This window comes from Hymenobacter sp. GOD-10R (assembly GCF_035609205.1).
GTDB lineage: Bacteria > Bacteroidota > Bacteroidia > Cytophagales > Hymenobacteraceae > Hymenobacter.
The window spans coordinates 6461545-6502500 of the sequence record NZ_CP141184.1; the positions used below are offsets into that span (position 1 = coordinate 6461545).

Sequence of the window (40956 nt, forward strand, 5' to 3'; positions counted from 1 at the left end):
TGGTTGAATAATGGCCGCGCTGTTTTTAGCAGTCCGCGTAGCACCACCACCGTCTATGGCAACCAGGAAGTAACACTGGGCGATGTAGACAAGGATGGCGACCTCGACTTGCTCGTGGCTACGTCTACCAACGGCAGCCGCACGGTGAGCGTGCGCCTGAACACGAACGGAACGTTCGGCGGCGGCCAGAACGTAGGGGTGGGGCGTGATCCGCGCAGTGTAGCCCTGGGTGACCTAGATGGTGATGGTGCCCTGGATTTTGTCGCCGCCAATGGCGATGATAATTCGGTGAGCGTGCGCCTGAATAACGGCAGCGCGACCTTCAGCGCCAGCCAGGAAGTAGGCGTCGGTAGCGTGCCGAATAGCGTAGCGGTAGGCGACGTAGATGGCGATGGGGACCTAGATTTTGTCGCCGCCAACTCCGGCGGCACTACCGTGAGCGTGTGCCTCAATAATGGCAGTGGCCGCTTTATCTACGCCAACAATCAACTGGTGGCAACCGGCACGCGGCCCTACAGCGTCGCCCTCGGTGACGTCGATGGCGACGGTGACTTAGATTTGGCAACCGCTAACATTGGTAGCGCAACAGCTAGCATACGTCTGAATCAGAACCAAGCCCTGCTTTTGCCTACCATCACCAGCCTGTCGCCGACCAGCAGCGCGGTGGGAAGTAGCGTGGTAATTACGGGTGCCAACTTTTTGAATGTCAAAGAAGTGACCTTCAATGGCGTTTCGGTGCCGGCGGCTAACCTAGTGCCCAATTCGCTGACGCAGTTAACGGTTATCGTGCCCCCAGGGGCTAGCACGGGGCCGGTTGTCGTCGTGACCACGGCGGGGGCTAGCAACGGGACTTTGTTAACGATTGGCGCCTCCGCACAGGTAATTGCCGTAATGCCAACTCGCAATGCGTCGGCGGCGCCCCGCACTACGTCCGTCGCTGCGACCTTCGACCAGCCCTTGAGCACGGCGGCGGCTACGCTCGGAGCCATTCGGGTGTTCGGCTCGCAGGCCGGCGGCAAGAAGGCCGGTAACGCTACTGTAAGCGGCAACACCTTGACGTTTGATCCGAGCGCGGACTTCAAACCGGGCGAGAAGGTGCAAGCGACCATCACGCCTCAAGCCCAAAGTACGACCGGAGCCGCGGCCAAACCCCATGTGTTCCAATTCACGGCCGCTACTAGCCCGTCTTCCGGGGTGTTCAGTGGCGGCTCAGAGGTCAGTACGGCCGCTGGCGCTGTAACCACAGCGGTCGGCGATATAGACGGTGACGGCGACCTAGATCTAGTGGCAACTATTAGTTCTATTCCAGATAGGGTGAATGTGCGCCTAAATGATGGTAGCGGCAGCTTCAGCGGCAGTCAAGAAGTTGCCGTTGGTAGCGCTACTTCCAGTATAGTCTTGGGCGATGTAGACGGTGACGGCGACCTCGACTTTGTAACAGGCAACGCCAGCACGGCTAGTGTTCGACTCAACAACGGGAGCGGCGTATTCGCTGGCGGGCAAGAAGTTGCTATCAATGGTACAGGCAACAAGGCGAGCCTAGGCGACATGGACGGCGACGGCGACTTAGACCTGGTGGCCAGCGACGGCGTGCACTTTAACAATGGGAGCGGCACGTTCAGCGGCCAAAATATTGCGGCTAGCAATGCCACTTCCTTGGTACTCGGGGATGTGGACAGTGACGGCGACCTAGATGTGGTGAGCGTGCTGTACGGGACCACTGGTCTAGCCAGCGTAGCGGTGAGTGTGCAGCTAAACAATGGTGCCGGCGGCTTAAGCGCCGGGCAGGTACTACCCGAAGGAACAGGTACGTACAGCGACGTTGCCCTAGGTGACTTGGATGGCGACGGCGACTTGGACGTACTGACCATTGTGAGCTTCAACAACGCGGTGAGCGTGCGTTTGAACAACGGCAACGGCACCTTCGGTGATAGCCGGCAAGTGCTATTAACCGCGCAGCCCCAAGATCTAGAAGTTAGTGACGTGGATGGCGACGGCGACCTGGACTTACTCACGTCCCCGTTCAACGGCACCACCGTGAGCGTACGCCTTAATAATGGCGCGGGCCTCTTCGGCAATGGACAGGATCTGTCTTTTGCCTCTGCACTCCAGAGTTTAACAACAGGTGACATCAACGGTGATGGAGCTCCGGACTTGCTCGTTGCCAACTTAACTGCATTTCGTACGCCAGGCCGCATAAGCGTGCGGCTGAATCAACCCACCACTAGTCCGCTCACGGTCACGGCGCTAGCGCCCAGGCGCAACAGGCTAGGTGCGCCGCGTACCGGCCCCATCACCGCTACTTTCAGCCAGTCGCTCAGCAATACGGCCGCGACCCTAGGTGCACTAAAGATATTTAGTGCGCAGGCTGGCGGACAGAAAGCGGGCGCAGCAACAGTGAATGGTAACACGCTCAGCGTGAATCCTACTGCTGCGTTCAAGCCCGGCGAAACGGTCTTTGCCACGGTAACCACTGCCGTGCAAGGTAGCGGCGGCCAGACCCTAGGTGCCGGACAGGTTTACCAGTTTACCGCGGCCACAAGCCGAAGCCGGGAAACAAGCTATTTCTCTGGCTTTTATGACGGCTCCGACCTAGCGGCTGGAGTCACGGAAGCAGGAGTTGTTGTGGCCGGCGTCGTTACTGGCGATGTAGATGGCGACGGTGACCTCGACCTGGTATCAGCAAAGGGCGTGCAGCTCAACAATGGCACCGCTGGCTTTGCACCCGGAGCGCCTATCATCATCAGCGGCACTCCGCGCGGCCTCGTACTAGGCGACCTAGATGGCGATGGGGACCTCGATGTCGTGGTAGTATCCAACACGGGTACCGGCGTTGTGCAACTGCGTGTGAACAATGGGCAGGGCAGCTTCTCGGGCACTCAGCAAGTGAGCGTGGGCGCCGACCCTTCGGCCGTAGCGCTAGCCGACGTAGATGCTGACGGCGACCTAGACCTGCTCACCGCCAACTACAGCAGCAACTCGGTGAGCGTGCGCCTGAACAATGGCCAAGGCAGCTTCAGCGGGGGCTCAGAAGTAGCCGTAGGCGCGCAGCCCGTGAGCCTAGCTGTGGGTGACGTAGACAACGACGGCGACCTCGACCTACTCACGCCGAGCTTCAGCGGCACCACCGTGAGTGTGCGCCTGAATAACGGCACCGGCACATTCAGCGGCAGCCAGGAGGTAGCCGTCGGCTTCAATCCGCACAGCGTCGTGCTTGGGGATCTGGACGGTGACGGTGACCTCGACCTGGTAACAACTAATTACAATGACTATACGCCAAACTACATCAATAGCAGCACCGTGAGTGTACGCCTAAACACGGGCAGCGGCACCTTCACGGGCACGCAAAACCAGCTGATTCCTTGGCGTGGATTGGTTAGCGCCGTGCTAGGCGACGTTGATAGTGATGGCGACCTAGACCTAGCTGTTGCCAGCGAGAATGATTACGGCAACGAGAATAGTACGGTGATCATCCGCCTCAACACCGGCGGGGGTAGCTTCTCCTTCTGGCAAAATGTTACCGTCGGCCGAGGGGTAGGCAGTCTTGCCTTCGGTGATTTGGATGGGGACGGCGACGTGGATCTAGTGACGGGCAACGGCGCAGACGGTACGGCAAGTGTGCGCCTGAATCGACTATATGCCGAGCGGAGTGCGGCGGTGCTGCAAACGGCTACCAGCGCCAGCGCTTCCGCCCTGAGCCTCTTCCCGAACCCTAGCACCGGGCACTTTACGCTGAGCTATACCGCTGCTCAGCCGCAACCCGCAACCCTTACACTCACCGACCGCCTCGGCCGGGTAGTGCTACAGCAGCGTCTCTCCTTGCAAGCTGGGGTGAACTCCCTGCCCGTGGAAGCGCCTGCTTCGGCGGCTGGTCTCTACCAGCTCACGCTGCGTACGGCAACTGGCCAAGCGCACCAACAGAAAATCGTCATTCAACCCTAGCTCTTTGAGTTAGCTCGCTTCTTCCACAGGCGCTAACGCCTCCTATGGGCTCTAGCACTTGTAGAAGAAGCGAGCTAATCAGTTGCTTCCAGCTTTACACACTACTAACAGGCTTTATGGCATTATTAACTACGCTTTACAATCAGCCTGCGCTGATCTGCACCCGTGCCCGGCACTCTATCGGTGCGTTGCTATTGCTGACGGCTACAAGTGGGCAGGCGCAAAATCCAACTGTTGTGAGTCTCTCCCCCGCCCGCAACGCCCGCTCAGCGCCCCGTACCACCGACGTGACGGTAGGCTTCAGCCAAGCCCTGAGCAACACAGCTAGCACCCAACAAGCTCTAAAGGTTTTCAGCCAACAAGCCGGCGGCAAGAAAGCCGGTACAGCGACGGTTAACGGCAACACCCTTAGCTTCAATCCTACTACTGACTTTAAATCGGGGGAAATCGTCTTTGCGACTGTTACTGCCTCTGCGCAGAGCACGAGTGGCGCTGCCGCTACCCCGCATATCTTTCAATTTACCACGGCCGTTAGCCCTAGTACCGGCACGTTCATCAGCCGACAAGAGGTCCCGGTGGGCGTGCAACCCGTTGACCTAGCCAGCGGCGACCTCGACGGCGATGGCGACCCCGACCTACTTACCGCTGACTTTAACAGCAACACCGTGAGTGTGCGCCGCAACGATGGTACGGGTTCCTTTTCTGGCAACCAGACAATCGCTTTTACGGCTGCGAGAAGCTTAGCCTTAGGTGACATCGACGGCGACGGCGACCTCGACTTAGTTGTTGGTAACTACTCTCCTTTCCGCCCAACAACGATTACTGTGAGCGTGCGCTTCAATGATGGGGCTGGCAATTTCTCGGGCAACCAGACGATAGAGGCCGGAGCAACGGATGTATCCTTAAGCGATATAGACGGTGATGGCGACCTAGACCTACTCTCCGGCTCTTCCTCCTACTCCGACAACACCGTAAGTGTACGCCTGAACAACGGCGCGGGTATCTTTTCCGGCAACCAAGAAGTGACCGTAAACGGCCAACCAAGTAGCCTAGCCACCGCTGATGTGGACAATGACGGCGACCTAGATCTGCTCACGGTCAACCCTTCTAATAGCACCGTGAGTATCCGCCTGAATAATGGCCAAGGCACTTTTTCGGGTACCTACTACGTGACCGTGACCGGTACCCCCGTCGACATAGCCGCGGCCGACGTGGATGGCGACGGCGACCTGGACTTTATCACGGCGAATGGAAATGGCGCCCCTACTTTCCCCGTCTTTTCCCGCAATGTAGGTGTGCAGCTCAACAACGGTAACGGCACCTTCGCGCCTGCTCCTGACCTGGTCGTGAATGGCTACACGACCAGCGTAGCAACCGCCGATATCGAAGGCGACGGCGACCTAGATCTACTGATATCCTATAGCAATGGCGTTGCCTTACGACTGAACAATGGCACAGGCACCTTCTCGGGCAACCAAGATGTATCGACGAGCGCCGGCCCCCAGCGGGTAATAGCAGTAGACGTGGATAACGACGGCGACCTAGATCTGCTCACGCCCAACAGCACCAACGATGTAAGCGTCCGGTTGAATCAAAATGCTACGCCGAGCACGCCGGTGCAGGTTACGGCCGTTTCGCCCACGCGCAATGCTCGCGCAGTGGCCCGCACGACTGATGTGGCCGTGAGCTTTAACTATGCTCTAAGCAACACAACCGGCACGCAGCAAGCGTTACGCGTGTTCAGCCAACAAGCTGGGGGCAAGAAAGCCGGTACAGCGACGGCAAATGATAATACACTCACGTTCAACTCTAACGCTGACTTCAAGCCGGGTGAAACCGTGTTTACCACCGTGCGGCCTGACGTAGTAACCAGCAGCAACTTCACTTTGCTGACGCCCCACGTCTTTCAGTTCACTACGGCTACCAGCCCGAGCGCCGGCCGCTTCGGTGCTGGCTCCGAGGTGTCGGTGAGCGGCCCCAACAGCACCCCCGCTAGCGTAGCCACCGGCGACGTGGATGGCGATGGTGACCTCGACTTGCTTACGGCTAACCAGGGCACCAACAGCGTGAGCGTACGCCTCAACAATGGCGGTGGCACCTTCTCCGGCACCTTGGAAGTATCTGTTGGCTTAGCCCCGCTGACCTTAGTGTTGGGCGATGTGGACGGCGACGGGGACCTAGACTTCGCTACGGCCAACGGCCTAAGCACGGCCGGCAAAGGCACCGTGAGTATCCGCCTGAATAATGGGAACGGTACTTTCGCCATCGGGCAGGAAATTCTCAACGGTGTCCGCTTCAATGGCTATGGCAATGGCCTAGCCCTAAATGACATGGATGGCGACGGCGACCTGGACGTAGTGACCAGCTCCCCCCTGGATCAGTACAGCGCCACCGGCGTGACGTCCGTACACCTCAACAATGGGGACGGCACCTTCACCGGAGGCGCTGTACTGGTAACCACCAGCCCTTTTCCCAAGGACATAGCCGTTGGCGACGTGGACAATGACGGCGACCTGGACATCCTCACAGCTAATGCTACTGACGTAAGTGTGCGCCTCAACTATGGTCTGGGCACCTTCGGCGGCAGTCAGCAGGTAGCCGTGAGCAGTAGTCCACTCGAGCTAGCCTTGGGCGACCTGGATGGCAACGGCACGCTGGACTTAGTGACGGCAAACAGCAGCAACAGCCTCAGCATCCGTCTGAACACAAACGGTATTTTCGGTGGCACCCTGAACCTACCATTAGCCAGTGCCCCCTTGAGCGTAAGCCTCGGCGATGTGGATGGCGATGCAGACCTGGACCTGGTAGTTGTGCGAAAAGATGCGAACGGTGCCGAGGTATACCTCAACAACGGCGCTGCCTCCTTCACGGCCAGCCAAACAATAGCGGTGGGTTCTGCTCCGGCTGCCCTGACCCTCGGCGATGTAGACGGCGATGGCACCCTGGACCTGCTGACGGCCAACTCTGCTAATCAAACGGTGAGTGTGCGCTTGAACAAAATTATCCTAGCTAACGCACCCGCCCAACTAACTGAGCAGGTGAGCCTCTACCCCAACCCAGCCCACACCTCGGTGCGCCTGCTCTTGCCTGCCGAGCTAGCTAAGCAGCGCCTACACATCAGCGTGGTGAACAGCCTCGGGCAAGTGGTGCTCACCCAGAACCTAGCTGCGCACGCCACACCAGAACTGCCATTAGCCCAGCTCGCCGCGGGCGTCTATAGCCTTCAGCTTCAGACTAGTCAAGGTCTCGTGACCAAGCGCTTAGTAGTCGAATAAGACTGTATTACCGCCTCTCCTTTATTCCGTTCCAGCCTACACCCAGACACCATGAATTTATCCTTTACACGTTCCTCCCGCCCAGTTCGAAGCCGGGTAGGGGCTAGCCTAGCGCGCACCTTCTGCGTAGGCAGCCTCCTACTGCTGGCCAGTGCCGCACAAGCTCAAGCGCCCATCCTTACCTTAACCGTACCGGGCCGCAATGCCAACTCAGTCTCCACCACGCGCAACGTGACGGTAGGCTTCAGCGAGCTGTTGAGCAACAACGCCAGCACGCAGCAGGCGTTGAAGGTGTTCAGCCAACGGCGCGGAGGCAAAAAGGCCGGCCCCACTACCGTTCAAGGCAATACCATCACCCTCGACCCTAGTACTGATTTTGTGGCCGGTGAAACCGTGTATGGTACCATCACTGCCGGAGTGCAGAGCACCACGGGTGTTGCCACCAAGCCCTATGTTTTTCAGTTTACGACCGCCACCTCGCCCAGCACAGCTACCCTAGGCGGCAACACGGAAGTATCCACCCTTGACCGCTCGGCTGCCGATGTGACGCTAGGCGATATTGATGGCGACGGCGACCTAGATCTGCTGGCCTGCTATGGCACCAGTGACCCGGTTCCGGGGGGCGTCTTTCTGCGCCTCAACGATGGCACCGGCAAGTTCACGGGCACACAAGTTGTCACTGTAGGCACCAACCCCGGAACGGTTGCCCTCGCCGACGTGGATAATGATGGAGACCTAGACCTGCTCACGGCCAATCGGCGCAACGCCCTGACGAGCACGGTGAGTGTGCGTCTCAACGATGGCGCCGGCAACTTCAGCGGCACCCAGGATGTAGCAGTAGGCTCTCTGCCCAACAGCCTAGCCGTCGGTGACTTAGATGGCGACGGTGACCTCGACATCCTGACCGCTAATAGTGGATCCGCTGATGTTAGAACCGTGAGCGTACGCTTGAACGACGGCACCGGCATCTTCTCAGGCACCCAAGAGGTAGCCGTCAGCGCCACGTCGTACTTCGTAACCGCACGGGATGTAGACAACGATGGCGACCTAGACCTACTGAGCGCTAACGAAAACAGAACCGTGAGTGTGCGCTTGAATGACGGCAAAGCCAACTTCAGCGGCAGCCAGGAAGTACCAGTGAGCGGCTATTACGAACTAGCCGTAGGGGATATAGATGCCGATGGCGACCTCGACTTTGTTACCGCCAACTATTCATCATTCCCTAATGGCACCCTGAGCATCCGCCGCAACAATGGCGCAGGCAGTTTTTCTGGCACCCAGGAAATAGCTTCCGGCAGCGTTGTTTCTCTATCCTTGAGCGACATGGACGGAGATGGGGACCTAGACCTTGTAACGGCCGACTACAGTCAGAGGACGGTAAGCGTACGCCTGAACGATGGCACCGGCACCTTCGGCAGCAGCCGAAGCTTATCGGTCGGCTTTGAGCCTTATAGCTTGACCGTGGGGGATGTGAATGGAGATGGCAGCCTGGATATAGCGACCTATACTCTTGCTCACACCATCAGTGTGCGCTTGAACCTGCTCGCGCCCACCGGGACGCTAGCCGTGACTTCTACCTCGCCCGCCCGCAACGCCCTCACGGCTCCGCGCACCACCAACGTGGCCGCCACCTTCAACGAAGCCCTGAGCACTGGCGCTTCCACGCAGCAAGCGTTGGCCGTGTTTGGCCAGCAAACAGGTAAGAAAGCCGGCACGACGACTATCAGTGGCAATACCTTAGCATTCGACCCGACAGCTGACTTCAAGCCTGGCGAAACGGTATTCGCGAGCGTAACCCCGGCAGCCCAGAACAGTGGCGGTGTCAACCTAGCGTTACCCAGAGTCTTTCAGTTTACCACTGCAACCAGCCCTAGCCCCGGCCTCTTCGGCGCCGGTCCCGATGTGTCGACAGTGGGTCCCAACGGCGGCGCTGGCCCAAGAAAAGTGATTACGGGCGACGTAGATGGCGACGGCGACCTCGACTTCGTGACTTCCGCTCAGTCGGGGAGTCAGGTGACCGTACGCTTGAACACGGGCAATAGCACCTTTACCGAAGGCCAGTACATACGCGCTGAGGGAACTCCGCTGAATATGATCCTTGGTGACGCAGATAACGACGGCGACCTCGACCTACTCATCGTTAGCCAGCCCAACGGCGTAAGCATCCGCTTAAATAACGGACAGGGCATCTTCACGGAGACGCAGAAAATAGCACCTGGTTTCCGCGTTAGTCCCGCTGGCTTAAGCCTCTACGATATCGATGGCGATGGTGACCTCGACTTGCTGACCAGCTACACCACCAATCCAAGTAGCCAAGATGGGCTAGTGGGTGTATTTCGGAACGATGGCGCCGGCACATTCACCCGCAGTCAGGAAATAGCGCTGAGCACTTACCCTTTCAGCTCAAATCCTTTCGAAGTAACTGTCGGCGACGTAGATGGCGACGGCGATGGTGACTTACTAATTGGTAGTGAACTCGGTACGAGTATACGCTTAAACAATGGGCTAGGAGTATTTGCATCCGCGGGTCAGGAAATAGTCGCTGGCTCGTGGCTAGTGCGACTCGTAGACGTGGACGCGGACGGTGACTTAGACTTATTGCTGGGTAGCGCGGGCAATAGCTGTCAAGTTTATGTAAATAATGGCCTAGGTGCTTTCAGTCAAAAGCAGCAACTAATCCTCTCCGGCTTCTTCATAGACTTTACTCAAGGCGACGTAGACGGAGATGGGGACCTCGATTTGGTATTCCCCCATCGGGACAGTAATGAGGCCAGCATCTACCGCAACGATGGCACGGGCACTTTCAGCAGTGGCCAACGAGTGGCCGTGGGCGCTACGCCTTACAGTGCCGCCCTCGGCGACCTAGATGCCGATGGTACGCTGGACCTGCTTGTACCCAATTTTTTTGGCAACACGGTGAGCGTGCGCCTGAATAAAGGTGTGCTAGCTAATGCTCCGACCCAGCTTACGCAGCAAGTAGAGTTGTATCCCAATCCGGCGCATACGTCGGTGCGCCTGTCGCTGCCCGCCGAGTTAGCCCAGCAGCGCGTGCAGGTGCAACTCGTCAATACCCTGGGGCAGGTGGTGCTGACCCAAACCCTCGCCGCGCACGCCACACCAGAACTGCCATTAGCCCAGCTCGCCGCGGGCGTCTACAGCCTTCAGCTTCAAACCAGCCAAGGCCTCGTGACCAAGCGCTTAGTAGTCGAATAAGACTGTATTACCGCCTCTCCTTTATTCCGTTCCAACCTACACCCAGACACCATGAACTTATCCTTTACACGTTCCTCCCGCCCAACTCGATGCTGGGCAGGAGCTAGCTCGGCCCGCATCTTCTGCGCGGGCACCTTATTGCTGCTAGCTAGCGGCGCCAGCGCCCAAGCCCCTGTTCTTACCTTAACCGTACCGGGCCGCAACGCCAACTCGGCCTCCACCACCCGCAACGTGACGGTAGGCTTCAGCGAGCTGTTGAGCAATAATGCCAGCACGCAGCAGGCGTTGAAGGTGTTCAGCCAGCAGCGCGGAGGCAGAAAGGCTGGCCCTACTACCGTCCAAGGCAATACCATCACCTTCGACCCCACTACGGACTTCGTGCCTGGTGAAACCGTGTACGGTACCGTCACGGCTGGGGCTCAAAGCACTACGGGCGTTGCCACCAAGCCCTATGTTTTTCAGTTTACGACCGCCACCTCGCCCAGCACGGCTATTTTGAGTGGCACCACCGAGATACCGGCATTAAATACATATTCTGATGTAACCCTAGGGGACATTGATGGAGATGGCGACTTGGATTTGCTGACTTGCTATGGCACTGCTGCACCTGCTCCGGGCGGCGTTGTTTTACGCCTGAATGATGGCACAGGAAAGTTTACGGGTACGAAGGAAGTACAGGTAGGTACCAATCCGAATACGGTAGTTTTGGCCGACGTAGATAGTGATGGCGACCTAGATATACTGACGCTCAATTCGCGCAACTCTGTCATCAACAGCACGGTGAGTGTGCGCCTCAACGATGGAAAGGGAAACTTCAGCGGCAATCAGGATGCCTCAGTAGGTCCCTTTCCGAACAGCTTAGCAGTAGGTGACCTAGATGGCGACGGCGACCTCGACATACTTACTGCTAATCGAAATTCACCCAGTGCTAATACCCTAAGCGTACGCCTCAACGATGGCAATGGCACCTTCAGTGGTACACAAGAAGTGCCTGTAGCAGCCATTTCCTATTCCATAGTAGCGCGGGATGTGGACGGCGACGGCGACCTAGATATTCTGAGTTCCAACGAGAATAGCACCGTGAGCGTGCACCTGAACGATGGCAAGGCTAACTTTAGCGGCAGCCAAGAGATACCAGTGAGCGGCTACTATAAACTAGCGGTAGGCGATATAGATGGCGATGGGGACTTAGATTTTGTCACTGCCAATTATCTTCCTCTTAATGGTTCCTTGAGCATTCGTCGCAACAATGGCAACGGCAAGTTTTCGGGTAACCAAGAAATAATTTCAGGCAGCGCCAATGCACTATCCTTGAGTGATATGGATGGGGATGGCGACCTAGACCTTGTAACGACCGACTACAGACCAGAAGCTATAAGTGTACGCCTCAACGATGGCACCGGTACGTTTGGCAGCAGCCGAAGCGTACCTATTAGCGGCGCACCTTTTAACCTAGCTCTTGGCGACGTGAACGGGGATGGTAGCTTGGATGTAGCAGTCCCAACTTTTGGCATTCCCCCATCAATTAGCGTGCGCCTGAACATACTCGCGCCCACCGGGACGCTAGCCGTGACTTCTACCTCGCCCGCCCGCAACGCCCTCACGGCTCCGCGCACCACCAACGTGGCGGCGACCTTCAACGAAGCCCTGAGCACCGGCACTTCCACGCAGCAAGCCTTGGCTGTGTTCGGCCAGCAAACAGGTAAGAAGGCCGGCACGACGACTATCAGTGGCAATACCTTAACATTCGACCCAACAACTGACTTCAAGCCCGGCGAAACGGTATTCGCGAGCATAACCCCGGCAGCCCAGAACAGTGGTGGTGCCAACCTAACTCTGCCGAAGACCTTCCAGTTTACTACCGCGACCAGCCCAAGCCCCGGCCTCTTCAGCGCAGGTCCCGATGTGTCGGTGGTAGACCCCAACAGCACCGGCAGGCCTAGGCCCCTAGCTACTGGCGACGTAGATGGCGACGGCGACTTAGACTTCGTAACGACCAACTCATTTGATCAGGTGGGCGTACGCTTGAATACAGGCAACGGCACCTTTACCCCAGGCCGGCAAGTACCCGTGGGCGTAGGTCCGCTGAACCTAGTACTAGGTGACATCGACAAAGACGGCGACCTCGACCTGCTCGTAGCGAGCCAAGCCAATGGCGCAGTGGTCGTGCGCTTGAATAACGGGCAGGGCATTTTCACGGGCACGCAGGAAATAGCACCTGGTATCCGTGACACTTTCGCCGAGTTGAGCCTCTATGATATCGACGGCGACGGCGACCTAGACCTGCTCACGAGCTACCGAGTGAGTCCCTCTAGCCAAGACGGCTTAGTGGGGGTGTTTCGGAACGATGGTACGGGCGCCTTTAGCCGCAGCCAGGAAATAGCCCTGAGCACCTATCCATTCAGCTCAAAGCCCTTCGAAGTAACGGTAGGCGACATAGATGGGGACGGCGATGGTGACCTACTAGTAGGTAGTGAGCTCGGCGTAAGTGTGCGTCTGAATAATGGACTGGGAATATTTGCGTCTACGGGGCAGGAAATAGCCTCTAGTAGCGTGTGGCTCGTGCAACTCGGGGATGTAGACGCTGATGGTGACCTAGATTTGCTGGCGGGCATTACGGGCAGCGTCTTTCAGGTGTATCTGAACGATGGCCTGGGCACCTTTAACCTCAAGCAGAAACTAAACATCTTCAACTCCGTCGTGTACTTCGCGCAGGGCGACGTAGATGGAGACGGCGACCTAGATGTGGTGTTCACCCGTAATGATACCAATGAAGCCCGTGTCTACCGCAACGATGGCACGGGCACCTTTGTCAGTGGCCAAGTGGTGACCGTAGGCGCCGGACCTTACGGTGTCGCCCTCGGCGACCTAGATGCCGATGGTACGCTAGACCTACTCGTAGCCAACTACTTTGGCAACACGGTGAGCGTGCGCCTGAACAAAGGCGTGCTGGCCAACGCCCCGGCCCAACTCACCGAGCAGGTGAGCGTGTACCCGAACCCGGCGCATACATCGGTGCGCCTGCTGCTGCCCGCCGAGCTAGCCAAGCAGCGCTTGCAGGTGCGCATATTTACGAACCTAGGTCAGGTGGTGCTAGAGCAACAACTTGCTGGGCAAGCCACCCCGGAGCTAGCCTTGCCCCATCTCGCCGCGGGCGTGTACAGTCTCCAACTTCAGACCAATCAGGGCCTAGTTACCAAGCGTTTAATGGTGGAGTAGCCTAGGTGCTTACGGAGCTGAATTATTCTGTTCTTCCTTATACCACAGCACGATGAGACTATTTTCTACTTTCTTCCGCCCTGCCCTCAGCAAGACGGAAGCGAACCTAGTGCAGGCCTGCCGTATAGGCGGCCTCTTGCTGTTGACCTGTGCAGCCTATGCGCAAACACCGGTAGTCACCAGCCTCTCGCCTGGGCGCAATGCTCGCTCGGCCCCGCGCACGACCGACGTATCCGCGACCTTCAGCCAGCCGCTGAGAGACAACCCCAGCACGCGCCAGGCCTTAAAGGTATTTAGCGCGCAAACCGGGGGCAAGAAAGCGGGCACCACGACGGTCAGCGGCAGTACGCTCAGCTTCAATCCCGATAAAGATTTCAAGGCGGGCGAAACCGTTTACGCTACGGTAACTGCTGAGGCCCAAGGCGCGAACACCACGCCGGTCGCTCCGCAGCTCTTTCAGTTTACTACCGCTACTAGTCCCTCTCCCGGCATCTTCAATGGGGGCTCAGATCTGCCAGCGATTGACGGATTACGGCAGGTACTAACCGGTGATGTAGACGGCGACGGCGACCTAGACTTGCTTACGCTTATTGATGCCGCTATTAACGTCCGCTTGAATAATGGCAACGGCACGTTCGGCAGCGACCAAGCAGTAGTAACAACAGGTACGCGTAATGTCATCCTCAGAATGGGCCTCAGCGACTTAGACGCCGATGGTGACTTAGACCTGATAACGTGGGACCTCAACCTCTCGGTGAGCTTGCGCACGTACCTCAACAATGGCAATGGCACCTTCACGAGCAGTTCGCAACCCACGATCAACGGATCTTCTAATAACGAGATACTGCTGGGCGATGTAGATGCCGATGGCGACCAAGACTTACTCATATCCTCAAGAAACAATACAGGACCAGCGGTAAACGTACAGCTCAACAATGGGCTAGGCATCTTTAGCGCAACCCCGCGACAGTCTCCTTTGAGTGGCTCTCCTAGCCAGCTGACCCTGGGCGACGTAGACGCGGACGGGGACCTAGACCTCTTTGTGGCCGACTACGGCAACACCGTAAGCGTGTACTTGAATGATGCTCGGGGATCCTTTACCAGCAAACAGAGTATAACGGTGCTACAAAGTCCGACCCAACTCGCTGTAGGCGACGTGGATGGCGACGGGGACCTCGACCTGCTCGCAGCTGCTAGCCAGTACGATTTAGGCCTCAAGGTTGTGAGTCTCCGCTTAAATGACGGCACCGGCACCTTTAGCGAAGCGCCAGACATCACCGTGGCAGCCAATCCGCGGCAACTAGCCCTCGGCGACGTGGACGGCGACGGTGATCTAGACCTGCTCACGGCTAACGACAGCTTCGAATCGGCTGCCACTACGGGCACCGTGAGCGTACGCCTGAACAACGGCAGCGGTACCTTCAGCGGCACGCAGGATGTGCCTATCGGAACTGCTATCCGCTACCTAGCCATCGGCGACCTAGACAACGATGGCGACCTAGACCTGATTGGTGGGACCTTGGAAAACGGCGTGCACGTACGTCTGAACCAAACGCCGATAGCGCCAACCATCACTAGTGTGTCGCCTGCATCGGGAGCGGTGGGCACTACGGTGGTTATTACGGGCACCAACTTTCAAGGCGTCACGCGCGTGACATTTAATGGCGTACCGGAAGCTACGTTTGTGGTCAACTCGCCTACCCAAATCACGGTGAAGGTGCCCGTGGGAGCCAGCACCGGTCCGTTGGTCGTGACGACGGCAGCCGCCAGCTCTGGGTTTCTCTTCACCGTAACGCCTTCGCTGCAAGTCGCTTCGATTGTGCCGGCGCGCAACGCACCGGCCGTACCGCGCACCGCGCCGATTACGGTTAGCTTCGACCAAGCCCTGAACAATAGCGCGGCTACCCTAGGTTCCCTCAAAATGTTCAGTACCCAGGTGGAAGGCCGGAGAGCGAGCACAACTAGCATCAGCGGCAACAGCCTGACATTTAAGCCCAACACACCGTTGAAGCCCGGCGAAACGGTATTTAGCACCATCACGACGGCCGCACAAAGCAGCAACGGACAGCAGAACCTAGCCCGACCCTACATATTCCAGCTCACGGCGGCCACGGCGCCCGCTTCGGGCCTGTTCGGCGGTAATATCAGTTCGAGCTTAGGTCCCACTCCGCAGAGCGTAGCTATCGGTGATGTAGATGGGGATGGCGACCTAGATCTGCTTTCGGCCAGCGTTAATACCAGCCGTGTGAGTGTGCGCCTGAACGACGGCAGTGGCCTATACACCGGCACCCAAGAAGTAGCTACCGGGCAGGCTCCTGCATCGGTGGTGCTTGGTGACGTGGATAGCGACGGGGACCTCGACCTGCTCACGGGTAATAATGGCAGCGGCACGGTCAGCGTGCGCTTAAACAATGGCAACGGCCTTTTCAGTGGCTCGCAGGAGGCTACCGCTGGGCCTAGGCCCAACGGCATTGCCCTCGGCGATATTGACGGCGATGGCGACCTAGACTTGCTGGTGGCCAATTACAATGACATTACCACTACCACTAGTATCGTAACTGTATTGCTCAATGATGGCAGCGGCACCTTCACCAGCAGCCAAACGGTGAGTGTGCGGACGCGGCCCCTAACCATTGCCCTAGGTGATGTAGATGGTGACGGCGACCTCGACTTTGTCACCACCAGCTCCAGTACCTACACGGCCAGCGTGCGCTTGAACGACGGCACCGGTAGCTTCAGCGGCACCCAGGAGGTAACCGTAGGTAGCACGCCTTACGCAGCCATTCTGGGCGACGTCGACAAAGACGGGGACCTCGACCTGCTCGCGCTCAGCCGTAACTTCAACGTCAACCCTGCCGACTCGGTGAGCATGGTGCATGTGCGCCTCAACGATGGCAGCGGCATCTTTAGCGGCACGCAGCGCGTGAGCGTGGGTCAGGTGGTCACAGGCATTGCCCTAGGTGATGCCGACGGCGACGGTGACCTCGACCTCTTCGCCCCGAATAGCCGCACAAACCGCGTGCGCGTGTGCCCGAACGATGGTACCGGCACCTTCAGCCTCGGGCGAAACATAGCGGTTGGCGTACAGCCGGAAGGCATCGCCCTGGGTGACCTCGACGGCAATGGGACACTCGATTTTGTCACCGTCAACTACGGAAATGCAACGGCTAGCGTGCGTCTCAACCAAATGGTGTTAGCAAATGCCCCGGCCCATCTTACGCAGCAAGTAAGCGTGTACCCGAACCCGGCGCATACGTCGGTGCGCCTGTCGCTGCCCGCCGAGCTGGCCAAGCAGCGCGTGCAGGTGCAACTCGTCAACACCCTCGGCCAAACCGTGCTGACGCAAACCCTAGCTGCCCAAGCCACACCCGAACTAACCTTGGCGCCGCTGGCGGCCGGGGTTTATAGCTTACAGATCAGGACCAACCAAGGCGTCGTCACCAAGCGCTTGGTGGTCGAGTAATCCGCTTCTCTCTCTTACCATCCCACTTTCCTATGAAGCTATTCTTTACTGTTTCCTCGTCTGCCAGTGGCAGGCGGGGGGCTAGGTTGGCGCGCGCTTTCGCAGCTGGCTTGTTGTGCCTGCTAACCAGTGCAGCGTACGCCCAACTATCGGTTATAAACCTCTCCCCCGCCCGCAACGCCCGTTCGGCGCCGCGCACGACGGACGTATCCGCGACCTTCAGTCAACCCTTAAGCAACAACGCCAGTACCCTAGGTGCCCTCAAGGTCTTCAGTGCACAGGCCGGTGGCCTGAAAGCCGGCACCGCCTCCGTTAGCAGCAACACGCTCAACTTCAACCCGAACGCTGACTTCAAAGCCGGCGAAACGGTGTTTGCCACTGTGACTTCCGCCGCGCAGAGCAGTGGTGGCGCTCCGGTCGCGCCCCATGTCTTTCAGTTCACAACCGCCACTGCTCCGGCCCCAGGTCTCTTTAGTGGCGGTTCTAATATCAGCCTCACTAATCCCGACGCCCTTGTTACGGGCGACATCGACGCGGACGGCGACTTAGATTTAATTATCCGGCCTTTCGAGTCTAGTACATTAGCGGTGCGCCTTAATGATGGCAAGGGCACTTTCAGTAATGGCATCAATGTCCCGGTAGGCTTCAGCATTCATACACTAAAGCTAGGTGATGTTGATAATGATGGCGACCTAGATCTGTTTACCATCACGGCTACTAAGGGAGTGAGCATTCACCGAAATGATGGAACGGGCAATTTCAATACCGTCCCGGAAGTGTTGGTCGGTGTTGCCGGGAAATATCCTATTGGACAAGCCCTAGGGGACCTAGACGCTGATGGCGACCTCGACTTGCTTATCGCGAGTCAATCCGATTTCGTCAGTGTATGCCTGAACGATGGCAACGGCACCTTCGCGATTACGCAAGACGTGGCTACTTTAACGGGCGCCGATGGCATTACACTCGGTGATTTGGATGGGGATGGAGACCTAGACTTAGTTACCTCTCCCGACGGCTTCGGTTTTCCCGCTGTGAGCGTACGCTTCAACGACGGACAGGGCCGTTTCTCAGGCACGCTGAATGTCCCAAGTAAGGGGCTACCCTACAATGTGGTTCTCGGTGATGTAGACGGCGACGGCGACCTAGACTTGGTCATTGCCAATGAACGCAGTAGCAGAGACGGCGGCTACGTTGATAATTCTGTCAGCATTCGGCTGAACAATGGCAGTGGTGCTTTCAACGAATCCAAGGAAGTACCGCTCGAAGCTATTATTACAGAAGTGCAGCTAAGTGATATTGACGGGGATAGTGATTTGGATATGGCTATAGCTAATTCTTTTTCTACGACGTTGGTGCGCGTAAATGATGGCAACGGCAACTTCAGCGGCACGCAAGTGCTTCCTATTGCCTCCACGCGAGCCGTGGCGTTTGGCGATGTAGACGGCGATAATGACCTGGATTTGCTCATTGCTTCTAGCGGTACAGGCAGCGCCGTAAATGTGCGCCTGAACCAGGCTCCTCCCAGCCCTGTTCTCACGAATGTTTCGCCAAACACCGCACCTGTAGGTGGCCGCGTGGTTATCACGGGCAATAACTTTCTCACGACCAGTAGCATCACCTTCAACGGCATAGCTGCTGATAGCTTTCAGATCGTCTTGAATACCCAATTGATTGCGTTTGTGCCGGTGGGCGCTACTTCTGGTCCGTTGGTAGTTACGTCCACTTCCGGACCTAGCAACGAGTTGCCGTTCACGGTTGGTCCCACGCCTACGGTGGTTTCCACTTCACCGAAAGCAAATGCGCTGGCTGTCCCTCGCACGTCGCCTATTGAGCTCACCTTTGATCGGGAGTTGGTTTCCACGCCCGCTACGCTAACTTCTTTGCGCGTAAGCGGCAATCAATCTAGAGGTTTCGACCTCGCAACCGTGAGTGGTAACAAGCTCTCTTCCAATCGGAGTGGCACCTATAAGCCGGGCGAGACCGTTTTCGTCACCTTGAGCGCTAACCCTACCAGCAACAGCAGCCAAGTATTTTGGAAGCCGTACGTGTTCCAGTTCACGGCGGCTACAGCCCCCGCCACGGGCATGTTCAGTGGTGGCTCCGACCCTGCAGTATTAGGAAACCCGCAGAGCGTCGCTATCGGCGACCTCGACCGTGACGGTGACCTCGATCTTGCTGTTGTGGACAACCCTGCGAGCTCGTCACTCATGGGCTCGGCGAGTGTCCGCATCAACAACGGAGCTGGTGTGTTCACGACCGTTGGGTACGTGTCGGTGGGGCGCGGACCGTACCAAATTGTCTTGGCGGATACGAACTTTGATGGGCTGCAGGACATCTTCACGGCCAACTCCAGCCACGACCCCGGCGCCACGGGCACGGTGAGTGTGCGTCGCAGCCTAGGTTTTGGCAACTACTACGTAGCCGACCAGGAGGTGCCCGTGGGCACGAACCCCCACGGCTTAGCCCTCGGTGACCTCAACGGCGACGGAGAGTTAGACATCGTGGCAGCCAACTACACCGCTGGCACGAGTACAGCCACGAGCACCGTGAGTGTGCGGCTAAAAGGGAGACCTTATTTTGCCACAACGGGCCAGGAAGTAGTAGTAGGCAGCCGACCGCTAAATGTAGTCTTGGGCGACCTAGATAGCGACGGCGACCTCGACCTAGTAACCAGCAGCTCCAACGGCACCACCGCCAGCGTACGCTTCAACGATGGCCTAGGTACGTTCTCAGGTAATCTGGAAGTATCCGTTGGCTTCAATCCGCACCAAGTGGTGCTGGGCGATGTGGACGGCGACGGTGACCTGGACCTGCTCACGGCCAACTACTACGACTACACCAACCCGCGCAACGACTACACCAGCAGCGTAGTGGCTGTGCGCCTCAACGACGGCAAAGGGGCCTTCTCGGGTACCCAGCAAGTAAGCGTCGGTCAGGGCGCCAACAGCTTGGCGCTAGGTGATGCCGATGGAGACGGCGACCTAGACCTGTTTGCTACCAATGAGCTCACTAATAGCATCAGCGTACGACTGAACAATGGAGCGGGCATCTTCAGCGGCACCCAGCAAGTAGCCGTCGGCAACACGCCCACGAGCATCGCCCTCGGCGACCTCGACGGCGATGGCACCCTCGACCTAGCTACTGCCAACTACGGCGGCTCGACCGCCAGTGTCCGTCTGAACCAGGCGCTTGGCTCCGCCAAGGTACTAGCCAACGCTCCGGCCCGGTTGGTTGAGCAAGTAGAGTTGTACCCCAACCCGGCGCATACGTCTGCCTGGCTTCAGCTTCCCACGGTGCTCAGCAAGCAAGGGGTACAGGTGAATGTGCTCAATGCCCTGGGGCAAACGGTTCTTAGCCGGCAGTTTGGAGCGAGCGAGGCAGCGAATACGCCGGAGCTACCGCTCGGCACTTTGGCAGCGGGCTTGTACACTGTTCAGCTGCGCACCGGTGAAGGCTTGATCACCAAACGCCTCGCCGTAAAATAACATCAAGCCGCTTCTTTTCCCTTACCAAAGGCCGCACAGCCAGCTTTCTTCGGCGCTAGCTGTGCGGCCTTTTAGATTACTGCTCGGCCGCTTAGCCAACTAGGGCTAAGCAACAGAATTATAATTATTCATAAATAATATAACTATAACTTCTTTTAATATCACTTATATCAATAAATGAATAAGTTTACCGCTCTTCTCCGGGCTACTAACAACTGCTTCTTTCACGGGGCACCGCAAGCGCTCAGCTTACGACAGCTGTTCTATCGAGTTATCTCTTCTAGTAGTTCCTTCCTCTCCCTACCGTTTGCTATGAATCAAACCCATACTCCTAAACCTACCACATATCAGGTGGTAGGAGCTACTTCGCGCCATCTGCTTCGGGGTGGGCTTGTCGTAGCGCTACTTGCCCAGGCCACCCTTGGCCACGCCCAAACTCCGACGGTGACCAGCCTGACGCCGGTACGCAATGCCAACTCGGCGCCGCTCACCACCAACGTCGCCGTGGGCTTCAGCCAGCCGCTAAGCACCAACGCGGCTACCCAGCAAGCGCTGAAGGTGTTTAGCGCGCAATCGGGTGGCAAAAAGGCGGGCACGGCCACCGTCAGCGGCAGTACGCTCACCTTTGACCCAAGCACCGACCTTAAAGCGGGCGAAAAGGTATTCGGCACCGTCACGGCGGCAGCCCAGAGCAGCGGCGGCGTAGCCGCCCGGCCCCACGTCTTTCAGTTTACCACGGCTGTTGTACCTAGCCTCGGTACTTTCCAAGGCAGCGGTGGCGTGGCCGTCGGCAATGAGCCCAAGGACGTAGCGGTCGGCGACATCGACGGCGATGGCGACATCGACCTGGTAGCGGCCTGCTGGAATTACGGCAGTGGCGTGGCCAGTGTGCGCCTGAACAATGGCAACGGCACCTTCAGCGGCAGCCAAAATATAGCCCTCGAAACCAACCCGTTGAGCGTCGTGCTCGGCGACGTAGACAGCGACGGCGACCTAGACCTGCTAGCACTCAACAACAACTTCGGCTACAGCACCGTCAGCATCCGGCTCAATAACGGCGCGGGCGCGTTCAGCGGTACCCAACAAGCATCGGTAGCGTGGTCTTCCCAAGACCTAGCCGTGGGCGACATCGACGGCGACGGTGACCTCGACTTATTGGCCGCAGGCTCCAACCTGTCTGCGCCGGGCAGCCTGATCAGCATCCGCCTGAACAACGGGCAAGGTGCCTTCACGGGCAGTCAGGAACTTAGCATCCCTGGCTCTACGACCAGCATCAGCCTCGGCGACCTAGATAACGACGGCGACCTCGACCTAGCCGCGGCCAGCGCCGACAACCTGGTGCGCGTGCGGCTAAACAACGGCCAAGGCATTTTCGAGGGCACGCAGCAAGTGAGCGTCGGCTCGAACCCAACTCATTTAGCACTAGGTGACATCGACGGCGACGGCGACCTGGACCTGGTAACCGCGAACAACAGCGGCGGCACGGCCAGTGTGCGCCTGAACAGCGGCAACAGTACCTTCGGCGGCAACCAGGAAGTAACCTTACCAGAAAACCCAACCAGCGTCACGCTCGGCGATGTCGACGGCGACCAGGACCTTGATTTAATAGCGGCTGGCAGCAACGCCAGCGTACGTTTGAACAATGGTCAAGGCACATTCACAGGTACCCAGCAAGTTACTATCGACGGCTATCTCAGCCAAGTGACCCTAGCCGACGTGGACGGCGACAAAGACCTCGACCTGCTCGCTACCACGTACGCGGCGGTAAACGTGCGCTTGAATCAAAACCTAACTGCCCCGGTGGTGGCCAACGTGACGCCTAGCGCGGGTACGGTAGGCAGCACCGCCGTCATTACTGGCACGGGCCTGATCGGGGCTACCAGCGTGACATTCAATGGGGTACCGGCCACCAACTTTGTGGTGAACTCAGCCATCCAGATTACCGCCACAGTGCCCGCCGGCGCCACCTCCGGCCCGCTGGTCGTGACGACTCCGCTGGGTAGTAGCAACGGCGTATCGTTCATCGTGGGTCCGCTCATGACCGTCACGGGCATTACGCCACCACGCAACGCACGGGCTGTTGCGCGCACGTCGCCAGTGGCTGTCACGTTCAGCCAACCCTTAAATACCAGCACGGCTACCCAGCAAGCGTTACGCGTATTCAGCCAACAAGCAGGCGGCAAGAAAGCGGGCACCGCCACCATCAGCGGCAACACTTTGACGTTTGCGCCCGGCAGCGGCTTTAGGCCAGGCGAAACGGTGTTCGGGTCGGTCACGACGGTTGCCCAAAGCACCAGCAACGCGACCCTAGGTTCGCCCCAGGTGTTTCAGTTTACAACGGCGGCAGCAGCTAGCCCCGGCACGTTCGCGGGCGGCTCCGAGGTAAGCGTCGGCTCCAAGCCCCAAAACGTAGTCCTCGGCGACGTGGATGGCGATGGTGATTTAGACATGATGACGGCTAACAATAGCTCCACTAACCTCATCAGTGGCCTTGTAAGCCTGCGGCTGAACAACGGTGACGGCACCTACGACAACACCTACAGCAATGAACGAGAAATAAACGTCGGTCCAGGTCCCTACAACCTGGTGCTCGGCGACGTGGACGGCGATGGTGACCTAGATTTGCTCTCGGCCAGTGCCAACGGCAACACCATCAGTGTCCGGCTGAACGACGGCAAAGGTATTTTCGTCGGCAACAGCAGCACCCCCTTCTCGGGCGCCCAAGAAGTGTACGTGGAGAGCAGCCCGCACGCCCTAGCCTTAGGCGACGTTGACGGCGACGGCGACCTGGATCTGCTAGCGGCTAACTACACTTCTGCCACATCTTCTACGGGCAGCACCGTGAGCATACGCCTCAACAACGGCAGTGGCTTATTCAGCGGCGGCTCGGAAGTGGCGGTAGGCTCGCGCCCGACGGCCCTGGCCCTCGGCGACCTCGACAACGATGGCGACCTAGATCTGGTGGTGCCTTCCTCCAACTCCTTCTCTGTGGGCGTGCGCTTCAACAACGGCGGTGGCACCTTTAGCGGTACCCAAACGGTGAATGTTGCGAACAACCCAGAAGCCGTAGCCCTAGGCGACGTAGACGGCGACGGCGACCTGGATCTGCTGACCGGCAACACCGGCACCAACAGCGTGAGCGTCCGCCTGAACGATGGCAGCGGCGCCTTCAGCGGCACCCAGAACGTGACGGTGGCCGACGGTCCGCGCAGCCTTAATCTAGCCGATGTGGACGGCGACGGCGACCTGGACTTTGTGACCGCCAGCTACGGCCGCGTTTCCTTTAGCGGCATCATCAACGGTACCACCGCCAGCGTGCGGATCAACAATGGCAGCGGCGTTTTCTCGGGCACTCAGAACGTAACCGTCGGCACGCAACCAAACGGCGTGGCCGTGGGCGACGTGGATAATGATGGCGACCTAGATTTCGTGACGGCCAACACTGTCAGCAATACGGTGAGCGTACGCCTGAACCAGGTCTTGGCTGGTCCCACTATCACGAGCCTCACGCCTATTGCAGGCCCTGTTGGCAGCACCGTCGTGATTACGGGCACCAACTTTCTGAACGCTAGCAACTCGGGCGTAACGGTGAGCAGCGTCACCTTTAATGGCACACCCGCACCGGGCTTCGTCGTTAATTCGGCCACCCAAATTACCGTAGCCGTGCCGGCAGGCGCTACGACGGGGCCAGTAGTGGTGAACACGACGATTGGCGCTAGCAACGCAGTGCTCTTCACGGTAGCGCCCCGCCCAATCGTAACGGCCGTTTCGCCGACGCGCAACGCCCCAGCGGCACCGCGCACCACCGCGGTAGCTGTCACCTACGATCAGCCGCTGAGCAACAACGCCGTTACCCAGCAAGGTATTAGAGTGTTTAGCTTCCAAGCTGGCGGCAAGAAAGCGGGCACGGCTACGGTCAGTGGCAACACGCTGACTCTGACGCCTGCTACTGGCTTCAAGGCCGGCGAAACGGTGTTCACTTCCGTTACCCCAACGGTACAGGGCAGCATCGGCAACTTAGCTTTACCACAGGTCTTCCAGTTCACTACAGCCACTAATCCCAGCACCGGCACCTTCTTCGGCGGCACCGATTTTACAATTGGAACAGCATCTAATGAGATTGTAACGGCCGATGCCGATGGCGATGGCGACCTGGATCTGCTCACGGCGACCCAAGGGAACGTCACCATTCGTTTCAACAATGGCAATGGCACCTTCAGCACGGCTCAGATAATCATTCAGGGCCGCAACTATGTGGGGGTTCAGGTTGGCGACTTAGATAACGACACTGATCTGGACTTAGTAACGATTGCTGCCGGCGGCTTTCTGGATGTACTACTGAACAATGGTAACGGCACCTTCACGCCGCCGCTATTCTCAATAGCCGATTATAACACTACTGTCAGCCTCGGCGACGTCGACGGCGATGGTGACCTCGACCTGCTTACGACCAATGTTGCTGGTTCACTGGTCGTGTATCGTAATGAGGGCAATGGCAGTTTCGCCAATGGCATGTCCAACGGCGTGTCGATCAGCGGAGGGAGTCGCTCTGCTATCGGCGACGTGGATGGCGACGGCGACTTGGATGTTTTGGTAGCCGTGAATGCAGCTAACAGTGGCGTGAGCATTCGCTTCAATAACGGCGCGGGCGTTTTCAATACGCAGCAATTTGCCAGCGTAGGCAGCTATGCCGCGAGTGTCGCTCTCGGCGACCTGGATGCGGACGGCGACCTGGATCTGGTGACGGTTAGTAATACGACAGGTTTAGCCAGCGTGCGGTTGAATGATGGCAAGGGAACCTTCTCGGGCACGCAGGAAGTAGCCATTGGCAATGGCTCCGTGAGTGTGCGCCTGAGTGACGTAGATGGCAACGGCGCCCTTGACCTGCTCACAACCAACTCCAGGGCCAATACTGTGAGCGTGCGCCTGAATGATGGCACCGGCAAGTTCACCCTGAGCACCGGCCAGGAAGTAGCCGTGGGCGCTACTCCCACCAACCTAGCCCTCGGCGACCTGGACGGTGACGGCACACTCGACCTGCTCACGACAAATGCCACCAACGTGAGCGTGCGCCTGAACCAGAACCAGCCGCTCCCAGCCCTGGCCAACGTAGCGCCCGCGCTTAGCGCGGTGGGCAACGCCGTGGTGATTACGGGCACGAATCTGTCGCAAACCACCAAAGTCACCTTCAACGGCACTCCCGTAAAGGAAATACTCGCCGCTTCGGCCACCCAACTCACGGTAGTAGTGCCCGAGGGTGCCACTACCGGCGCCCTCGTGGTAACCACAACGGCTGGCGTTAGCAACAGTCTCCCGATAACCTTGGTGCCAGCCGTAGCGGTAGCTACGCTCACGCCAAAGCGCAACGCGCCCGCTGCGCCGCGCAACACGGCCGTGGCCGTCACGTTCACGCAGCCTCTAAGCAACACGCCCGCTACGCAAGCGGCCCTGAAGGTTTTCGGCTCGCAAGGCGGTAAGCAAGCGGGTACCACCACGCTCAGCGGCAGCACCCTGTCGTTTGCGCCAGCTACGCCCTTCCGCGCGGGCGAGACGGTATTTGCTTCGGTAAGCAGCACGGCCCAAGGCGCCAGCGGCGTATCGGTACTACCCCACGTATTCCAATTTACGACGGCCACCAGCGCTTCGCCGGGTACATTCAACGGGGGCAGTGACCTGAACACGGCTGTCCAGATCGGCGGCAACAACACGACATTTCTAGACCTAGCTACCGGCGACATCGACGGCGACGGCGACCTAGATCTGCTGACTCTTCACTCCAATACATCTAGTAATGGCGTGGTAAGCATCCGCTTGAATGTTGGCAACGGCACATACGGCAGCGCGCAGCAAGTATCGGTAGGGATCTATGCCCAGGAATTACTACTAAGCGACGTAGACAGTGACGGTGATCTAGATCTGCTGACGGTCAACTACGCCGGCTCCATCAGCGTGCGCCTGAACAACGGCACGGGCACCTTCAGCAATGGGCAGGATGCCTCGGCTGCCAATGCCGCGACGACGGCGACAACCGGCGACGTAGATGGCGACGGTGACCAGGACTTGCTGGTTTATGCGTCTTCCTCCAATCAGGTGTACGTGCTGTTCAACAACGGGGCAGGCGTTTTCTCGAGTGCCCAAACCGTAGCGGCTAATACCAACGTCTCCACCATGGTCTTAGGAGATGCCGACAACGACGGCGACCTCGACTTACTCTTGAATAGCGCAACCACTGGCGTCAGCGTCCGCCTGAACAATGGACGGGGCACCTTCTCGGGCGACCAGACGGTAAGCACCAGTGCTACTCCCCGCCGGATAGCCCTCGGCGACCTAGACAATGATGGCGACCTCGACCTAGTAGCAGTAGGTTCCGGCTTTCCGGCAACCACAACGGCCAGTGTGCGCCTGAACGATGGCACCGGGCTTTTCAGTGGCACGCAAGAGGTATTAATCAACGGGAGTGCGCTCGACGTAACTCTCGGCGACGTGGACGGTGACGGCGACCTCGACCTAGCGGCCGGTACGCGCGGCTTCGACCAGGGCACGACCAGCGTGCGACTAAACGACGGCACCGGCACCTTCTCCGGCAGCCAGGACATTGCAACTAACGACCCTAGCTCGATTTCCAACTTCGTGCTCAGCGTGGCCTTCGGCGACGTGGACAACGACGGCGACCTCGACCTGTTTTCCGCTACCTACAACGGCTTCGTAGGTGTACGCTTAAATCAGGCTGTGCAGCCGCCCACGATTGCTGGCCTGTCTGTCAGTGCTGGTACGCCGGGCACTTCGGTGGTTATCACGGGTACCAATTTCACGGGTGCTACCCGCGTGACCTTCAATGGAGTAGCCGAGCTAGCTTTTGTAGTCAATTCGGCTACCCAGATTACCGTAGCAGTACCTACTGGCGCGACGACTGGACCCCTCACGGTAACTACGCCTGCTGGCACCAGCAATAGCGTGGTCTTCACAGTTAGCCCTTCGCTGCTCATCACCGCCGTTACGCCGACGCGCAATACGCCCTCCGCGCCGCGCGCTACCCCAGTGGCCCTCACCTTCGACCAAATGCTGAGCAGCGGAACCGCCACCCAAGGCGCACTGCGGGTGTTTAGCACGCAAGCTGGTGGTCGCAAATTCGGAACGACGACAGTAACCGGGAATACTCTCAGCTTCGTACCGACGACCAGCTTTAAGCCCGGCGAAACCGTGTTTGCGAGCTTGGCCGCTACGGTGCAGAACAGCAGCGGCAACCAACGACTGGCGCTACCGCATAGCTTTCAGTTTACGGCTGCTACGGCTCCTGCGGCGAGCGTTTTCGGCAACGGCTCCGAAGCTAGCACCGCACCCAACCCGCAAAGCGTAGCCTTGGGCGACGTGGATGGCGACGGCGACCTCGATGTGGTAACGGCCAACAACGATAACTCATTCAGCGCCAACGGCACCCTGAGTGTACGCTTGAACAACGGCAACGGCACCTACACGGGCACCCAAAACGTGGTAGTGCGCAAAGGTCCTTCGCACGTAGTGCTAGCCGACGTAGACGGCGACGGCGACCTAGACCTAGTGACGGCCAACTCGAATAGCAGCCCCAACCCGTTCTCTCCCGGCCTCGTGAGTGTGCGTCTCAACAACGGCAGCGGCACGTTCAGCAACACTGGGCAGGATGTAGCCGTGGGGACTAGTCCGCACGCGGTAGCGCTCGGCGACATTGACGGCGACGGCGACCTGGATCTGCTGGCCGCTAACTACATTCGTTACAGCACCAGCGCCGCCGGGGAAAACCTAGCTACGAGCAACGTGAGCGTGCGCCTCAACGATGGTACGGGCACCTTCAACAGCACCGCCGCCCAAGAAGTGGTGGTCGGTACGCGCCCGTTGAGCATCGTGCTCGGCGACGTCGACAACGACGGAGACTTAGACTTTGTGACGGCTAGCTCGAATGGCACTACCGCCAGCGTGCGCCTGAATGATGGCAAAGGCATCTTCATAGGTGGCCCAGATGTACAAGTTGGCTTCAACCCCTACCAAGTGACCCTAGGTGACATCGACAAAGACGGCGACCTAGATTTGCTCACCGCCAACTACTATGACTACACCAACCCCGCTCAAAACTACACGAGCAGCGTGGTAGCTGTGCGCCTCAACGACGGTAAAGGCGCCTTCAGCGGCACCCAAAAAGTGAGCGTAGGGCAAGGCTCCAACAGCCTAGCCCTGGGGGATGCTGATGGCGACGGCGACTTGGACCTGTTTGCCACCAATAGCCTTACCAATAGCATCGGTGTGCGCCTGAACAATGGTGTAGGCGCCTTCAGCGGCACCCAGCAAGTAGCCGTGGGCACCAACCCCACCTACCTAGCCTTGGGCGACGTCGATGGTAACGGCACCTTGGACTTGGTAACAGCCAACTACCTCAGCAGCAACATGAGCGTGCGCCTGAACCAAGCTTCCTCGGCGCGGGTGCTAGCCAATACGGCAGCCCTGGCCGAGCAGACTGGTGTGTACCCGAACCCGGCGCATGCGTTTGTTCGGCTTCAGCTACCCGCTAGCCTGACCAAGCAAGCCCTGCACGTGAGCGTACTCAACACCCTCGGGCAGACGGTTGTCGAACAGAAATTCTCGGCTAAGCAAACCGTAGACGACATCCAACTAGAGCTAGGCAAGCTAGCCGCGGGCGTGTACACGGTACGCATTCGTACCAACGCAGGCATTGTATCAAAACGCCTGATGGTGGAGTAGCCAATTAAAACACCATCGGCTGCCTTCTAAAAGCGCCCGGTTCTTCGGTAGGCAGACCACCTAGGTTGCTTACTAAAGAGCCGGGCGCTTTTGCGTTCGGTGGTTGCTACTGCTTCACGCGCTGGTACTTCTCTTGCTCAAACACTTGGTCTTGAGGTTTCCAGAAAGGAAACTCTAAGATCAGCTCTTTCGCTTTCAAGCGGGCCAATACTTCGCCGCTGAAGGCTGCTGCTTGGCCGCTAGCCGTGCGGGCATAGAGGGTATCGTGGCGCACCCAGTACGTACCCTGCTCCGACATGGCTCCTTGCGTGGCTTGCCTAATGCTCAATAGGTAGGAGCCATCAGGCCGAAACGTTAGCTGCTGAATCAGCTGGCCATGTTTCAGCTCCTGGTTGATTTCGCCAGCAGGGTCGTGGAACAGCTGCTCGATTTGGGCGTCATTTAGTGGTCGGCGAGCGTCGAAAGCCAGCTGCTGCAACTGCCACGTACCCAATAAGTATTTGGGCACACTTGGTTGAGTAGCTTGTTGCGCAGACAGCGGCACGGGTAGCAGCAAGAGTAGAAGCCCGCCAAGTAGCAGTTTGGAGCGCCGCATAGAAGAGAGAAAAGGGAGCATAACCTAGCTCGGCCAAAGGTAACGGCGCTCCGAACAAAATGAGTATCCTAGCCTGTTTACCCAAGGCTTGTGTTCTATCGGGCTGCTTCAAGCTGCTCGCCGGAGCCTGACCGTATCAAACCTTTTCCCTGGGTATACTCTTCTCTAGAAGATGAAACAACTTTTGCTATCCGTTTTCCTGCTACTCACCGTTGCAAGCTGCTCTAATAGACTCACTACCAAGTATGATGTAGCTGGCGAGAAGGCCGTTCTTCCCCAGGAGGAAGCCCCGCACGTACGCAACTCCCTAGAATGGTGGTACCTGACGGGCCATTTGAAAGATAAAGAAACCGGCAAGCGCTACGGCGTTGAGTACGTGTTCTTTCACTTCAACCCCACCGGCGACAAAGACTATATGATGGTGAATGTGGCCGTGAGTGACCCAGACGCCCAGAAGTTTCGCTACGACTACAACTACTCCAAGCTACCTAGCTTTCTACCCGCGCAGTTGCCCGTCGACCTCACCATGCGCAAAAAGGCCCAGAAATGGACGCTCACGGGCCAAGAGGGCCGCTACCACATGCAAGCCCGTATGGTCGACCATCCCGGCACGGCCATCAACCTCAAAACGAAGCCCGCCAAAGAAGTGCTCATGCACGGCGGCAACGGCTATGACCGTAATGTGGCCATGAACAAAGTAGGCTACTACAGCTACCCCCGCCTCGACGCCAGCGGCACCATCGAAATAGATGGCAAGCCCCACGAAGTAGAGGGCGAAATGTGGTACGACCGCCAGTGGAACTGTAACATGAGCGGCACCAAAGACGTGAGCTGGGATTGGTTTTCCATCCAACTCGACGAGCCGCGCGAGGAAATGATGCTTTACAACCTCGTGCACCGGCCCACGGGCAAAAAGCTAGGCGGCGGCTCGCACTTCTCCGCCAAAGCCGACAACACCCACTTAGAGCCCGCTGATTTTCAAGTAGAAAACCTAGCCTATTGGACCAGCCCTAGCTCCGGCTTGCGCTACCCAAGCAAATGGCGCGTGCGGGTGCCGAGCAAAGGCTACGACCTCATCGTGGAGCCACTCATCCCGGACCAGGAACTACGCATTCACTTCTACGCCATCTTCAACCTGTACTACTGGGAAGGCATGTGCCGCGTGACTGGCACCCACAACGGCAAACCCGTGACCGGCAACAGCTACGTGGAAATAACCAACCGCCGCGAGGTGAAGAAAGCCAAAGCCGTGGTGGAAGAAACCGCTGAGGTTACTTCCCAAGCAAAATAGCACGGCGCTGAAAACGCAGTGTCATCCTGACGAAGGAAGGACCTTATCACGCATGAACAACAGTTTGGTTTGTTCTGCGGTAATAAGGTCCTTCCTTCGTCAGGATGACCGCTTGTTTGTAATGGTTAAGCTGCTTGTGGCTAGGCTCTAAAACTTAGCCGTTCAGGATAATCCGGAAAGTAGTGCCCTTCCCTACCTCCGACCATTTCACGAAAAGTTTGCCCTCGTGGTAGTTCTCGATAATACGCTTTGCCAGCGCCAGACCTAGGCCCCAGCCGCGCTTTTTAGTAGTATAGCCAGGCAGGAACACCGATTCCATCTTGCTCTTCGGAATGCCCTTGCCAGTATCCGTAATATCAATGGCAATCTGGTTTTTACCGCGGGCCGGGCGACGCAAGTGAATGTTGATGCTACCGCGGCCATCCATGGCATCGACGGCGTTCTTGCAGATATTTTCGACTACCCAGTCAAACAGCGGAATGTTAACCTTAGCGGGCATATCGGTCGGCAGCGAGGTAGTGATGGTAAAGCTCACCTTTTTCGACACCCGGCTTTGCAGGTACGCAATGGCATTCTGCGTGACTTGCAGGATATTTTCATCCTTGAGAATCGGTACCGAGCCAATGTTGGAGAAACGCTCCGTAATAATTTCCAGCCGCCGCACATCCTTACCTAGCTCCTCCACAATCGGTTCGTCCTTAAAACGCTCCGACTCCTTCATATAGGTTTGCCAGGCCATCAGGCTGCTCAGCGGCGTGCCAAGCTGGTGCGCTGTTTCTTTAGCTAGGCCCACCCACACGCGGTTTTGCTCGGCTCGGCGCGAGTAGCTGAACGCGAAGTAGGCAATCACCGCCAAGCACGTAATAACGGCTAGCTGCACCAGCGGATAGGTGCGCAGTTGCGTGAGCAGCTCCGAATCTTTGTAATAGATAAACTGCCGGGCGCCCCCCGCGTACTCCACCACGATAGGCGGATGCTGCTCTTTCATCTTCGCTATCTGTCCCTTCAAGTAGCGAATCGAGCCTTTTTCCGATAGCCCTTTAGGCACATCCACGTTCTTCGTACCTAGGATGTTGCCTTGGTCGTCGGCCAGAATGACGGGAATGGTCTTGTTCTTCTCAATCACCTCCTCCTGCACGAATACCAAGTTGGTTTCTTCCTCCGTGCTGATAATGTAGCGTTGCGCTTTGGCGAAGAGCTCAATTTGCTGCTGCTCGCGCTCGGTGAGGCGCTTCACCAGAATGTTGGTGTAAATGACAGTAGCGGCCGCAATGAGCAGCGCTCCACCAATAATGAGCAGCTTAATGCGGGATTTTTGGTCGTAAATCGGAATCAAACGGGGGCAGAAAGAGACAAAGCTCTTCTCGTTAAGAAGTAGTACAAAGGTATCCGCACAAAATGTGGGCTAGCTACCGGACGAAATTACGGTGGAGATTGTTCTGCGGCGAAACAAAGAGTTCTGGGAGCCTAGGCAACCATATTCTGACTTTCTTCGAGTTAGTTACGAACCACTCCTGACGAATATCAGTTTTATTCTAACGAATCCTGGCGTAATTTTACGCCCTAAAGTTTCGCTTGAGCACTCCGCTATGCACCCATTTAAGGCTGTCAGCCTGTCCTTCAAAAAAGCTCCTCTAGCCATTCGGGAGCTTATCGCGCTGGACGAGGCCGCCTGCCGACGCTTTCTGTACACCCTCCATCACGACCTAGGTCTCAACGACCTACTCGTGTTGAGTACCTGTAACCGAACTGAGGTTTACTACAGCGCCGACCGCGACCAGAGTCCTACCATTATCGAAGCCCTAGGGCAACTCAAAGGCCTCGCCGATTTGAGTGAGCACTTCGCTTATTTTGATATTCTCGATAACGAACAGGAAGCCGTGCAGCACCTCTTTGAGGTGGCCATGGGCTTGGATGCACAGGTTGTCGGTGATTTACAGATTAGCAACCAGGTAAAGAACGCCTACCAATGGTCGGCGGATGAAGATGCCGCTGGGCCTTTCTTGCACCGCTTGCTGCACACCATCTTCTTCACCAATAAGCGCGTGCAGCAGGAAACGTCGTTCCGCGACGGGGCTGCGTCTACCTCCTACGCGGCGCTAGAGCTAGTAGAAGAGCTGACGGCCGACGTAGCTAATCCCCGTGTGCTGGTAGTAGGCCTTGGGGAGATTGGCGCCGATGTGTGCCGCCACCTAGGTGACAGCAAGATCTTCCACGACGTTACGATCTGCAACCGTACCCGCTCCAAAGCCGAGCTGCTCGCTGCGGAGTGCGGCGTGAAGGTGCTGGACTTCGAAGACCTAGTGCAAGGGTTGAAAGAAGCTGACGTCGTGATTTCGTCTATTGCGCATCACACGCCCTTCTTCACGCGCGAGCTAGTGGAGCACCTCGACGTATTGAGCTACAAGTTCTTCATTGATCTGTCGGTGCCACGCAGCATTGAAGCCGATGTAGAAAAAGTACCGGGCATCCTGATGTATAACATCGATGCTATCCAGAGCAAAGCTAGCGCCGCTCTCCAGCAGCGTCTTGATGCTGTGCCGCACGTGCGCGCCATCATTGCCGAGAGCATTGCGGGGCTAGCCGATTGGGCCAAGGAAATGATGGTGTCGCCCACCATCCAGAAGCTAAAGAATGCACTAGAGCAGATTCGGCAGGAGGAAATGGACCGCTTCCAGAAGAAGCTCACTCCTGAAGAAGCCAAGCGCGTCGACGAAGTGACGAAGTCTTTGATGCAGAAGATTCTGAAGCAGCCTGTGCTACAACTTAAAGCAGCTTGTAAGCGCGGCGAAGCCGATCAGCTCATTGACACGCTCACCGACCTGTTCGATTTAGAGCGGCAGCCAAACGTAGCCTAGGCACGTGTCTTTCTGCACGTTTCTACAACTTAATGTAAAACGAAAAAGGACCGTCTAATGGCGGTCCTTTTCTGTTTTCGCGTCGGGAGATAAACGCTAGCTAAATTACAGCGTATCGCAGCAATCCTCCAGCGAGTCGATTACGTCGAGTAGCTTCGGAATAGAGAGCGAGTAGTAGATCTTCGTACCCACCTTGAACGACGACAGGATGCCGCGGTCTTTGAGGGTAATCAGATGCTGCGAAGCAATGGCTTGAGGCAGGTCAAGCGAACGATAGATTTCCGTAACGGTCATCTTATCTTCTTTGCCAAGTAGATCGACGATAGCTAGGCGCTTGGGGTGAGCCAGCACTTTAAGCATCGCAGCGGCTTTGTCTACTTTTTTGGATTCTACACGCGAAAGCAACGGTTTCATAGGGTCGTGTGACAAGGTTCTTGGTATTTTGCAGAAAGCTCGAATATGTCTAGTACGATATTTAAGGCCTTCAAAGTTCCTGAAATTGCGTTCCTAGACGAAAAAACTCTACTTAAGTAAGTAATGCTCAGCCCCAAACAAACAAGCAGATGAGGTTAAACAAACCCAATTTAGTATATTAATAAGCAATATTACATTAAAAATTACTTTTATACTATTTATCACCCCCTATAAAAAATTTTGGCATTTTGACTTGTCCAGCTAATTAGGACTTGATTTAGAGATGCTCCCGGTTCTTTTCTCCTCACTAGTAGCCTTGCTTTGCCTGTCAAGTAGGTGCTTCTTTTAAGAAAGCTTAACCTCCTCTTTAGCAGTCCCCCAACCCATCTCACAAACTTTGTTTTGGCCTGAGGCTTGCCCTGCTCAGCCACACACGCTTTACCATGAACGTTCAAGAATTTCTGAATCTACGCTTTTTGGGCAACAACATGCTGGCTTACCTCACCTGCCTCGGCATCGTGTTGTTTGGCTACATTTTCAAAACTCTCCTATCCCGCCTCCTTTCGCGTTTGCTGTTCCGCTTCTTGCGCAGCCGTACCGAAGGTGTTTCTGAAGCGCAGTTCCAAGAGCTGATCATTACCCCCGTCTCGGTCGTCGTATTTCTACTCACCGTGTACCTAGCTTTCAACGTGCTCGACTACCCGGTACGCAGCTCCGAGCTGAGCCGGCACGAGCCGTGGCCAAAGCTTATGGCTTTCCGCGTCTTTCAGATCGGCTTTATCACTTCCGTTGCGTGGATTGCCTTACGTCTGATCGACTTTGCGGTATTGGTGTTTGCCCGTCGCGCCGAGCAGACTCCCTCCCGTCTGAACGACCAGCTGATTCCTTTTGCCAAGGATTTGTTCAAGGTGCTCGTCATGTGCTTCGCTTTCCTAGTGATTTTGGGGAAAGTATTCGGGGTGAACGTCACGGCGCTGATTGGTGGCCTAGGTATCGGCGGTTTAGCGGTGGCCTTTGCAGCAAAGGAAAGCCTCGAGAATCTTATTGCCTCTTTCACTATCTTTCTCGACCGCCCATTTGCAGTTGGCGATTTGGTTGAGGTTGGTAACGTGACGGGCACGATTGAAAAGGTTGGTTTTCGCAGCACACGCCTACGCACGGCCGAAAAGAGCTACGTGACCGTGCCGAATAAAGCCATGATCGACAAACCACTCGACAACCTATCGTTGCGCACTGCCCGGCGCGTCAGCTTTACGCTCGCCTTAAACCACACCACGACCAGTGAGCAGTTGCGCCACATCATCGCCGATGGGCAACGGGTCATCCAGGAGCACGCGCTGGTGACAGCAGAAGTACAGATCAAGTTTGCGGCTCTTACACCCGCCGCGAAAGAAGTCACCGTCCAGTACTTCGTCGAGACTACCAGCTACGACGAGTACCTGAACGTGAAAGAGGAGCTAAACTACAGACTCGTAGAAGTAGTAGAGCAGCACGGCGGCACCTTCGCTAGCACGAATACAACTGTTCTTCACTTACCAGACGGCTCACTGAGCAGCTTGCAGGCCGTAGCTGAAAAGCCGCTACTTTAACGGCTAGCTGCTTACTCTCTCTCTCTTTTTATCTCAGCTCCAACCAATAAAAAAGCCCCACCAGAATTTCTGGCGGGGCTTTTCATCTAAAGAGCAATAATCTACTAACGGCCGCCGAACAGACCGCCAAGTAGGCTACCCATTCCGCCGCCAAATAGGCCACCGCCACCTGCGCTACGCGGCGCAGAGTTCGGCTGCCCACCCAGTCCGCCTAGGATTGACATAAGCGAACCTAGGCCGCCACTTCCTACGTGCGTGCCCTGCTGAGGATAAGAAGAGCCGTAAGGGTCGGCACCAGAGCTCTGACCACCGCCTAGCACGTTGCTGAGTAGGCCGCCGCCTAGCAAACCGCCTAGGAGGCTTCCCATGCTGCTACCGCCGCCCATGGCACCGCCGAGTAGGCCGCCCATGGTGCTGCCGCCGCCGAAGCCGCCACTGCTACGTCCTCCTCCCATCACACGGGAGAGGATCATAGGAGCAGCAATGCCCAACAGTCCCGTCATAAGGGCACCTTTTGGGATACCGACGCTGCTGAGTTTATCACCTATACCGCTGAGGAATCCTTGCTTCGCGGGGTCGCTCGCATCGTGGGGTACTTGCGCAGCCTGGTCTACCACGTTTTCCAGCGTGTGCTGCTGCTGCTGGTTGATACCTAGGTAGCTAGAAATCTTATTGACCATGGCTTCCTCATCGTTGGAATAAGCACCGTCGGCCCGGGCAAAGCTGATGAGGTCAGTAATGAGGGAATAGCGCAGTTCACTGCCGCGTAGCACGTCGAGGTTCTGTTGTACACTTTGGTTTGTCGAATCTTGGGCGGCAGCAACTACTTGCTGCATAGCTCCTTGCGACAAACCAGCGGCCTGCGATAGTTGCTGTAGAAATTCAACTTCAGCTTGTGAAGCTTCGCGGTCAGCAGAAGCTAGGCTGGCAATAACACTTAGATAAGCCGTTTTTTCTGGCTCTGAATAGTTCTGCAAAACTTGCGTCTCGTTCATGACAAGGGGTCGGTTGGAGTTGGGAGATATAACCGAACTTCTTAACGGGAAGCAAAAAGAAATGTTAATTCTTGCTGCGTGTAGGTTATCGTCCTACGCCTCTGCGTCCTCTATTAAAAGCCGAAATCTTCGCCGGGTTGCGGTTGAGTCGGCTTTTTCTCCGGTTTTTTCACCTCAAATAATTTGCGCGGCTCAGCCGGTTTTGCTTGCTGTGCAGGAAGGGGACTCGTCGTCGTGGCTCGTCTCAACAGGCTAGGTTGCTCAGGCAACTGGGCCGAAGCATTCGAACTAATAGTAGCTCGGTTGGCTTGCGCACGGGCTCGGTCATAGCTCACGCGGAAGTTGTCTTCCGTCCCTTGAATGGCGAGCAGCAAGCTAGGTCCGGTTGCCGTCCCATTAGCACGGCGTAGCAAACCAGGCAGCAACGGAATAGAAAGGTGATAGTCTATTTGCTGATCGAAGGTGTGTGTACCCGTAACGCGCAGGAGCGACGCCGTACGCACATTAGAGCGCACTTCCATCTCGGGCAAATACACCGTCCGGCTCTGAATGTAAAAGTTGTTGGTTAGCTCCGCGAAAAGCAAGTGCCGCAATTTTTCGCGGCTAGCTAGCATCGACAGCTTTTGCAACGGCTGGAAGTTATTTAGCTCACCGTTGCGCACCGTGGCTTTCACTTCCGCCTCCAACCGGTCGGTTAGTGGCGTCAGCTGACGGTCGAAATACATATCAGATTCGGCCGATGCGGTCAGCGAACCACGTAAGTGGCGGGCAGTAATGAAGTTTTGACCGAAGTTCTCGAACACGTAAAACAAACTATCGAGCGGCAGCTGTGAGCAGCCCATGGTGGTACTCACCTTCAATACCTTTGACTGACGCGCATCAACATATCCGCGCACCGTTGCGTGGCCAGTAATAGCAGCAATACCTAGGTTAGGAGAAGAAACCACCTGGTTGTGCACCTTAATGATGCCCCGCAAATCACGCCCACGGAAGCGGCGAAATCGCACACGGCGCACACTCGTGTTCAGGTCCAACGACAAAGTAGGCGATACGGTAAACTCATAAGGATCCCCTTTTGCCGGTGCCCGTTTGCCTCGTGCTGCTTTATTGCCTGCCGTGTGCACTCGCAGTAGTTGGTCGAAGTCGAGCAGCGAGGAAGTGAAAGTAGCTTTAGCCACCAAGGGCTGACGTGGCAACAACAGCCACCCTAGGCCGTTCTGGCCCACGCCCTTTAGTTGAAAGTCGGAACGCCCAAGCCGCCCAGTAAAATGGGGTACGTTCACGTCGTTATGCTGCAAATGAAATGTACCCGTCATGTTCGTGAATGACTGGGCAAAATCTCGCAGCTGGAGCCGCACGTTTTTCAGAGTCAATTCCCCCACCGATTGCACCGCGGCCGCAGTCGGCTGCGTTCTAAACTGCCGCAGATTACCCGCAAACTGGAAAGCTAGCTTAGCCTCACCGCTCCCACTACGTATTGCTGCCACGGGGTAAAAACCCAAGACACGGCCAACATCTAGATCGGCTTGTAGCTTAACCTGCACACTAGGATCCACAAAGTTCTCGTAGCGCAAATCGCCACTGAACGGACGCCCTTGCAATGTACCCCGCACTTGTGCAAGGGCTAGCGCACTAGTACGCAGCGCATGTTCATTGCCATTGTTGAAAGTGCCAGTTAGAAATACATGCTCTGCTCCTTCAGCATACTGCTCATGATAGAAAGATGCGTCGCGACATCCAAAGCGCACCTCTACACGTGGGTCATCGTGTGAGGTCATCAGTCCGCGCACTGTGCCGCGAAAGTACACGTCTCCCTTACTCCGATACACTTGATAGCGCTGCGCCATGCGTGGCGGCAGCAATGCCACTACCGACTGCACGTTGGTATGATGTCCATTAAAGCGCAAATCTAACTTCGTAGCGCCGCCATAGCCGATTGTCCCCACTACCCCGTATGCGGCGGGACCGATCTGCACTTCCGATGGATTAAGCGTGAGCATTCGACCGTGCCGATCAACTACCATATTTGCCTTCACCTGCAAGTACTTATCGCGCACATACTCATCATCGCCGAGCCGAATAGCTTGCACATGTGTAGCACCCGTCGCCCGAATCATGACCCGGTCATTCTCTAATGCGAGGGTAGCTCGCAGATCCGACGTCAGCGTTGTAATTCGTTGCTGCCTTCCGAAGTCGGTATACACAGCTGCTACGCGCCGTACTCGAACATTCTCCAGAGCGAATGCAAACGGCTTACTAGTATTCTCGTTGCTGGTTTCGTCGCCAGTACTACTTGTCTTGATTACATCGTAGTTAGGTTTTCCCTGTGCATCTAAGCGCACTTGCACCTGCCCATCTAGCACGCTCACTGCCCGCACGCGATACCGCCTAGCAATCAAATCCCATACATCGAAGGCACAATACAACGTGCGGACCCGGGCTAGCGGTACCGTATCCTGCGGCAACGACCCCGATACAACAACGTTGTGCAGTGTGATAGATACGCGTGGAAATTGATCTATTAACGATAAATCAATTTTGCTCACTCGTACTGGCGTGCGCAAATACTCATTAGCCTCCTGCACAAAGAGACCAATGATATGATCTTTGCCCAACCACATCCCGAGAAACACGCTACCAAGCAGTACCAGTAGCCCCAGCAGCACACTCTTGAAAAAAAATTTTACTTTACTCCGCAAACCAAAAATACTGGCAGTGAACTCCTTGAGGTGTCAGCCCTCTTTCAACTCAAAAAAATCTTTACCGAAGGTCGTAGTTTTTTTTGCAGAATCGAAAAGACCCACCATATTTGCACTCGCAATCGGGACACAAGCTCGGTAGTAATCGGGAGATTAGCTCAGCTGGTTCAGAGCATCTGCCTTACAAGCAGAGGGTCGTAGGTTCGAACCCTACATCTCCCACCAATGATAAAAGCCCACTTAGTAGCAATACTGAGTGGGCTTTTTGCTTTTGTCCATCCTGTGCGAATACTTAGCTTTTTAACCTGTTGTCTTAATCACAGCACTCCAAGTAATCCAAGCAATCTGCCAGGTAGACCTAACGCTAACAACTTAGCTATGGGTGCATACGCTCCGAGTGTTTTGTCTCCTGCATGCGCAAGTACACTACTAATGACACGATAGCACACCCTGTTACATACCAATAAAACCAAGATTCTACTCCTTGTTCTTTGGCTAGCAAAGCAAGGTATTCTGCTGAGCCTCCGAAAACAGCTACTGTTAATGCGTAAGGCAGCCCCACACCCAATGCCCGGATCTCAGTTGGAAATAGCTCTGCTTTTACCACTGCATTGATAGATGTGTACCCGCTCATAATGATCATAGCTATTGCTAACAACCCCAAAGCGGCCCAACTAGTATGAGTTTGCCCTAGCAAATGCATTAACGGCACAGTAGAAAGGGTTGCTCCTACCCCAAAGAAGATCAAGACAGGACGGCGCCCAGTGTAATCGGAGAGCGCGCCCATGATTGGTTGTAGTACCATTGCTATGGCCAACGCACCAAAGGAAATTAGCGTAGCCTGATCTTTCGTAAAGCCAGCAGTATTTACCAGAAACTTTTGGGTGTAAGTAGTAAAGGTGTAAAACACAATGGTTCCTCCTAGGGTCATTCCTATTACCGTTAACACTTCACGTGGATACTGCAACAGAATACGGAGCTTACTTTGTCTGACCACGTACGGTGTGCTCTCTTTCTCTTGTGTTTGGCTCACGAACGCACCTGTTTCTTCCATATGTTGTCGCAAGTACAGCGCCACGATAGCAGCAGCAGATCCAATTGCAAAGGGCACCCGCCATCCCCAAGTATGCAGCTGATCCGAGGTAAGCACTTGTTGCAACCCCAGCTGCACGAGCAAAGCCAAAAGCT

At 56.7% G+C, this 40956-nt stretch carries 16 protein-coding genes and 1 tRNA gene (2 of these 17 cut by a window edge); 11 read left to right on the forward strand and 6 right to left on the reverse strand.

The window, feature by feature from the left end; translation table 11 throughout:
* From SD425_RS25535 to SD425_RS25565, 7 genes are all read left to right on the forward strand, one after another.
* Positions 1 to 3942, forward strand: partial view of a beta strand repeat-containing protein gene (locus tag SD425_RS25535; protein ID WP_324673667.1) — the 3' portion only. 570 nt of this gene lie to the left of the window's left edge; the window shows 3942 of its 4512 coding nt (coding positions 571–4512); its start codon lies beyond the left edge, outside the window; the stop codon is at positions 3940 to 3942.
* 116 nt (positions 3943 to 4058) lie between these two features.
* Positions 4059 to 7217 carry an FG-GAP-like repeat-containing protein gene (locus SD425_RS25540; RefSeq protein ID WP_324673669.1) on the forward strand — a complete coding sequence of 1053 codons (3159 nt, stop codon included), beginning with the start codon at positions 4059 to 4061 and terminating at the stop codon, positions 7215 to 7217.
* 51 nt (positions 7218 to 7268) lie between these two features.
* Entirely contained in the window at positions 7269 to 10430 is a 3162-nt protein-coding gene (locus SD425_RS25545; RefSeq protein WP_324673671.1) for an FG-GAP-like repeat-containing protein, read from the forward strand.
* Between the two features lie 51 nt (positions 10431 to 10481).
* Entirely contained in the window at positions 10482 to 13649 is a 3168-nt protein-coding gene (locus tag SD425_RS25550; RefSeq protein WP_324673674.1) for an FG-GAP-like repeat-containing protein, read from the forward strand.
* A gap of 52 nt (positions 13650 to 13701) precedes the next feature.
* Complete coding sequence (locus SD425_RS25555; RefSeq protein ID WP_324673676.1) at positions 13702 to 17112, forward strand: FG-GAP-like repeat-containing protein; 3411 nt, start codon at positions 13702 to 13704, stop codon at positions 17110 to 17112.
* A 32-nt stretch (positions 17113 to 17144) separates the two neighbouring features.
* Entirely contained in the window at positions 17145 to 20597 is a 3453-nt protein-coding gene (locus SD425_RS25560; RefSeq protein ID WP_324673678.1) for an FG-GAP-like repeat-containing protein, read from the forward strand.
* A gap of 312 nt (positions 20598 to 20909) precedes the next feature.
* Positions 20910 to 29327: an FG-GAP-like repeat-containing protein gene (locus tag SD425_RS25565; protein WP_324673680.1), complete on the forward strand. Its 8418-nt coding sequence runs from the start codon at positions 20910 to 20912 to the stop codon at positions 29325 to 29327.
* Positions 29328 to 29433: 106 nt separating this feature from the next.
* Here the strand turns inward: SD425_RS25565 and SD425_RS25570 are convergent, their stop codons facing one another.
* Complete coding sequence (locus SD425_RS25570) at positions 29434 to 29922, reverse strand: hypothetical protein (protein WP_324673682.1); 489 nt, start codon at positions 29920 to 29922, stop codon at positions 29434 to 29436.
* A 172-nt stretch (positions 29923 to 30094) separates the two neighbouring features.
* Between SD425_RS25570 and SD425_RS25575 the strand changes: the two genes are divergently transcribed.
* Positions 30095 to 31213: a lipocalin family protein gene (locus tag SD425_RS25575; protein ID WP_324673684.1), complete on the forward strand. Its 1119-nt coding sequence runs from the start codon at positions 30095 to 30097 to the stop codon at positions 31211 to 31213.
* Between the two features lie 154 nt (positions 31214 to 31367).
* On the opposite strand, the gene SD425_RS25580 is transcribed toward SD425_RS25575, so the two are convergent.
* Positions 31368 to 32549 (reverse strand): HAMP domain-containing sensor histidine kinase, encoded by a 1182-nt coding sequence (locus tag SD425_RS25580; protein ID WP_324673686.1) that lies wholly within the window; start codon positions 32547 to 32549, stop codon positions 31368 to 31370.
* Positions 32550 to 32802: 253 nt separating this feature from the next.
* Here SD425_RS25580 and hemA point away from each other — a divergent pair, with 253 nt between their 5' ends.
* Positions 32803 to 34071 carry a glutamyl-tRNA reductase gene (hemA, locus tag SD425_RS25585; protein WP_324673688.1) on the forward strand — a complete coding sequence of 423 codons (1269 nt, stop codon included), beginning with the start codon at positions 32803 to 32805 and terminating at the stop codon, positions 34069 to 34071.
* 105 nt (positions 34072 to 34176) lie between these two features.
* Here the strand turns inward: hemA and SD425_RS25590 are convergent, their stop codons facing one another.
* Entirely contained in the window at positions 34177 to 34485 is a 309-nt protein-coding gene (locus tag SD425_RS25590; protein ID WP_086594744.1) for an ArsR/SmtB family transcription factor, read from the reverse strand.
* Between the two features lie 443 nt (positions 34486 to 34928).
* On the opposite strand from SD425_RS25590, the gene SD425_RS25595 reads away from it, so the two are divergent.
* A complete protein-coding gene (locus SD425_RS25595) occupies positions 34929 to 36074 on the forward strand; it encodes a mechanosensitive ion channel family protein (RefSeq protein WP_324673693.1) in 1146 nt (381 codons plus the stop codon).
* Between the two features lie 104 nt (positions 36075 to 36178).
* Here the strand turns inward: SD425_RS25595 and SD425_RS25600 are convergent, their stop codons facing one another.
* Both SD425_RS25600 and SD425_RS25605 read right to left on the reverse strand, forming a co-directional pair.
* Positions 36179 to 37069: a TerB family tellurite resistance protein gene (locus SD425_RS25600; protein WP_324673696.1), complete on the reverse strand. Its 891-nt coding sequence runs from the start codon at positions 37067 to 37069 to the stop codon at positions 36179 to 36181.
* A 113-nt stretch (positions 37070 to 37182) separates the two neighbouring features.
* Positions 37183 to 39735: an AsmA-like C-terminal region-containing protein gene (locus SD425_RS25605; protein WP_324673698.1), complete on the reverse strand. Its 2553-nt coding sequence runs from the start codon at positions 39733 to 39735 to the stop codon at positions 37183 to 37185.
* A 180-nt stretch (positions 39736 to 39915) separates the two neighbouring features.
* Here SD425_RS25605 and SD425_RS25610 point away from each other — a divergent pair.
* Positions 39916 to 39993, forward strand: a tRNA-Val gene (locus SD425_RS25610).
* A gap of 151 nt (positions 39994 to 40144) precedes the next feature.
* Here SD425_RS25610 and SD425_RS25615 read toward each other — a convergent pair.
* On the reverse strand, positions 40145 to 40956 hold the 3' portion of the coding sequence (locus SD425_RS25615) for an MFS transporter (protein ID WP_324673701.1). It continues 514 nt past the right edge of the window; only the last 812 of its 1326 coding nucleotides appear in the window; its start codon lies beyond the right edge, outside the window; its stop codon occupies positions 40145 to 40147.

Coding starts and splice junctions, on each gene's coding strand:
- SD425_RS25540 (WP_324673669.1), top strand. CDS start 4,059: ATGGCATTATTAACTACGCTTTACAATCAGCCTGCGCTGATCTGCACC.
- SD425_RS25545 (WP_324673671.1), top strand. CDS start 7,269: ATGAATTTATCCTTTACACGTTCCTCCCGCCCAGTTCGAAGCCGGGTA.
- SD425_RS25550 (WP_324673674.1), top strand. CDS start 10,482: ATGAACTTATCCTTTACACGTTCCTCCCGCCCAACTCGATGCTGGGCA.
- SD425_RS25555 (WP_324673676.1), top strand. CDS start 13,702: ATGAGACTATTTTCTACTTTCTTCCGCCCTGCCCTCAGCAAGACGGAA.
- SD425_RS25560 (WP_324673678.1), top strand. CDS start 17,145: ATGAAGCTATTCTTTACTGTTTCCTCGTCTGCCAGTGGCAGGCGGGGG.
- SD425_RS25565 (WP_324673680.1), top strand. CDS start 20,910: ATGAATCAAACCCATACTCCTAAACCTACCACATATCAGGTGGTAGGA.
- SD425_RS25570 (WP_324673682.1), bottom strand. CDS start 29,922: ATGCGGCGCTCCAAACTGCTACTTGGCGGGCTTCTACTCTTGCTGCTA.
- SD425_RS25575 (WP_324673684.1), top strand. CDS start 30,095: ATGAAACAACTTTTGCTATCCGTTTTCCTGCTACTCACCGTTGCAAGC.
- hemA (WP_324673688.1), top strand. CDS start 32,803: ATGCACCCATTTAAGGCTGTCAGCCTGTCCTTCAAAAAAGCTCCTCTA.
- SD425_RS25590 (WP_086594744.1), bottom strand. CDS start 34,485: ATGAAACCGTTGCTTTCGCGTGTAGAATCCAAAAAAGTAGACAAAGCC.
- SD425_RS25595 (WP_324673693.1), top strand. CDS start 34,929: ATGAACGTTCAAGAATTTCTGAATCTACGCTTTTTGGGCAACAACATG.
- SD425_RS25600 (WP_324673696.1), bottom strand. CDS start 37,069: ATGAACGAGACGCAAGTTTTGCAGAACTATTCAGAGCCAGAAAAAACG.